Source organism: Haloarcula argentinensis DSM 12282 (genome assembly GCA_000336895.1).
Taxonomy (GTDB): domain Archaea; phylum Halobacteriota; class Halobacteria; order Halobacteriales; family Haloarculaceae; genus Haloarcula; species Haloarcula argentinensis.
Genome location: AOLX01000005.1, coordinates 1 through 57,671 on the forward strand (window position 1 = coordinate 1; position 57,671 = coordinate 57,671).

Consider the following 57,671-nt stretch of genomic DNA (forward strand, 5'->3'; position numbering starts at 1 on the left):
CGTGGCGCATATCCATCGGCGTCGGCCCGGCGTGGTTCGCCTGACCCTCGAAGGTGACGTTCAGCCAGGAAAAGCCGAACACGCCTTCGACAGCGGCGACTGGGATGTCCTGCTGTTCGAGAAACGGCCCCTGCTCGACGTGCATCTCGAAGTAGCAGTGGATGTCGTCGGCTTCGCAGGGAACATCTCCTCTGTAGCCGATGCGTTCGAGTTCGTCGCCGAACCGCCTGCCCTCCTTGTCCTCGCGCTCGTACGCGTAGTCGAGGCCGAAAATATCACAGTAGACACCGCTGCCGAGCATATCCGGCTGAAAACGGACGCCCTCCTCGTTGCTCCAGGCGACGACCTCCAGCGGCCGTTCGGTCGTCACGCCGGCGTCGTTGAACGCCTCGATCACTTCCAATCCACCAAGGACGCCGATAACGCCGTCGTACCGACCGCCGTTGTACTGGCTGTCGATGTGTGACCCGAACAGCACCGGCGCGGCGTCGCCCTCTGTCCCGTCTCGGCGACCGAAGATATTGCCCATCGTGTCGATACGGACCTCCAGCCCGGCCTCGCGGAACCACTCGACCAGTGTGTCGCGGGCTGCCTTGTTCTCGTCGGACAGGCTCGGCCTGTTGACGCCGCCCCGTTCCGTCGCGCCGATCTTGTTGAACGTATCGAAACGCCGTCTGAACCGCTCGCTATCGAGACTGATGGATGGCATTGGATAGCTGTTCCGCGGTGTCGTCTTGAAGATTGCGTCGGGGTAGCGCCACACAGGCTGACAGACATGTGTGGCACGCGCTCGCCCGCTGTCACACACGGTTGAGACCACCGAAAGAGCCAAACGACCGTTCCGCGAGTCGGCAGACATGACCGAGCCGAGTGTCGCGTCTATCGCGTTCCGAGACGCGCGGGTGCTGGACGGAAGCGGTCGTCCGCCGTTCGCTGCGAGCGTGCGTGTCGCCGACGGTCGAATCGATGCCATCAGCGAGGCCCCGCTCGACGCCGACCGCGTTATCGATCTCGACGGGTCGTATCTCGCGCCGGGATTCATCGATATGCATGCGCATTCGGAGCTGCGGCTTTTCGAGAATCCCAGTGCCAAGGAGAAACTGACGCAGGGAATCACGACGGAAGTCCTCGGCCAGGACGGGGTTAGCGTCGCCCCGGTGCCGCCGAACCTCACCGACGAGTGGGCAGAGCGGGTCAAATCACTTGACGGCACGCTCGGCGAAACGTGGCCCTGGCACACCGTCTCCGGCTATCTCGAAGCGCTTGAATCCGCCGACCCAGCTGTCAACTGTGCGTACTACGCCCCACACGGCAACATCAGGTCGATGCTGGCCGGGTTCGAGGACCGCCCACTCAGCGACGAACATGTCGTCGCCGCCGGACCAGTCACCGATCAACGGCTGGACAGACCGAAGTCAGACCACGACACAGCGCCCGGTGAACTCGACGCGATCCGACAGGAACTCGAAGTAGCGCTAGAAGAAGGCGCGTTCGGTATGTCGAAAGGAATGATATATCCGCCGAGTTCGTACGCTCGCGACGACGAACTGGTGGCGCTTGCGGACACCCTCGCCAAGCGCGACTCGTTCATGATCTCTCACGTCTGGAACGAGACAGATCGCGTGGTCGAATCTATCGACCGGTATCTCGACATCTGCCGACGCGGCGGCTGTCACGCCCACGTCTCACATCTCAAGGTTGGCGGCCAGCAGAACTGGGGGAATTCCGAGGCCGTGCTCGACCTGTTCGACGACGCCATCGACCGTGGCCAGCGGGTCACCTTCGACCAGTATCCGTACACCGCCGGGTCGACGATGCTCACCGCACTGCTGCCGCCGTGGGCACGGCAGGGCGACTCAGAGGCCATCCGTCACCGTCTCAACTCCGCGGCGGTTCGCGACCGCATCGCCACTGACATCTCTCAGCCGGGTGACTGGGAGAACCTCGCGTACGCCGCCGGGTCGTGGGACAATATCCTTATTACGCGGACGGGGAGTGGCCGCTATCAGGGCGACACCATCGCGGCCATCGCTGCCGAGATGGGCCGCGAGCCGGTCGACGCGATGTGTGAATTGCTCGTCGCGGAGGAACTGGACGTGACGATGGCTGACTTCGTGATGGCCGAGGAAGACATCGAGCGGTTTCTCGCCGACGACCGCGGCACGTTCTGTACGGACGGCATCTTCGGCGGGAAGCCCCATCCTCGGGCCATCGGCGCGTTCAGTCGCATCCTCGAACGGTATGTCCGGGAGCGGGACGTGCTCTCACCGGAACTGATGGCGTACAAGGCCGCAGGCAACCCTGCCGATATCCTCGGCCTCAGGGACCGCGGCTACGTCCGTGAGGGATACATCGCGGACCTCGTGGTTTTTGACCTCGACTCGGTGGCGGCGAACGCGACCTACGAGAACCCGTTTCAGTTCTCCGACGGGATGGAATACGTTCTCGTCGGCGGCGAGATTGCAGTCCGAGATGGCGAACTGACCGGCGAGCGAAACGGCGACGTGCTTCGCTCTTATGAGGAGTGGGGCGGTGCGACCCGCCCCGAACTTGACCGCGCCGTTGACGACTGATTGGCTTATCTGTCCGCTCTGACAGATTGTCCGGTGAGTTGCCTATACGAATGCTCGCTACCGGCGGGACAGTATCGAAGCGGAAACGAACGGCGAACCTAGGCCGCTCTACTCCGATACTTCGGCGTCGACGGCGTCGACGAAACTGTTCATCTCTTGGAACAGGAACTCGTCGCTCTTGTCCTCGAACATCGAACCGGCCCAGACATCGAGGTCGCCGTTGACGATTTTCTCTTCCGTCTCGGCCACGGTGTCCTTGACCTCCTGCGGGACTTCCGGCCCCCACTCGTCGAGCGTTGGGAGGTTCGTCTCCATGCCGCCCCAGAAGGCATCGGATTCCCAGGTCTCGTCCCGAACCGCCGAAATGGTCGGGTCGTACACCTCTTCCCAGTTCCACACCGGGGAGATGAGGTAGTTGTCGCCGCCGAACTCGCCCATCGGCGCGTTGTAGCCGGAGGCCCACACGTCTGCCTCGTTTGCAGCCTTGACCGGTGCAGGGGAGTCCTGCTCCTGTGAGATAACATCACAGCCATCATCGATGAGTGAGTTGGCTGCCTGCTTCGAGGTCTGTGGGTCGAACCACGCGTTGACCCACCGGATTTTGAACGTCGCGTCCGGGTTCACCGACCGTGCACCGAGCGCCATGGCGTTGATTGAGCGGATAACTTCGGGGATTGGGAAGGCGGCGACGTAGCCAATTGTGTTGTTCTCGGTCACCATCCCAGCTGCTTGGCCGGCGAGATACCGGGGCTGGTAGATCCGACCCATGTACCGGCCCATGTTCTCCCGGGTCCGATAGCCGGTCGCGTGCTCGAAGTACGTGTCTGGGTACTGTTCCGCAATGTTGAACATCGGGTCCTGGTAGTTGAACGTCGTCCCGAAGACGATGTCGGCGTCACCCTGTGCGTACTGCTCGAACACGCGTTCCGAGTCCTCCGGCGCGACAGCTTCCGTGTACTCGGTTTCCAGCCAGTCGTACTTTTTGTCGACCGCCTTTCGCCCCTCGTCGTGGGCGTGGGACCACCCGAGGTCGCCCACCTCTGAGATGTACACCCAGGCAGCGGTGACGGAGTCGGACCCGGAGCCACTCTCGCCGGTCGTCGTGCCGTCAGCCGTGTTTGTGTCGTCGCTCCCGCCACTACAGCCGGCTAGTGCCGTTACTCCTGTCGCCCCAAGCGCACCCAGCATCTCCCGCCGCGATATCGTTCGGTTGGTATTCACCATTACTGAACTGGGTAGAGGTAGCGGAAACTCCTACTTAAGCGATACCATTCTTGACCTTGCAGCGAAGGAATACATTGGAACATAATTGGCCGGGATTCCTATTTATAGCTCAATAATACTACGAACGTTGTTATATTCTCCCGGGAGCCACAGCAACACACAGTCGATTAATGTCGTCGAAGACCGATGGCGGGGTCAGCTCGGGACCTCGCCCTCGACGGCGTCGACGTAGCTACTCATCTCCTGAAAGAGGAACTCGTCGCCCTCGCCTTCGAATGCCGAACCGGCCCAGACGTTCAGTTCTCCGTCGAGTATCGCCGACCGCGCCTCCGAAACGGTGTCTTTTGCCGCTTGGGGGACTTCAGGCCCCCAGTCGTCCAGACTACAGATGCCCGACTCGATGCCCTCCCAGTACGCGTCGGATTCCCAGGTGCCGTCCCTGACAGATTCGATAGTCGGCCCATAGAACTCCTCCCAGTGCCAGATCGGCGACGTGAGATAGTTCTCGCCGGCAATGTCGCCCATCGGCGCGTCGTAGCCGGTCGCCCAGATACCCGCATCGGCGGCTGCACGGAGTGCGGCGGGGGAGTCCTGATGCTGGGCCATCACGTCGACATCCTCGTCCAGCAGGGCGTTCGCCGCCTCGCTCTCGGTCGGCGGGTCGAACCAGGAGTTCGTCCATCTGACTTTCAGCGTCGCACTGTCGTTGACAGACGCGGCCCCGAGCGCGTAGGCGTTGATGCCACGGATGACTTCCGGAATCGGGAAGGCCGCTACGTATCCTAGCGTGTCTGTCTCCGTTACGGTCCCGGCTGCTTGCCCGGCGAGGTACCGGGGCTGATAGATCCGCCCCATGTACCGCCCCATGTTCTCCATCGTCAGGTAGCCGGTGTTGTGTTCGAAGTACGTATCGGGGTACTGCTCCGCTACCGACGCCATCGGGTCCTGATACTCGAACGTACAGCCGAAGATGATATCGGCGTCTCCCTGCGCGTACTGTTCGAACACCCGCTCGGAATCAGCGGGAGCGACAGCCTCTGTGTACTCCGTCTCCAGCCAGTCGTACTCCGCTGCGACCGCCTTCCGCCCTTCGTTGTGGGCCCAGGACCAACCGAGGTCGCCGACCTCCGAATTGTACACCCAGGCAGCGGTGACCGAATCCGTTCCGGACCCGCCATCACTGCCGGTCGCAGTACCGTCGGCAGCCCCGCCATCGGCGGTGTCGGTGGCCGCCTCGCCACCACCCCCGTCACCACCACTACAACCCGCGAGCCCGGTAATTCCTGCTGCCCCAAGTGCTGTCAGTAGCTCCCGTCTCGATTTGGTATGTTTCTTGTCAACCATTAACTAACCGGGTAGTCATTGCAGAAACAATAACTTAAATCGTTCCGTTCACGCAGCTTTCTCTATAACATTGTCCAAATATATGCTATAGATATGGGCTAATATCATAACTTGTGGCAACTACTTGAATCATATGTTCATACTATTGTTGGTACAGACAGACGGAACCCAGATCGCCAACGGACGCTAGCACACGACAACTGATACTTGGCAAATGTCCGCCATTTCCCGTTCTGGACGGCGAATATAGCTACCTTTGAAAACAATTATGCCACTACATTGTTGATACCCGCTCAAGATCAGAGAGCATGTCCGAAGACACCACGCTCAGGATGGAGGGGATTCTGAAGGAGTTCCCCGGGGTCGTCGCCAACGACCACGTCGACCTCTCCGTCGAGCGCGGGGAAATACACGGCCTCCTCGGTGAAAACGGTGCGGGAAAAAGTACGCTGATGAAGATTCTGTACGGGCTCTACTCGCAGGACGACGGCGATATCTATCTCGACGGCGAGCGACTCGACCTCGGGTCGCCACAGGACGCCATCGACGCCGGTATCGGGATGGTTCACCAGCACTTCATGCTGATACCGCGGCTGACCGTCGCCGAGAACGTTGTGCTTGGCGAACGTGAACCGGCCACAGCGTTTCGTAGCGATGCGGCGGATAGCTGGCTTCCGGCGGCCATCCGGAACAACAGCCTCGTCCAGTCGCTTGCCGGCCAGTTCTCGCTTGGTCTTGACGTGCCTGAACAGCGGATTCAGGATCTAGCGGACCAGTACGGATTTGATATCGATGTGAGCGCGAAAATCTGGGAGCTTGATGTGGGCCAGCAACAGCGCGTCGAGATACTCAAGGCGCTGTACCGGGACGTTGACCTCCTGATTCTCGATGAACCGACGGCGGTTCTCACTCCGACCGAGGCTGAGCGGCTCTTCGACTCGCTCGAACGGCTGACAGACGAGGGGCTTTCGATAATTTTCATTACGCACAAGCTCACTGAGGTCGACGCTATCGTCGACCGGGTAACGGTGCTTCGGGAGGGGCAAAACGTCGGTACTGCCGAAGTATCGTCAGTCTCTCGGGCAGACCTCGCGGAGATGATGGTCGGCCGGGAAGTGCTATTCGAAATAGACAGGGAAGCGGTCGACCTCGGCGAGCCAGTCTTGCGCGCACGCGGAGTCGAGGCCACAGACAACCGAAATATCGAAGCTCTTTCCGGCATCGACCTGACGGTTCGGCAAGGCGAAATCGTCGGTATCGCGGGCGTAAGCGGCAACGGCCAGAAGGAACTCGCCGAGGTCATGGCCGGCATCCGAGACGTGACTGCCGGCGAGCTCGTCGTCAACGGCGAGGACATCACCGGCGCGAAACCGAAGACGTTCGTCGATAGCGGCGTCTCGTTCGTCCCTGAGGACCGGCTTCAGTACGGCTGTGCTGAGGACCTCTCGGTGATGCACAACGCCACGATGAAGGATTTCAGGGACAGCCGGTTCGGCGACCGACCGTTCCTTGACTACGGGGAACTCCGCGAATACGCAGAGACGCTGGTCGAAGAGTTCGATGTCCGCGGTGTCAGCGACGTGACCGAGACCAAGGCCGGCGACCTCTCCGGAGGGAACCTCCAGAAGCTCATTCTGGCGCGGGAAATCTACCGCGATCCGGACCTGCTCATCGCGAACCAACCGACCCGCGGTGTCGATGTCGGAGCGATCGAGTTTATCAGGGAGACGCTGCTCGAACAGCGGAAAGCGGGAACCGGCATAATCCTCCTCTCCGAAGACCTCGACGAGATATTCGACCTGAGCGACAGGATTCTCGTCGTGTACGAGGGTGAGTTCGTTTACGAGACGACACCGGCCGAAGCCGACCGGGAACGGATCGGGCTGGAGATGACTGGTGGTGGCGACGACGAAGGCCAGATGGAGACGTCGCCGCCCCCGTCAGGAGTCACACAGGGGAGTGAGAGCTAATGAACGTCGCAGTAACCGTCGACGCACGCGAGGACAGTCCGGCCTGGCTGGCCTACGGGACGCCCGTGTTCACGGTTCTCGCCGCGCTGGCAGTGAGCGCCATCGCACTGGTCGTCCTCGACGTGAACCCTGTCGCGGCGTACAGGACGATGTTCGTCGAGACGCTCGTGACCGAGTTCGGTATCAGCGAGACGCTGACGAAGGCGATTCCGTTGATTCTTACGGGCCTGGCAGTGTATCTCCCACTGAAAGCGGGCCTGTTCAACATCGGTGCCGAGGGGCAACTCGTTGCCGGCGCGCTCGCGGGGACGTGGATCGGGCTGAACGTCTCGCTGCCGGGGCTCGCACTGGTCCCGCTGATGTTCGTCGCCGCAGCCGTGGCCGGCGGTATCTGGGCTGGTATCCCAGCGTACCTGCGTGCGAAGTGGGACGTCAACGAGATCATCACGTCGCTCCTGCTGACGTTCGTCGCGCTCGAAATCCAGAGCTACTTGCTCCGCGGACCGATGCAGGGCGGGGCCGGAAACTTCCCACAGTCGGACCGGTTCTCCGAGGCTGCGACGATTCCGGAACTGTTCGGCGGCGTCCACGCCGGTCTCCTCGCCGCCGTTTGCATGGTGATAGCGACGTACGTCCTGATGACGAAAACCCGGCTCGGGTTCGAAATCACGTTCGTTGGCTCGAACGACGAGGCCGCCCAGCAGGCGGGCATGAGCAAGTTCTACGTGTACCTCCTCGTGTTCGTGGTCGGAGGCGCGTTCGCGGCCATGGGCGGCATCAGCGAGATCGCTGGCGCGCAAGGTCGATACCGCGCGGGGTTCGAACCCGGATACGGCTTCACGGCCATTCCGATCGCGCTGCTCGGTCGCAACAGCGCGTTCAAAGTGATGCTCGCCGGCCTGTTCTTCGCCGTCCTGTTCGTCGGCGGATCGAGTATGGAAGTGGCATTCGGTGTGCCTGCGGCGCTGGTCGAGATCATCCAGGCGCTGGTCATTCTCTTCCTGATCACGGCGGAGTTCTTCAAGAGCTACCGTGTCGGTATCGACCTCAAACGCGGGCCAGCGGAGACACCAGCCCAGCCACAGCGAGGTGACGACTGATGGTGAGCTTCATCGCCGGCCTGCTCGATGCGACTGTTCAGGCGGCGACGGTGCTACTCCTCGCTGGGATGGGCGAACTCATCAGCGAGCGGGCGGGCGTCCTCAACCTCGGCGTCGAGGGGATGATGCTCGTCGGCGCACTCGGCGGATTCATTACGACCGTCGTCACGGGGAGCCACTGGCTTGGATTCGGCGTCGGCATCCTCCTCGGAATGGTGCTGGCACTGGTCCACGCGTTCCTCTGTATCACGCTGAAGTCGAATCAGGTCATCAGCGGCGTCATGCTGACGCTGCTTGGGACCGGGCTGACGACCTTTTTCGGCTCCGGCTGGGTCGAAGAGTCGATTAGCGGCTTCCCGCAGATGACGTTCCCGCTCGTCGGCCAGTACCTCGTCGGGATCCCGGTCATCGGTGAGGCCTTCTTCCGGAGTACGGCGACGGACTACCTCGCTCTCGGCCTGTTGGTCGTGGTCTGGTACTTCCTGTACCACTCGAACCTCGGGCTGGAGATGATCGCCGTCGGAGAGGACCCAGAGATGGCGGATACAATGGGGGTGTCCGTGTTCAGGCTTCGGTACCTCGCGGTGCTCATCGGCGGCGGGTTCGCCGGCGCGGCCGGCGCACACCTCTCGCTGGCCTTCTCGCAGCTCTGGGTCCCCGGCATGACCGCGGGTCGGGGCTGGATCGCCGTCGCGCTAGTCATCTTCGCACAGTGGCGGCCCCGCCGGATGCTGGTCGGAGCCTACCTGTTCGGGCTACTCGACGCGCTCCGCATTCGCTCCCAGTCGATCTCGCTGACGCTGGGCCCTGATGCACCTCTCGCGGGGGTTATTAATCCCATGGTCGAGTTCCTCATGACGCCACAGATCATGGGGACGTACCCGTATCTGGCGACGATTATCGTGCTGGCCTACGCCGTCATCCGGACCAAGAGCGACCAGCTTGCGGTTCCCTCGGCGCTGTTGCAGTCCTACAGTCGCGAGACGGACTGAGTGGTCCGCGACGCAGGCCAATACTGGCGGCCACACCTCCCACAGACCGTGTGTGTGGCCAAATCTATTTATCGGTATTCGGAGAATCCAGTATGTCTCATGAGCGCCAATCAGGTCTTCGAGAGAGGCGACCGCGTCGGTATCTACTTGCAGGACAAACACTCGCTAGAAGAGAACGTGGACCTTGTGCAGTACGCGGAAGAGCAGGGCATCGACGAAATCTGGCAGGCCGAATCGCGCCTGGCACGCGACGCCGTTTCCCCCCTCGGTGCGTACGCCGCAGTCACCGATGACATCAAACTCGGCACCGGCGTCATCAACAACTGGACGCGGAACGCGGCGCTGATCGCGCAGTCGATGAGCACGCTGGAGGAACTCGCCGGCCCGGACCGCATCATGTGCGGCATCGGCGCGTGGTGGGACCCGCTGGCAGAAAAAGTCGGTATCGACCGCAGCGGCGCACTGCGGGCGATGCGTGAGTGTGTCGAAGTAACTCAGGATCTGCTGGACATGGAGAACGTCACCTACGACGGTGAGTTCGTCCAGATGCGGGACGTAGAACTGGACGTGGTCCACGGCGACGACGGGCCGCGAACCGTTCCCGTCTACGTCGGTGGGACCGGGTTCAAGATGCTGGAACTCACCGGCCACTTCGCCGACGGCGCACTGCTGAACTACCTTGTCAGCCCGGAGTACAACGAGAAGGCCCTCGACGCACTGGAGACCGGGGCGGAGCGCGGCGACCGCTCGCTTGACGACATCGACCGGCCACAACTGGTCGTCTGCTCGATGGACCACGACGAAGAGAAAGCCCTGGACAACGCCCGCGAACTCATCACGCAGTACCTCGGGCAACAGCCCCACATTATGAAAGCCAGCGGCGTCAGTCAGGACCTCATCGACGAGGTGGGCGAGACTATCGGCGGGTGGCCGGCCGACAAGGACGATATCAAAGAGGGGATGCACCTCATTCCGGACGACGTGGTGCACAAACTCACCGCCAGCGGCACGCCCGAACAGTGTCGGGAGAAAGTCCGGGAGTACGCAGAGACGGGCTGTCAGTGCCCGATTCTCTATCCGCTTGGCGATGACCGGCGGCTGATGATCGACGAGTTCGCGGACGGCTACCTGTAGTCCGTTGGATCGATTCTCAATCGTCGTCGACCGGCGGCGCACCTGCTCCGGATTCGGCCGGACTCGGTTCTAGCCCAGCAGTGTATTCGGTCGGCCCCGTCCCGACACTCCCGCCGGGGAACACAATATTGAGAATGAGAGCGGCCATCCCCCCAGTGACGAGTGCGGACCCGAACAGCGTCTGTACTTCAGACGGGAAGTTCTGGAGAATTTCGGGGCGGAACGCGACGCCGAGGCCGAGCGCCATCGACATCGCGAGGATGGTTGAATTGCGGTGGTCTAGCTCGACGTTCTGCGTGATGAGGCGTGCGCCGGAGGAGAATATCATCGCGAACAGGATGAGCGCGCCGCCTCCAAGCACAGCGTCGGGCATCGCCGAGACGATTGCGCCGACCTTCGGGACGAACCCGAGTGCAAGCAGCACAACGCCCCCGATGCCAGCAACGTACCGGCTGGCGACGCCGGTGAAGTTCACGAGCCCGACGTTCTGCGAGAACGACGTATTCGGGAGCGCATTGAATACTGCGCCGAAGACGCTCATCACGCCGTCGGCGACGAGGCCACCGCGGATTTCCTCGCGGGTGGCGTCCCGGCCGGTCGCGGACACCGTCCCCGAGATATCCCCGATAGTCTCCATGCCGGTGATGATGTAGAGGAAGGCCACGGTGACGACGGCGCTTGGCTCGAAGGTGAGGCCGTATTTGAGCGGAACGGGAACCGTCACCCATCCGGCAGCAGCGACCGCTGAGAGGTCAACCACGCCCAGTGCAAGCGCGATGAGGTAACCTACGATGATACCTACGAACACGCTGATGACGCGGAGAAAGCCCTCGAAGAACTGGTTCAGCCCGACCGTGACGATCAGAACAAGCCCCGCGAGGCCGAGGTTCACGAAGGAGCCGTATCCCTCCGCTGACGGGCCGGCCGAGGCCCCTGCGGCGTAGTTCATTCCCGTGGGGATGAGGGTAAGTCCGATGAGCATCACGACGATGCCGGTGACAAGCGGGGGGAAGAACCGCCGGAACCGGTCGAACGAGACGCCCATGATGACCTCGACCGGCGCAGCGAGCAGTGACGCGCCGAAGACGGCGGCGATACCGAACTGATTGCCGATGCCGATAAGCGGCCCGAGAAACGCGAAACTGGTCCCCATGACGACCGGGAGCCGCGCGCCGACGGGACCGACCGGATACGCCTGGACGATGGTCGCGATACCGGCGACGATGAGCGCCATCTGGACGAGAAACGTCGTCTCCCCTGTGACAGAGCCGACGGCCCCCGCGAGGATGAGCGGGGGCGCGACGTTGCCCAGAAACATCGCGAGCACGTGCTGGATGCCGAGTGGAATTGCCTTCCCTAACGGCGGTTTGTCTTCGATATCGTACAGTACGACTGACTGCTGGTCTGTCTCTGGACCGCTCATGGGATGCCATCCAATCCCCTATCTTTTCAATCCACCTACTAGAATCCTTATACCAATATATGTGTTTAACTCTGTCCGATATCACTATCCGTATGTCTCATTAAAACCTGATACTCGTTGGATGTGCGACCTGATATACTTTGGAACTGCAGCTCCCCCGACTCGACAGTGTGTCGAAACTGATCGCAAAAAGACAGCGTGCTGGTCCGTGTCGCGCAAATGTCCGATAGCGTCAGTCGTCGGCTGCGGCTTCCTCGGCCGTGCCGTACAGACCCTCAACCTCCGTGATTTCTGGATCGATTCGATCCACCCCGCCGGTCGCCCTCTCGGCGCTTTTCGTGTCCTTCAGGCCAAAGCCGGTGGACACCACGACGACGGTTTCGTCTTGCTCGATTATCCCCCGGTCGAGCGCCGTCTGGACGCCGGCAACGGGCGTTGCGCCTGCCGGCTCGGAGTAGATTCCCTCGGTGCTGCCAAGCAGTTTCTCGGCGTCCAGAATCTCGTCGTCGGAGACCAGCACGCTCGTCCCCCCGCTCTGTTCCAGCGCGCGGCATGCTTTGATCGTGTTCCGTGGCCGTCCGACAGCGATTGAATCGGCCAGCGTTTCGGCGATATCGTCGATGTCCTCGTGGTCGTGGAAAGTATCGTGGATGGCCGACGCCCCCTCGGCCTGGACGCCGAGCATCTTCGGGTGGTCGTCGACGTAGCCGAGGTCGTAGAACTCTTTGAACCCCTTCCATGCCCCGGCAATCGTACAGCCGTCACCCATCGAGAAGACGACCCAGTCGGGGACGTGTCCGCGAGCGATAGACTGGTCGGCGAGTTCGTGACCGACGGTTCGCTTGCCCTCGACTTGGAACGGATTGATGGCCGCGTTGCGGTTGTACCAGCCGTACTTCTCGGTGACTTCGACGCTGAGGTCGTAGGCTTCGTCGTAGCTGCCGTTGACAGCCAGAACGTCCGCACCGTAGACGAGCGGCTGTGCGAGTTTCCCCGTCGGGGCGTCTCCGGGGACGAAAATACGGCAGTCCATCCCCCCGCGGGCGGCATAGCCCGACAGCGATGCGGCTGCGTTCCCGGTCGAGGCGCAGGTAATGATGTCGCGACCGGCGTGTCTGGCTTTCGTGACAGCGACAGCGCTGGCGCGGTCCTTGAAACAGCCAGTCGGGTTCCGCCCGTCGTCCTTGACGAGCGTCTCGACGCACAGTGCGTCGCTGAGGTTCGGGGCGTCGAAGAGGTCCGTCCCGCCCTCGTTGAGCGTCACGATATCAGCGTCCGTTGCGACTGGCAAGAACGCCTCGTATTTCCACTGGCTCGCAATCGATCCACCGAGGTCGCCGTCGAACGCGTCGTCGATAGCGTCGTAGTCGTACGTTACTTCGAGAATTCCCTTCACGCCCTCGTGTTCGGGACAGGTGTAGATTATCTGGTTCGGGTCGTACTCTGCCCCACAGAGTGTGCACTCGAGGGTCGTCACTTGCGTCATGCCCATACTACATTCTGAGTACAACCGGGTATAAAACCGTACTGCGGCTTTAGATCGATTGTGAGGTGACCCTCCTCTGTCGTGGCTGCCACACCTTCACACACAGACAGCACACGCCACACATCTATTTGTGGTTTAACTATCAGATCAATGGCTGCGAAAACCGCTACAGCGGGCGGTCCAAGAACTCACCACGGCCCGCCGTTGACCGGACCTCGTGATCCTTTGCGACAATCTCACCACCAGCGACGACCGTGTCCACACGCGCACTCCAGCGCTGTCCCTCGTACGGCGTCCAGCCACCGACGAACGTGTGGTCGTCGGCGGTGACCTCGTACTCCTCGGTCCGGACAAGCATCACGTCCGCATCCGTTCCGACCTGCAGCGACCCTTTCCGTGGATAGATTCCGGCGTTCCGTGCCGGAGCTGTACACACGAGCTCGCGGAGCCGCGGCCAGGATATCCGATCCTCGTGGACGCCCTCGCTGACGAGGAACTCGACCATCGTTTCGACGCCCGGGAGGCCGGCGTAGGGCTCCCAGATATCTTCCCAGCCGGCTTCCCGCGTCTCGCGGTACGTCGGAAAGTGATCCGTACCGATGAGGTCGATCGTCCCGTCCTGCACCGCATCCCAGAGCCGCTCCCGTTCAGCGTCCGATTTGAGGCTGGGGTTGACCTTCAGGAACGGCCCCTTGTCGGCAACGTCACCCTTTGAGAAGGCCAGATACTGTGGACAGGTTTCGAGCGTGACTGGTACATTGGCTCGTGATTTGAAGCGCCCGGCCTCGCGTGCGCCGCTTCCGCTGGAGATGTGGACCACGTGCAGCGGACAGTCGGCGTACTCCGCGAAGTAGCCCGCGCGGGATATCGCGTCAAGTTCGGCTTCCAGCGGTCGTGAGTCCATGTATACGTCGGGCTCGTCGCCGTCGATAGTCGACCGCGCGTCGTCGAGCAGTCCCTGCGTCTCGCAGTGAACGCGAACCGTCCCCCCGGCATTGCCGACACGCCGCATGAGCGCCGCGATAGATGCGTCACTCGCGAGGTACGGGTCTGCGGTAAATGTCTTGAAATCCGCCGTTCCGGCGTCCATGATGCCGGCCACGTCGATATCGGGATCTTGAATATTACCTGCGACGAGGCCGAAATCGACGTGTGCGAGCGCCGAGCACGTCTCTGCTTTCTCCTGCAGTGCGTCGGGAGTTGTGACGGATGTCTGCGTCGGTAGCTCGACGACCGTCGTCACCCCGCCGGCGACCGCACTCGCGGTCTGGGACGCGAAGTCAATCCCCTCGGGAAACAGTTCGTCGTCGTGCATATGCGTGTGCACGTCGATAGCGCCCGGGAGCGCGACCATGCCGTCTGCGTCGATGACGGTGTCTGGGTCACTGGGGGCTGGGATCGAGGCTGCCGGACCAACGGCGTCTATCGTTCCGTCAGAAATCGCAATCTCACCGCGGTGGACACCCGATGCCGTCACCACCTGTGCACCTTTGATGTGAATGTCTGTCATACCAGTATGGCCAGGGCGAACGACGAAAACAGTTGGTGTGTGAGACGCCACATCCGTCGCACACCGTGGTTGTGATAGAGTGGCTGGTAAGGCCGTTCTGGGGCGGAGTAGCTTTTAGTCGGTTGACGGTTTCCCCCAACCTGTGATACTGAACGCAGGGACGCTCATCACGATGGACGATGAGCGCACGGTCCGGTCGGAAGTACACGTCGTGGTCGAGGGCGGTGAAATCGTCGCTATCGAGGACGGCTACGCGTCCGGTCCTGACGCGATCGACGCCACTGACGAAGTCGTCATCCCGGGACTGGTAAACTGCCACACCCACATGTACGCGCTCCCGATTCGCGGCGCGCCGCTCGCTGCGTCACCCGAGAGTTTCTACGAATCGCTCGTCGACATCTGGTGGAACGTCGACGAGGCGTTTACTGAGCGCGACGCTCGCCTGTCCGCGCTGGGGTCCTGCGCCGAAATGCTTCAGAGTGGCGTCACCACCTTCTGTGACAACTACTCCGGACCGAACACGCTGCCGGGCGGACTTGACGCCGTTGCCGAGGGGGTGGCACAGACGCCGATCCGTGGGATGATTACTTTCGAGACGACAGCCAGAAACTCCGAATCTCAGGCCAGAGACGGAATCGCTGAGAATCAGCGATTCATCGACGAAGCGGAAGACCGGTACGACACCGTATCCGGCCACTACTGCCTCCATACACTGTTTACTAACACCGAAGACATCGTTGAAGAGTGTGTCGACCAGGCTATCGACGACGACCGCCCGATCCAGATACACCTCGAAGAGGGACTGGTCGACGTGCACGAATCCATCGCCGACTACGGGAAACGACCGGTTCCAGCGCTCCAAGACATGGGCTTTTTCGACGCCGAGGTCATCGCCGCCCACTGCGTCCATTCCACCGAGTCCGAAATCGAAATTCTCGCAGATAACGATGTCAGCGTCGCTCACAACCCCTATTCAAACATCAACAACGCCGTCGGTATCGCCGATGTCGAAACAATGCAAGCCCACGAAATGACGATCGGACTCGGTGACGACGGATGGGACCCGGACATGTTCGAGACCATGCGCTCAGCCGTCGGTATCCACAAACTCAAGCAACGCAACCCCAGCGGCTTCGACATGGCGACTGCCCTCGAATGGGCGACAATCGGCAGTGCGGCGGTGCTGGGGATGGACGACGCTGTCGGCAGTATCGAGGTCGGCAAACGCGGTGATTTCGTCACGCTGGATCTGGGGCCGAATCCAGTGTTGGACGGGAGCGCGCCCTACTACGTCGTCAGCGCCGCAAGCCGTGCGGATGTAACCCGGACAATTATCGATGGAGAGCCTGTGTATGATCAGACATCAGGCATCACCGGCGTCGATGATTCGGATATGACTGCTGTCGGCGATGCGAGTGCCGAACTCTGGGAGCGGTTGTAGGTCAGTTCCCCACAGGTGTCCTCCTCATCCGTGGCAATGGGGCTGTACAGATAACACCCTAAGTGCGTAAATTTTTTGCCGGCAACCCCCCCCACTGCACCCTCTTCAGACAGGATCTAAAATTACGCCCTTAGGGTGTATAATATTAGTTGAAATTCTGATATCGGTGGTAATGTACACACTCTGTACACACACTAATACGACTGCAGCGTAGCAGAGGGGCCAAATTTGTCTATTCCGTATCTTGTAGCAAATATTTCTGGTTCCCATATGTAATAGTGGGACTGTGTTCGTGGGTGTGATATGGTAGTTAGTGACGCCTTTGAGACGTTCACGCAGGTACTCGAATGCCTGGATTCGTCCGACACTGAGGTCAAATCGGTCTCAGTCAGGGGCCAGACGACCGCGGATAACGACGAAATCAGTGCCGACCTGACGCTCGCAACGCCGGTATTCGGTGGCGTATCGATACACGATGACGTCTCTGTTGGTGCTGAGGAGTTCGATGTGACTGATAAGCGGATTGAGATTGATGTGACGGTTACCGTCCCTGTCGGAACTGACATACCGGTACCATCAGACGATCAGGGAGACGCGTCCAATGAACTGGCAGAGAGCCTCTCGCAATCGGATTCCGTGCCAGCATACAAGGACCCCGAGGCACTTCAGGCGGCCTACGAGGCCTGCGATACGTTCCCGGAGATGACCGAAGCGCTTGACGCCGACGTAACCTCCGAAACTGTGCGTCGGTATATGGTGGAGTACGATATCCACGACCCGACTGACACGACGCCACAGGCAGGCGGACTCAGCCTTGCCGACGTGCAGACAGATTCCGAGACCGACACCGACGCACGCTCCTCGGCCGAATCGGATTCTTCTGACGACAGGGCGGGTGACAACAGCCAACCCGACGAAGCGGACGGACTGGGGGCCAGATCTGTCGCTGACCTGCTCGCTGAGGCGGACTCGCAGGACAGCGACGACAATCTCGTCGCGGATGGACTCGGTATCTCTCAGGACGTGACTGTGGCCGACCTCGCACAGACTGTTACTCAGTCCACTTCTCTGGACGAGGTGACCCAGCGTCTCGATTTGAGCCAGACACACGCCCGGAGGCTACTGTCCGAGTTAGATCTCCTCGACCTCGTCACCCATCGGCTGGCAGCCACCCAGATACGTGTCTCGAACGCGGAAATAAAGCGCCGTATTACTGCTGCCAGTCATTAACTGCTCTCTACGTGGTGGTCGTGTGCGAAGACAATCCTTCATTATAAAAGGAAAATGTTTTTGTAGCCCGGTTTGAATGTGTGACAAATGGCAACTATACGCGTACGTGATTGGACGAAAGAACAGATAGAGAAGATACGTGATACGGAGTCTCACTCCTCGCACGATTCGGTTATCAAGTCGCTGTTGAAAGACCGGAAGCTGGCCAAATACGCGGACGATGCCCCAGAGGCCGTACCGGAGCCCGAATCCGACTCTCTGACGAACGATCCCGACACCCCGTTTGATGACCTGACTGTACTCGGCGAGCTGTCCGGTGCGGATAACGGGGTGTTGTTTCTCTGGTGTCCCAGTTGCGGGAACGAACTAGCCCACCTGACCGCTGATAATCCACTCGGCCTGTCCGTGTTCGAGATCGAATGCCAGCGCTGTCTCACCCATCTCGACCGACACGCCATCGTTGCCATCGAAATCGGCTATCCGATCGAGCAGAAACTGGTCGAGGACTGTCTGCAAGATAACCTCAAAGAATGCGTCGTCGACTACTGGGACCGCACACTCGACGACGCTGCTGTGGGAGCACTTGACGACGATCTCGACCCAGCGCATCTCGTCTGGCAGTTCGACCAGTATCTCCGGCAGTTCTCGTGGGAGTGGCCTGCGGATGTCCCTGTTGTCGGCTTTGCCACGGGCGAAACCTATCGTAACACCACCACTGACGAGTACCTCGACGTTATCGAACCGGTCTCGGAGAACCGGAACGCGATGGATTCGTTCAAGATACGGCGGTACGTCGGCGACCCAGAAACTCACGACGGTGAGACGGAAATTCTCGACAGTACGACTGTCGTCGATCACATTGTTAACCGGCGACTGCTGATCGAAGCACGCACTGACTCGGCTTCACTGCCAGAGTCGACCGAACCAACGACGTGAGCAGTACAGCCAGTCCGCATAGCTCTCTACTCTCTCCAATCCGTAGCTCTTACCGGGTTTATAAATACATAATTGACTAATATAGGGGCAGTTATATTTGAATAGATGAGAAAATATGGCGGATAACTCTTCGTGAAGTAATATAATAGTGAATGGCCGGGATATGAATATATAATTCCAGTATCTTACTACACAAAAATAGACACTACGTATTAGCTCGTCTCGGCTGTCGGACGGGAGCACCGAAGGCACACAACGCTCTCTGCGACCCAGTTCACATCTGTCGAACCACAGTGTGGGCAGCGGTGGTGGTCGGTGTCGTACTCCGTCGTTCCGCGCGGGGTCGCAAGGAAGCCGTCGTCGATCACCTGCTCGATGAGACTTGGGAACCGCTGGCGTTTGACGACGGCCCGCTGTGCGAGGAAGCTCCCGGGGTCGCCCGGGTCCGCGCCGTGGAGGTCTTCCCAGGGAATAGCGATTTCGCCGTTCGCGGGGCCACGGGCGACCTGCTGGAGAAGCGTCGCAGCAGCCTCGAACAGCGGCGTTGTCCCCCACGCCTGCGGGCTGTCGACGGCACTACCGGCGTCGTTGTATGCCGCCTCCGCCTCACGGTACGCCGACTCGATTCCGTCGAGTCCCCCGGCAGCTCGGAAGTCTGCAACGAATTCCTTGAGACAGGCGTGTTGAACTGGGTGTTCGAGCCCGTTCGTCAGGTCTTTCGCAACGGCGACGCCCTCGACCCCGCGACGGGTAGCGCGCGTATCCTTTCCAGCGACGCGGTAACAGACCGCACTCGTCGCGAGGTACTGGAGCCCGTCACCGACCCAGCCCTTCTTGTCGGCCGCGAACGGCTCGATACCCTCTCGTGGGTCCGCAAGAACACGCCACCCTGCCCGCGTGTATTCGTCGCCGGCTCGCCGATACTCACGGTCAGCAATGGCGGCGATCGCCGCCGCTCGGTGTCCCGCATCCTGTGTGCGCATGCGTTTTTTATGAAGTACGGCCTTACAGCCTTTCTCACCCAACAGATCGGTATCATTGTTGACTCGAACCGTCAGACAGAATACGGGTCCGCCCTCTCTGTGTTGCATGGAGTTGGTTCCCCTCGTTACGGCGCTTACGGTGTCACTCCGGTTCGTTATCGGCGTGGCCGCCGGTGTCGTCGCGACGGCTGTGATGGACCTGGTGATGGCCAGACTACCGGAAGGCGAAACACCGCCGTTCATTGCCTCCGGTGTATTGACCGATAGCGCCCCGCAGGACGCCCCCGGACGGCTCGCGAGTGTGGTCCACTACGTCGCTGGCTGGCTAACTGGCCCGCTGTTCGTCTGGGTGCTTTTCACCAGTGAAGGGCTGTTGGGCGGGTCATCGATACTCACGGCGGTCCTCGCTGCCGTTGTTCTGTACACGCTGATGGTCGTCTTTTTCGTCTTCGTCGTGCTCCCGCGTTCCCGACTGCCGTCGGCCCGGATCGCAGGCATCCGACGCGACTGGGCGATCTCGGCAGCTGCGTATCTGCTCGTTCTCGTGCCACTCGTCGCACTCGGGTTTCGGTTCGTCTGACTCGGTTTGGCCGCGATACCGCTCGATACCGCTACAAACGGACCTGTTTACAGGCAGCGCTCACTCGGCGAGCGACAGTTTGCCGTCCGATCCTACTTCACCGACTTCGCCGGTGTGATACCAGTCGTCCCGAAGCGTTTGTGAGCCAGTCTGGCTGTCGTCGAGGAATCCACCGAGGACGGTTGGCCCACGGATCAGTAGTTCTCTGTTTTCGGAGACAGCGATCTCAACACCTGGCATCGGGTCGCCGATGGACTCCTCGACGTAGGAATCCGCCGGGTTCAGTGCGCCGACACCGGTTGTTCCGACCGAGCCGTACAGCTCGCATATCGGAACGCCCAGCCCACGGAAAAAGTACAGCAGATGATCGTCTAGCCGGCCTGTCCCAGACAGCGCATAAGTGAGGTTTGACAACCCCATTTCCTGCCGCAGCGGCTTGTACACGAGCCGATTGGCGGCTCTGTATTTCAGCGGCGTTCCCCGTCCCCCGACGATCCCCTCCCCGTAGGACGCCACTCGACCGCCGACCTTCCGTTTCATCCAGCCCATGTCGCCGAGACGGTCCTGTATCGTCCCGTAGAGCTGCTGGTACATCTTCGGGACACCGACGAGCACGTCGGGGTTGACGGCCGCGAGCTGGTCGACGAAGTCCTCGGCCCCAAGGTAGGCGACGGCGCTCCCGGTCGCCCAGAGATAGTACGTCGAAACACGCTGGTAGATGTGCGCCAGCGGAAGCGAACAGGTCCCAGTCGCTTCGGGGCCGGTAGGAAGCGCCTCGCGGAGGCTCTCTGCGGCAGCCAAGAGGTTTCGGTGTGTCAGCGCACAGCCGGCCTTCTCTGCGGGGGAAGCCACGTCGAACGCGACTGTTGCAACCCCGTCGCCGTCAGTCTGCAGGCCGGGCAGCACTCTCGCCTCCTCGGTCGGTAAGTCCTCGAAATCGAGCACGGTCCCGACAGCCATCGCGAGGTCTTCGGCCACGTCTCCTGCTGCCACAAGTCCGGTTGCCCCGGTCCGTTCGATAATCTGGGCTGCTCGGTCGTCGCTCGCAGACGGGTAGAGTGCGACCGGGACCAGCCCGGCGAAGTGACAGGCTAGGTCGAGCACGGACCATTTGAACTGAGACTGTGCTCTGATTGCCAGTCGGTCCCCGGGGCGCAGTTCCGTTGCGAGAAGTCCGCCTGCGACTGCCTTCGCCCGCTCGGCCAGCTCCTCGAAACTCCGTTCGACGAACTCGTCGTCATCTCGGACGAGCGCTGCGGTCCGGTCCCCGTGGTTCGCAACGATGTCTTCGAACCAGGCCGCTACTGACCCGTCCGGGACCGAAAGCGAGCCCCCGTCATAGATGTCGCTGTCGAGGCGCACGCCGGCGGCTTCGCTCTGGCGGTCAACTGGGACGGGGTCGTCCGAAGCCGTGCGGTCCTGATAGAGTTGCCCGGGTTCGTACTCGTAGTCGTCGCTGACCTCGGTCTGGAAGTAGTCCGCGTAGTTCTGGTCTTCGTCGCCGGCGGCGATGTGTGCATCGAGCCAGTCCCGGGCAACTGTCAGGACCTCCATCGTGACGTACTCCCCGTTCTCGTGTTTCTCGCGGAGTTCTCGCACCTTGTCGGCGAACTCCTCGTGCATTTCACGATGGTTGTAGAAACAGTCGCTACAGTCCATGGCGTAGCCACAGTTCTGCATGAACTCCTCTTCATCACCGAAATGGTACTCCGTGTAGCGTTCCAGTTCTCGGAGAATGTCACCGACCTCTTCCTCGGAATGCCCCTCGTCCATCGCCGTATGGAGGTCGTTCAGTAGCCCGAACAGGCGCTTGTGCTGTTCGTCGAACCGCTCGATATTTGTGCTGTACCGTTCGTCATCCCATTCGGCGAACTCCCCCGTCGAATCTGTGCCCATACCAGTTCTGTTACCCATTATTTGAAAAGTAACTCTCACGTTCTCACCGAGTGAAAATGCGGTCTGCTTCCCAAGTAGTTACCAGGCAACGTTGCATTCGGGATGCGAGAATTAAGTGATGAAGCGGTCGTCGATGTCCTTACTGACAACGGAATCGGTGTGCTAGCGCTGTCCGGCCCGACAGGCGCGGCTCCATACCCGTTCCCGGTCGCGTTCGGGTACGACCCGGCGACGGACAGCCTGGCGTTTCACCTGTCAGAGAGCGACGAGAGTCAAAAACACCGCTATTTGACGGCGGACAGCACCGTCGGGTTCACGGTGTACGAGGAGACCGAACCGAAAACCGTCTGGCGAAGCGTGGTAGTCTCGGGTGAGCTAGTAGAGGCGACCTACGACGAGGTAGAGCCAGCCCTTGCCTCGCTGGCCAGCAACACACAGTTCGCCCCCAACCCAGTCAGCTGGGACGACACATCGACCACGACGCCGTACGAACTTCGAATCGACGACTGGGACGGACGTGAATTCCGAGTCGGATGAAACCCGTACCACAAGCCACTAGCGGTGGCGTCCATCGAACCCCTTGTAGCGCTGTGTTCGCTTCTCTTCGTCGCGGTTTGCGTTCTCAATCTGCGGGAACCAGCGACCGTAATTATGCCGTGAGGGCCGTATCTACAAACAGAGGTGTCCCAGATGCTTTCGCCAACAACTGCGCTACTCCAGCACGGACCGATGGGGCCCCACGGTGGGGCAACGGGAATGGTCATGGCCCCCGGCGGCTGGTGGCTACTGCTCGTAGCGTTCGTCATCGCTGCTGTGGCGGTCGGTGCTTTGCTGTACGTGCAGCTACAGGGCGAGGCGACCGCCGAGCCGGATTCGCTGGAGACGCTCAAACAACAGTACGCATCGGGCGAAATTGACGCGACGGAGCTCGAAACGCGGGCTGACCGATTGCTCCAGTACGAGTCATAGCCCGACACTGGCAGTTCCATCCGCTGGCAGTCCGGGAAGGAGTCTCCTGTAGCACTGTCCACTGTGACCCCCTGCGTGCGCTCACCGACTGTCCGGCACGCACTTCGTGGTGCATTTATTCCGCAACGGTGTACGGTGGGTATGGACCCGGACGACGTTCGCGACGATTGGGCCTCCCGCTCCGGGAAGTTCTCGCCGGCGTACTACGCTGAGATCGGACCGAACGAGGTGAGCGAGACGCTGGTCAACGTGCTCGACCATTACGTCCACGACGATGCCCGGATAATCGAACTGGGCTGTGGCTCGGGCCGCCATCTGGCACACCTGCAGACCAACGGATACGGGAATCTCACTGGTATCGACATCAATGAGGAATCCTTCGACGTGATGGCCGAGCACTACCCTCGGCTCGCGGATTCGGGGACGTTCCACACCGGTGCCCTCGAAGACATCGTCACCGAGTTCGAAGACGACGCCTTCGATGTCGTCTACTCGGTCGAGACGCTCCAGCATATCCACCCCGATGATACGTGGGTGTTCGAAGAGATTGCCCGTATCGCCGGCGACCTCCTCGTCATTGCCGAAAACGAGGGCAACAGCCCCGAACGCGGACGCGAAGACACTGACGTGAGTTACGTCAACGACGAGTTCCCGCTGTATCACCGCAACTGGAAGCAGGTGTTCTCGGAACACGGGTTCGCGCAGCTAATCCGCGAACCCACGTCCCGGGACACCATTCGCGTGTTCCGCGCGCCGTAGCCTTCACTGTATCTGTCATTTCTTGGCGGTGCCGTCATCGAACAGCTAGCCGTCGGGACATTCACAATCGATAACCGGGCAGCAACTATTTGTGTCACGGTATCATGGGTCAAGTTGGATCGCTATGCAACTGTGCCAAAACTGTCAGGCGGCTATCGACGAGTACCTCTTGGACAAACAACTCGAACCCCTGCGAGACCTCACAGTCGACGACTTCAATCTCTGTGCGGACTGCGTGACCGTCGTCGCGGACGCCTGTGTGGAGTGTGACGGCGCGGTGTACGTTCCCCGGTCCGAAACTGCTGTCCCTGACTGCTGTCCGGCGTGCCGGTCCGAGCACATTGACGAAACCGGGACCGACCCGGGCTGGCATTTCGACACGATGTCGACCTGACCCGGGACAGACACTCGCATGCTGGCCCGGAGTATTGGTCTGGGTCTGCCGACGTGGGCATCACCCTCGTTTTTGACGCTATTGGCAGTGAGCTGATGGATCGCTCGGTGACCGAATGAGAACTCCGTGGTATGTAGTCGAGGAGAACAATACGTCTCGGTACAACTGGCTTCGATAGCACCGCGGACACACACTCTTTTCAGGAATTTTTGAACGGCAGACGTGGCCGTAGAGGCCGTGCGTGTGCGTCACAGTGGCGATAGAAGCTTCATACTCCTCCAGCACATATAGTTGATCTCTACTGGAATGACACGCTCGACACGACATATTGGCTTGCTGTTTGCTGCGCTTGCACTCATCTGGGGACTTTCCTTTGTGGCGATCAAGACTGGTCTCGAAAGCGTCCCGCCGGTGCTGCTGGCAGCTGTCCGACACGATATTGCTGCAGTCGTCCTGCTTGGCTATGCCCTCTGGCGCGGCCGGTCACTGCGCCCACAGACCCGCGATGACTGGTCGCTGATTCTCATCGGCGGCACTGTCCTCATCGGCGCACACTTCGCGCTCCTGTTTCTCGGCCAGCAGTACGTCCCGAGTTCCTTCGGCGCAATCCTGCTCAGTCTCACGCCGGTTGTGACGCCGGCGTTCGCATCGACACTGATTCCGAGCTACAGGGCTCGACCGCACGAACTCATCGGCACCGTCTGTGGGTTCATCGGCGTGGTTATTATTGCGAACCCCACACCGGGAGCGGTCGGTGGTCGACTGCTCGGCGTCGCCCTCCTCATCAGTTCCGCTGTCGCCTTCGCTGTCGGTGCAGTCCTGACCGAACGCTACACCAGTTCGCTCCCGCTCGTGAGCCTGCAGGCCTGGATGACGCTGCTCGGTGCTGCCATCCTGCACGCCGTCAGCGTAGGGCTGCCCTCGGAGCAACTCGGAACCGTCACCGTTGGGCTTGAGCAGCTAGCTGCGATCGCGTATCTCGGTATCGTCGCCAGCGCAATCGGGTTCCTCCTCTACTTCCGCCTGATAAGCACAGTTGGTGCCGCTGAAACCAGTCTGGTTTCGTACGTGGTGCCAGCAGTGACGGCTATCAGCGGCTGGCTCCTGCTCGGGGAGACACTCGGCCCGGTGACCGTCGCCGGCTTCGCTGTCATCGTGGTCGGCTTCGCGTGGGTGAAAGCCGACGTGCTCCGGTCGCTACGCCGCCGCCGGACAAACTCGCCGTCGTACCGACCGTACGGGCCACAGGACGACTGCGTCGTCATCAGTGGGAACGCGTACACGACACGCGAGTGATGCCCTGATAGCATGGGCGTCAGGCCTTAGCCGCTGTCACCCATTGTGACGGTATGGCTTCACATCCCGGGTTCCACTCGCTCCACGACGAGACGGCGGCATCCATCTCCGTGACCGGTGACCTCCCGGACTGGCTCCATGGCAGTCTCATCCGGAACGGACCCGGCGCGTTCTCCCTTCCGAACGGTAGCAGTGTCGACCACTGGTTCGACGGCTTCGCGATGCTGTACCGGTTCACTTTCGACCCCAACAGTGACGCCGTACACTATCGGAACCGCTTCCTCAGGACGGACGCGTACGAGGCGGCGACGAGTGGCGAGTTCGAGGGTGGCTTCGCGACCGGCGAGACGACACTTCGCTCGCGGCTGGCGACGTTCCTGACTGACCCCTACGACAACACGAACATCATCGCCGAGCGGTTCGGCGGCGAGTACCTCGCCCTGACCGAATCGCCCCGGAAGGTGCGCTTCGACCCGAACACGCTCGAAACGACGGGCCACCTCGAACACGACGACGATGTGCCGACAGGGCAACTCTCCTGTGCCCATCTCAAACGTGACCCGACGAGCGGCGTCCTCGTCAACGTCGACACGGCGTTCGGACGGACCAGCCAGTACCACGTCACTGCCATGTCGCTCGACGGGACTCGGCGACACGTCGGGAGCGTCGACACCGACCAGCCGGCGTATATGCACAGTTTCGCGCTGACGCCCCGGTACGTCGTCTTGACTGAATTCCCGCTCCGACTCGACCCGCGACGGTTTCTCAAACCCGGGCGACAGGCACCCTTCATCGAGCAGTTCGAGTGGGAACCAGACCGCGGGACCCGAATCATCGTCATGGACCGCACTACTGGAACCATCGTCGCTGAACCGGTCATCGACGCTGTGTTCGGGTTCCACCACGTCAATGCGTTCGAACGAGCCGGCGGCAGGGAACTGGTGTTCGACCTCGAAACAGTACCAGACGCGACGACTATCGACTCGCTGTATCTGGATAACCTCCGTGCAGGTGAGATGGGTGCTATCGTCGGCCGCATCGAGCGGTTCACCGTGGACCTCGGTACCGGAAGTGATGTAACGCGATACGGCGATGCCGACGCGTCGGTGTCACGCGAAATGCTGTACCTGGACGGTAGCGCGCTACCGACTGTCTCACCGTCTCGATGGTGTCGCCCACACCGCTACGTGTACGCGATGGGGATGGATACCCCCGTCACCGAATGGGCCCGACGCGTCCTGAAAATCGACACGGACACGGGCGCTGTCGAGACGTTCGACGACGGTGGAGACTACTTCGGCGAGCCGGTGTTTGTCCCCGCACCCGACGGCGACACCGAGGCTGACGGCGTGGTGCTGGTCGTTGCGCTGGACGCAGACGCCGACCGGTCCCGGCTACTCGTCCTCGACGGTCAGACGTTCGAAGAGCGCGCCAGCGCATCGCTCCCCCACGCAGCCCCGTTCGACTTTCACGGCCGATACTTCCCCGAGATCCGAGTGGCGGCCGGCGACTGAGTCGTCGGGGGGACCCCTTCTTAATACGACTTCATCACTTCTCAGATTTGTCCACCCAGACAGTGTCGCTCTGACCGGAACAGCAGATTTTTTACATGATGTTCGGTCTGCCTAAACTTCGAAAACGCTTTATCCATTTAGGCTGGCCTAAATAGTATGTTGAACGACTCGATGGACACCTCTGAACCGGTACACCGCCTGTCAGTGTCACAGACACCGGACGGAGCGTCGTGACTATGGCGACAGTAGGGAACCGAACGGAGACGACGTTCGACCATGATGTCATCATTGTCGGAGGCGGTCCGGCCGGCTGTGCGGCGGGTGTGTTCACGGCCAGAGCGGACCTCGATACGGCCATCTACGACCGCGGCCGCTCGTCGCTTAAGCGCTGTGCCTACCTCGAAAACTACCTCGGTTTCCCGGCCGGAATCGACATCGAGACGCTGTACGACCGCATTCAGGACCACGCCGAAACCGCCGGCTGTACCATCGTCTCCAAGCTGGTCGACTCGCTCGACAGAACCGATGATGGGGAGGGGTTTGTCGTCGAGACGCAGGATGGGGAGACGGCCACAACTCGCCGCGTTATCGCCGCGACCCGCTACGACGGCGAGTATATGCGGGGTCTGGACGACGATGCGGCGATGTTCGAGACGGACGAACACGACGGCGAGGAACGCGAAACCTTCGACCGCGAGTATGCCGACGCGGACGGCACGACACCGGTTCCGGGTCTCTACGTTGCGTCACCGTCCGAAGCGGCGGATATGCAAGCGATTATTGCGGCCGGCCGAGGCGCGCGAGTCGCACGCCGGGTGATTGCGGACGCGAGAATTGACGACGGGTGGTGGGAGGCTGTCGCTGACGGCGTGGACTGGGTCCGTCGCGAGGCCGAGCTAGACGACGAATGGACTGAACGAGCAACCTGGGTCGAATATTTCGACAACCGGTACGCCGAGGATGCCCCCGTCGAGCCGGATTCGGATCGGTTCCAGCGGGTCCGTGAGGCGGTCATCGACGAACGGCGCTCGTCGTATATCACGCCCGAGGAAAAAGCCGACCGGACCGAAATAGGGCAGGAAGCACTCGCTGGCTACCTGGACCCTGTGGCGGTTGTTTCGGGGCTCGATCAGACCGCCGTTCTCGATGCGATGGACGACGCAACGATCCGGGACTACCTCGGCGCGAGCGACGGACATGCGGAGGTGAGCGAGTAATGGCCAGCGAGACACGGGGCGCCACCGATGCGTGGTCGCGGGCTAGATCCTGGCTCGGGACTCTCGACGGGTCTCTGTTCGGGCTCTGTGTCGCGAGCGTTGCCGTCGCCTTCGGGGCTGGTCTGCTTCAGGTGAGCTTCGGAGCGTACTCGATGACGATCCTCGAGGCGTGGCAGGCCGTGTTCGACCCGAAAGTGTGGTTCAGCGTTCAGGCATGGCAGTCGTTTTTCTTCGGGGCAGAGCTTCCCGAACTGCCGAAACGGACGCTTATCGTCTGGAACATCCGGATGCCACGGGTAATCGTCGCCGTACTTGCGGGGATATGTCTCGCCGTCTCCGGGGCGATATTCCAGGCCGTGACACGTAACGAATTGGCAAGTCCGTTCGTGCTGGGCGTGAGCTCAGGGGCGGGACTCACCGTACTGCTGACTCTCGTTCTGTTCAGCAGTCTCGCCCCGTTCCTCCCGCTGTTTGCCGCGGTCGGTGGCTCTATCGCCTTCTTACTCGTGTACATGATCGCGTGGAAGGGCGGAACGAGTCCGGTTAGACTGGTCCTGGCCGGTGTCATCGTCAACATGGTGTTTACGTCCCTCCAGCGGGGACTGTTCTTCTTCGCCGACGATCTGGGCGTTGTCCAGTCAGCACTGGCCTGGATTACCGGGTCGCTCACGGGCGTCGGCTGGGAGGAGTTCCGCATCGCTATCATCCCGACGCTTGCGGCGACGCTACTCGCGCTGGCCGGCGCACGGCAACTGAACCTCCTCCTGCTCGGCGAAGAGACCGCGAGCTCGCTCGGGATGAGCGTCGAGCGGGTCCGGTTCATGCTGTCTGGAGTTGCCATCCTGGCGGCCAGCACAGCAATCTCCGTTGCGGGGATCATCGGGTTCTTCGGCCTCGTAGTTCCACACATCGTCCGGCTTATTGTCGGGAGCGACTACCGCCGCCTCCTCATCGGCTGTGTGTTCGTCGGTCCGGCACTGATGGTCGTCGCGGATGTCGGCGCACGGCTGGCTTTGAATCCCGCGCAGGTTCCGGTCGGCGTCGTCACCGGCGTCGTCGGTGGCCCGTACTTCCTCTACCTGATGCGGCGACAGGAACAGATGGGTGAGATCTAATGTCACAGAACAACACTAACTCGGATGGTATCGCTACGGCCAACGACATCGCTGCTGGGTCACAGTCCGGTCGCCGGGACCGGCCGCTGGTCGGCGACGATGTGGTGCTTTCGTACTCGGGGACGGATGACCCGGTCATCGACGGTGAATCGATCGCCGCCGAACCCGGGGCCGTGACTGCACTCGTCGGCCCGAACGGGTCGGGCAAGAGCACGCTGCTGAAAGGCCTCGCCAATCAGCTCGAACCGGACGCGGGATCGGTACTGCTGGACGGGCAAGACATCCAGACGTTAGAGACTAAAGCGATCGCTCGAAAGCTCGGCCTGCTCTCTCAGGAGAGTACGTCACCAAACAGTATCTCGGTCGAGGATCTGGTGTATCACGGTCGGTACCCACACCGGGGGTTCTTCGACAGCGTCACCGAGGAAGACGAGGCAGCCGTCGAACGGGCGATTGACCTGGCCGGCTGTGGACATCTCCGTGAACGTGAAGTCGGTAGCCTCAGTGGCGGCCAGAAACAGCTCGCCTGGATCGCTATGGTTCTCGCACAGGACACCGACGTGCTGTTGCTCGATGAACCGACGACGTTCCTTGACCTGCACCACCAGCTTGAGGTGATGGAGATAATCGAAACGCTCCGCGATGAGAGCGAGATTACCATCGTGGTCGTCCTGCACGACATCGAGCAGGCGGCCCGCCTCGCCGACCGGATGGTCGCACTCAACGACGGCGAGATACAGGCTCGGGGACCACCCGAAGCTGTCGTGACGGAGCAACTCCTTGCGGACGTTTTCGAAATCGAGGCGGAGGTCTCGGCCACGCCACACGGACCACGTGTGAACCCAATCCGTGCCCGCCACGACGGCGATGAACACACTACTGGTGACGATACTGCCGAACCGGACCGCGCCGAGGAAGTCGTGGCCGAATAGGGGCCGTAAGACCACCGCGAAATCGCGCTCTGCCCCACGAACTCTTGATACAGACGCCCGATTCAGCGCTTGATACTGGCTTGTTCCGGGTCGGTGAACCGGAACATCTATGCAATTTTTAGGCTAGCCTAAAATAATGGCTGACGACACCACTGACAGCGAGTCACCGACGCGGAGAGAGTACGTCAAGTACGGGGGAACGGTTCTCAGCGCTGGGCTACTTGCGGGATGCACCAGTGACGCTGAGGGGGAAGCCGGGGCCAGACGGACGGAGTCCGGGTCGGGGACAGACACACCCACTGGGAACGGTTCGTACTCCGTGTCGATGTCGCCGATGGGAGCGGTGACCTTCGACTCGCCACCGGAGACTGTCTTCACGCGACTCACACACCACGCAGACATGGCGTTCGCCCTGGGTCGCGGGGACACTGTCACGGCAATGCACGCACCGGACTATTACAGTGGGCTGTGGAATCAGTTCGTCGAACGGCTGCCGGGGGTGTCGCTGGACTGGACCGGGCTCTATTCCTCGTGGGAACCAAGCAAGGAGAAACTGTACGAACTGGATAGCGATATCCATCTCGCTGACCCGGCCTGGATCGCCAAACAGGACAACTGGGGTCGGGAGGACTTCGAGGAGATCGCTACCAACGTCTCGCCCTGGTTCGGCAACTCATTGAGTGACCGACACGCCGAACCGCCGTCCGGATGGACGGACTACGAGTACTACACCCTCTGGGAACAGTTCGAACTCGTCGCCGAAGCGTTTCAGGAACAGGCTCGCTACGAGGCGCTCGCGGCTATCCACGACGAAATGCGCTCGACCATCGATGCGAACCTGCCGCCCGAGTCGGAACGCCCGTCGGCAGTGATGCTCGCCGCGGCTGACATAGACGAGATCTATGCGTACACACTCGACAACCCCGGGTTCCTGACCGCGCATACTCGCCCATTCGGCGCACGGGACGCCTTCGAGGGGTCGGTCGAGACGAACTCTGTGGTCGACTTCGAGACGCTACTTGCGGCTGATCCGGACGTAATCCTGCACCTCGGTGGGTTCGAACCGAGTACAAGCCTTCCGGAGCGACGGGAGGCGTTCAAATCCGACCCAGTTGGATCAGAAATCACAGCCGTACAGAACGACCGGATCTACCCACAGGGAGCGAGGTACCAGGGACCGATCCTCCATCTCTTCCAACTGGAGATGACCGCAAAGCAACTGTATCCCGACCAGTTCGGCGAGTGGCCGACCTACACTGAGGGGCCGTATCCTGAGATTCCGTCCAAGGAACAACTGTTCGACCGCCAGGGCGTCGCAGACATCGTCAACGGAGAAATCTAACCACTGTCTGCCCACTCTCACAATAGGTTACGTAGCAGTATTGAGATATCAAGCTCTATATCTGGATGAACGATCTAATACTATAGCAGTCATTGCTCGTATATATGGTATATAAGGGTATAGTGTTCTGTTTGTCCAGAAAGAATTTATACCACCGTGACATCGACTCACATATGTTAGTACACGAAGGGAACACGCACTCTTACACCACTGGCTCCGACCGATATTGCCGTCACTGCAACGACGTTGCGCTAGCGTACGACCCGTCGGCTGACCGTCCTCGTTGTCGGTCGTGCGGAAAGCTAGTATAGCAGCACCTGTGGATTATAACTGGCTCTCCACAGGACGGCGCACTGAACGCTCCAGCGCTTGGTCCGTACAGATTGCTTCAGCACCGGTCGCATAACGTATAGCGAGTTCTTTCGCGGTTTGCGTGGGTGACAGCCAGCGCAGACCGACTACAGTTTGACGAGAACTTTGATCGCTTCGCGCTCGTCCATCGCCCGATAGCCCTCGGGTACGCCGTCGAGGTCGACGGTTTTCGTGAATATCGGTGACGGGTCGAGTGTCCCCTGCAACACGTCGTTCAGCAGGTCGTCGGCGTAGGCGCGAACCGGTGCGACGCCGCCGTTGAGCGCGATGTTGTCGCCGAACAGCGAGAACACGTCCAGTCCGGAGTCGTCGACGCCATGCGGGACACCGACGTAGCCGACAGTCCCGCCCGGCCGGCAGACGTCGATAGCGGTCTCCATCGCCGAGGCCGCACCGACACATTCCAGAACGTGGTTTGCACCGCCGTTCGTCAGGTCGTCTGCGGCGTCCACGGCCTCTTGGCCGCGAGCGGCGATGGTCTCTGTCGCACCAAACGACTCCGCGAGTTCGAGACGGTCCTCGTGATGTCCCATTGCGATAATGCGTTCCGCCCCAAGACGGCGGGCCGCGAGCACGCCACACAGTCCGACGGCACCATCGCCGACAACAATACAGGTGTCGCCTTCACTGACACCGGCACTCACCGCTGCGTGGTGGCCGGTTCCCATCACGTCTGTCAGCGGGAGAATCGCTTCGAGCGTATCCTCGTCGTTGGCGTGACGGTCAGGAACGCGGACGAGTGTGCCGTCGGCTTCCGTTGCTCGGACGTACTCGCCTTGGCCGCCGCCGTTGTCGCCGCCCCAGGAATCGCCGTTGACACAGGACGTGTGCAGTCCTTTCCGGCAGAACTCACACCGGCCACAGCTGATGACGAACGGGGCGAACACCCGGTCGCCGGGCTCGACTGAGCGCACATCGTCGCCGACTTCCTCGACGATACCCATCGGTTCGTGGCCGACGCGGGACCCCTCCTCTCGGTCGCTCTGGCCGCGATAGAACCACAGATCAGAGCCACAGACGGCGGTGTGGGTCACGCGAACGACCGCGTCGGTGGGCGATTCGATTTCCGGCCGCGGGACCTCTTCGACGGTAATCTCACCGGGGCCGCGATAGATGGCTGCGCGCATATGATCGCTTCGGGGCGGCTGTGCAAAACCGTTCTCATGCCTTTGCCACATCCGACTGAACGTTTTATTGGATGGAAACAATTACCAGCGATGGAACATAATTGCAGAAACATGACGGACGTTCTCATCGTCGGGGGCGGCCCCGCCGGCCTGAGCGCGGCACTGTTTGCACAGAAAAACGGGCTGGAAACGACAGTCTTCGACACTGATGGGACCTGGATGCACAAAGCTCACCTGTTCAACTATCTCGGGGTCGGCTCTCAGGATGGGTCCGCGTTCATGGAGACAGCCCGGTCGCAGGTGGATAGCTTCGGCGTCGACCGAAAACAGGGCACAGAAGTGACCGACGTGGAGCAAACCGACGGCGGGTTCGAGGTTGTAACCGAGGATGACACGTACAAAGCCTCCTATCTCATCCTCGCGACTGGGGCTAACCGTGACCTCGCTGAGACGCTGGGCTGTGACATGACTGATGAAGATGTCGTTGACGTGAATGTGACGATGGAGACGAGTGTCGACGACGCCTACGCGACGGGTGGGATGGTCCGAGCCGAGGAGTGGCAGGCCGTCATCTCCGCCGGCGACGGCGCGGCGGCGGCCCTGAACATTCTCACGAAGGAGAAAGGGGAGCACTTCCACGACTTCGATACGCCCGCCGACGCGGATGCGCTGTTCGGTCCCGAGGAGTAGATTCCGAACCGGCTCTGGAAGCGCCTATCCCATTGTTAACCACTAAACACGGTTTTACTGGCCACTGAGTGGCGAGTACAGGCTGGGTCCGCTGTTGGAGTGTTCTGGCCGGTCGATGCTAAGCAGGTACGTAATTCGAAGCGTCAGTGCCCTTTTCGCGTCACTGTGACCGTTTCGGCGTTCGAAAGCCGGCTGACTGTATTATCGTCTGATTCACTATGGCACCACAGCCGAATCTGTTCTCTGTGAAGGAGTTCGCGTTCACCCTCCGGTTCACTGCGGGGACCGACCCGGTAATGGACCTGTTTCACGAGTACCCGACGCTACGACTCCGGAACGGCATGTGTACCGTGACCGAAAACGCTATGTGGCGTATCGACCACGTAGACGGTCCCGCTGACGCCATCTCTGCGTTCGATGAGGTGTTTCTCGACGAAGAACGCTGTAACGAGTGTCTCGACGAGCACCGCTGTTCCGGGACGCGGGAATATCAGGTCCTCGACCGGCGACCGGCCGCCAGAACTGTATATACGTATCACGCACACATCGACCGGTGTTGTGCAGTACCTGCTATCGTCACCGACTACATCGGGGACGGTGTCGTCTTCGAATCGGAACGCACCAGCGGTACGTATCGGTGGCGGGTGTTGTCGCCGGTCGAAACGTCGCTCGATCCGTTGGTCGATCGTCTCGAATCAACACTCCGAACTGGGGTACAGCTCGATGTTGACCATCTGGGAAACGGTGAACGACGGCGGCACAAGACACAGCCCGTGTTCCCACAGTGACTGCGTAGGGTCAACGGCAGTGCGTATGCGTTGTAATAGAATGTAAACCCAACTCGATTAAGTACGATGCCGCTAAACCACCACGCCGAAATCAGTGGACCGACCGCTCGTCGCTTTCGTCAATAGCCTCAATCGGGTCGGCGTTGCCAAACGATGGCTCCGGACCGTCCCCGGCCGCGGCCCACTCGCAGGCATTGGCGAGGACCTGCTGGACCGCGTAGTTATGATAAATCGGGTACGTCTCGTGGCCCGGGCGGAAATAGAAGATTCGGCCCGCCCCGCGGCGGTAGCAACACCCTGAACGGAACACCTCGCCGCCCTCGAACCAGGAGTTGAACACGAGCGTGTCCGGCGCGGGGATGTCGAAGCGCTCGCCGTACATCTCGGTCTCCGGGAGTTCGATGTACTCGTCGATACCATCGGCGATGGGGTGGCCTGGTTCGACGACCCACAACCGCTCGGTTTCGGCGGCTTCGCGCCATTTCAGACTGCAGGTCGTCCCCATCAATTCACGAAAAATCTTCGAGTAATGGCCCGAATGGAGGACAATAAGCCCCATCCCGTCGAGGACCCGGCCTTTCACCCGGGCGACCACCTCATCAGCGACCTGATCGTGGGCGGCGTGGCCCCACCAAGTCAGAACGTCAGTTTCTGCCAGTACCTCTTCAGTGAGGCCGTGTTCGGGCTCCTGAAGCGTCGCGGTTTCCGTGTCGAAGCCGCGCTCTTCCAGTGCCGAGGCGATCGCGCCGTGAATCCCGTTGGGATACAGGTCTGCCACCGCTTCGTGTTCCTGCTCGTGGACGTATTCGTTCCAGACTGTGACGCGTGTCATACTCGTGGTTTCAACTTCCGCCGTAACGGCGTTCGCCAAGCGGCAATCCGTACGACGAGAGAGTGCGACACGTTTTCCTATCCGGGGATGTTTGCCGGGTATTCATTCACATACCCTCATCTGTCTCAGATACCGTTTTGTGTGATGCAGCGCTGGATGGTCCGGCTTGGTCCACCGCGCGCCAGCGTCGCTACACAGTGGCTATGACAGCCGCAACGCTGAACGCCGATACGCCCCGATATCCAGCCGTATCCACAGGGCCGTGAATACTGCCCTGACACTGTGGAATACAGACGACTGTAACCCTCTTCAGTGGGAGTACAGTCGAGTGAAATCGCCGCGTAAAGAACTGCTATACCGGTTACACACGACTGTATCCCGTTCCGTTAGTTCGTACAAAATAACCCCTGATTTTTGTTGTATCAACGCTTCTCGCTCCCGTTCCGGCAAAATTCTGTATAGACTATAATGTAAACGGTAGATAGGTATAAATACTCCCTGCCAGACGACGTGACTGATGCACCCTATCAGAAACCGCCGTATCGGATGGTTTCGAGCGATAGAGCCACGTACCGAGGTGGTTCCGAAATGAGAGCACGACACCGTTTCCCGGAGCGGATCATCGGTGAAAGTGCGACCTGTCCGGACAGGTGCTCAGAGGTGAGGCCCGATGTCTGAGCACACACTGGTGCTCATGGCACTGCTCCCGCTGGCGACGATTGCGGTCTTGATGGTCGGGCTGTACCAGCCGGCAACACGGACGATGCCCATTGCGTGGGCGGTGGCGGCTATCGCCGCCTTCGTTGGCTGGCAGATGTCCCCCCAGTTGATCGCCGCCGCGTCGATACGCGGGGCGCTGACAGCGACCAGAATCCTTGTTATTGTCTTCGGGGCGATACTCCTGCTGTACACGCTGAAACAGTCAGGCGCGTTCGAGGTCATCAACGCAGGGTTCTCGTCGATCAGCGACGACCGGCGTGTGCAGGTCATTCTGCTCGTGTTCCTCATGGGATCGTTCATCGAGGGCGCGGCCGGCTTCGGGACGCCTGCGGCCATCGTCGGCCCGTTGCTGGTCGGCTTGGGCTTCCCGCCGCTTGCCGCTGTTGTCGTCGCCCTCACGGGGAACATCCTCGCTATCACCTTCGGGGCAGTCGGAACACCGCTGATCATCGGGCTGCGTGACGTGGTGTTCGCAGAGGGTACGGGTGCCTCACAGCAGGTGCTGCAACAGGGTGGCTTCGAGAGCGTCGGTGCGTACGTCGCCCAGATTGGCGTGTGGGCGGCGCTCATCCACGCTATCGTCGGCATCGCCATCCCGTTCATCGGCGTGGCGATGATGACGCGTTTCTTCGGTGAAGAGCGGTCCATCAAGCCGGCGCTCGAAGTCCTGCCGCTGTGCCTCTTCGCGTGGGCTTCCTTCGCAATCCCATACGTCGCGACTGCGTACTTCCTCGGTCCGACGTTCCCGGCACTGCTGGGTGCGATGGTCGGGCTACTCGTGGTCACGACCACGCTACGGGCCGGTTACTTCGTCCCCGACGAGGAATGGGACTTCGGCCCGCAGGCCCAGTGGCCGGACCACTGGATCGGCAGTATCGAGCCCGGAGAGGGTGTCGGCACCACATCGGGAAGCAGCCGGGAAGGAACGGTCGCAGCTGACGGTGGCACGGCAACGTTTGAAGACTCACACTCGCAGGATATGTCGCTGGGTATGGCCTGGCTGCCGTACCTCCTCGTCGCCGCGTTGCTCGTCGTGACCCGCGTTGTCAGTCCGATTCAGGAGTTCCTCTCGACGAACGGCGTTCTGCTGTGGAATAACATCCTCGGCACGCCGTTCTCGGAGGGCGTCGAGTTGTTCTACCTCCCCGGGAGTCTCTTCGTCCTCGTGGCCGTGATTACCTACGCGCTCCACGGGATGTCAACCGACGAAATCAAGTCCTCGTGGAGCGAGGCGCTCCGAAACATTGCGCCGGCTGTCGTGGCGCTGTGGTTCGCTGTCGCGACGGTCATGATTATGCAACGGACCGGCAGTACCGTTGTGCTGGAGGCCGCGCCGATCAACTCCGGAATGCTCGGACTGCTGTCAGATATCACGGCGAGTGGGACCGGCCAGATGTTCCCGTTCTTCTCGGGCTTCATCGGCGCGTTCGGTGCCTTCATCGCCGGTTCGAACACGGTCAGCGACATCCTGTTCGGGCTGTTCCAGTTCCAGGCCGCCCAGCAGATCGGTGCCCCCACCCAGATTGTCGTTGCCGCACAGGCGGTCGGCGGCGCAATCGGCAACCTCATCGCCATTCACAACGTGGTCGCCGCCCTCACGGTGGTCGGCCTCATCGGCGAGGAGGGACGCGTCATCCGCCTCGAACTGATTCCGGTGCTGTACTACGGTGTGTTCACGGGTATACTGACGCTTATCCTGGCCTTCGTCGTGGCCCCGGGCGCCTTCTAACCCGACTCACCTTCCCACCTACCTCTACCCACTTCCCATTCATGGCATACGATTCCCGACTCTCCGAGCAACGTGACCCGGCGACAGACCCGAACGCGAACTACGACTATCAGGGCGATAGCATCCACAGGCCGGATCTCGTGGCGGCTCTGGAGCGTCGTGTAGACGGTGATGTACGCTTCGACACGTACACTCGGGAGTTGTTCGCAACTGACGCAAGCGCGTACGAGCAGCTCCCGATCGGCGTCGTCTCCCCGGTCTCGACTGATGACGTGGTCGCGGTGATGGAATATTGCGCCGAGGAGGACATTCCAGTCCTCCCACGGGGCGGCGGGACTAGCCTCGCCGGACAAGCCGTCAACGAGGCGGTCGTCCTCGATTTCAAACGGCACATGGACGAGGCGTTGTCGGTCGACCCGGAAGCCGAGCAGGCTCGCGCGCAGGTCGGCATCACCATCGCTCGCCTCAACGACCGGCTCGAACCTCACGGGCTGAAGTTCGCGCCAGACCCGGCCTGGGGCGACAAGAGCGTTCTCGGCGGTGCAATCGGGAACAATACGACCGGTGCACACTCGCTGAAATACGGGAAAACAGACGCCTATATCGAGGAGTGTGAGGTCGTCCTCGCGGACGGAACCCGGACGACATTCGGCTGGGTAGACGTTGATGATCTCGAAGCACGAGCGGCCGAGGCCGGCCCCGACGCCGACCTCGAAACTCGGATCTACGCCGAAGTCTCGAAAATCCTCTCAGAAGACGCCGTGGAGATTGACGACAAATATCCGGAGCTCAAACGCAACGTCTCCGGGTACAATCTGGACGAACTGGTCGATAACGCCAGGGAGCGCGGCGAAGTCAACCTCGCACGCCTGCTCGCCGGGAGCGAGGGAACGTTGGCCGTCGTGACGGAGGCGACGGTTTCGCTCGAACCTGTTCCCGAGGCCACGGCTGTCGCCATGCTGACCTACGACGACATCATCTCGGCGATGCGGGACGTGGCCCCGATTCTCGACCACGACCCCTCGGCCGTCGAGGTTATGGACGACGTGCTCCTTGATCTCGCTACGGAGACACCGGAGTTTGCCGACGTCGTCGGCATGCTCCCCGAGGAGACGGACTCGACGCTCCTCGTCGAGTTCTACGCCGAATCGGCCGAGGAGGGCGCTCAGAAGGTCGCCGATCTGCTCGCCGACCGACTCCCAGGATACGACGCCAGAGAGTCCCCAAGCGAGGGGGCGGCGTCGCTCACTGATGCCCCCGTCCACGCCGTCGATGCGCTGGAAGCCTACGACGCGGACCGACAGGCAAAATTCTGGAAGATGCGCAAGGCCGGGCTGCCAATTCTCCTGTCGCGGACGGGCGACGACAAGCACTGGCCGTTCGTCGAAGACACGGCTATCCCGGCTGAGAACCTCCCGGAGTACGTCGCCGACATCCGGGAGTTGTTCGACGAGCACGACACCTTCGCCTCCTACTACGCCCACGCCGGCCCCGGCGTCCTGCATATCAGACCGCTGTTGAACCTGAAATCCGGGGACGGCATCGAGACGATGGAAACCATCTCCGACGCTATCACGGATCTCGTCGTCCAGTACGACGGGTCCGTGTCGGGCGAACACGGCGACGGGCGTGCCCGAACCCAGTGGAACCGCAAGCTCTACGGCGACGACCTCTGGGAGACGTTCCGCGACCTGAAGTCGGCGTTCGACCCCGACTGGCGGCTGAACCCGGGGAACATCTGTGGCGAGCACGACCCGGCCGAGAGCCTCCGGTACGACCCGGAATACGAATTCAACGCTGGCTTCGAACCGACACTCGACTGGGACAACGAGAACGGGTTCCAGGGGATGGTCGAACTCTGTCACGGCTGTGCGGGCTGTACCGGCCACCAGGAAACGACTGGCGGCGTCATGTGTCCGACCTACCGCGCGGCCGAAGAGGAAATCACGAGCACTCGCGGCCGGGCCAACATGCTCCGGTCGGCGATGGACGGTGATCTCCCGGATGATCCCTTTGAGGAGGAGTTCGTCACGGAAGTCCTTGACCTCTGCATCGGTTGTAAAGGCTGTAAAAAGGACTGCCCGAGCGGCGTCGACATGGCGAAGCTCAAGGCCGAGGTGGTCCACGAACACCACCAGCGCGAGGGCATCTCGTTGCGGGACCGACTGTTCGCTAACGTCGAGACCGTGCTCTCCCTCGGGAGCACGTTCGCTCCGGTATCGAACTGGCTGATGGACCTGCCGGGGTCGGGACTGCTCATGGAGAAAACGGTCGGTATCACGGAAGAGCGGACGCTACCCGGCTTCCACCGGACCACGTTCCGGGACTGGTGGGCTGACCGCGGCGGCGCAATGGTCGCGGCGAGCAAAGCTGACCGGAAGGCGCTCTTGCTCGCTGACCCGTACACGAATTACAGCCACCCCGATGTCGGGAAAGCGGCTGTAGAAGTGCTGGAGGCGGCGGGCGTCCACGTCGTCGTGCCCGACGATGTGACAGACAGCGGCCGTCCCGCGTTCTCGAAGAGTATGCTAAACCACGCTCGTGAGACAGCTCAGGCGAACGTGGACGCGCTCGCACCGCGAATCCGCGACGGCTGGGACGTGGTCACCATCGAACCCTCGGACGCGGTGATGTACCAGGTCGACTACCGGGACCTGCTCTCCGGCGACTATGTCGACACCGTCGCGGAAAACACGTACGGCGTCTGCGAGTACCTCGACACGTACCGGCTGGGAGAGACGATCGCCTTCGACGAGCCAGGCGACTCGCTGGCGTACCACGGCCACTGTCACCAGAAGGCGACGAAGAAGGATCACCACGCCGTCGGCGTCCTCCGTCGGGCCGGCTACGAAGTCGACCCGCTCGATTCGGGCTGTTGTGGCATGGCCGGGAGTTTCGGCTACGAGGCCGAACACTACTCGATGAGCGAGGGCATCGCGGACCTCCTGCTGGGACAGATAGATGACTCGCCCGCCGGGCAAGTCGTCGCGCCCGGCGCGTCCTGCCGGTCCCAGATTGACGACTTCGGCGACAGTGACGTGGAGCCGCCACATCCCATCGAGATGGTCGCGGCGGCGATACGGTAACCGGGTCCGGCGACACCTCCCGGCAGTGGTCAGAACCCGAATCCGTCTCTTTGTCTGACCGTGACGTCGTGCCCGTCAACTGTTGATCGAAGCGCCTGTGTGAACGGTTCGGGGTCGAACTGGCCGTGGACACGAACCGTCGTCGCGGAGTCTGCCCGGGGCTGTGCGGTGATTTTCGGCCGACCGACTCGACCACCAGTGTGGATATCGACGCTGTCGAGCGTGTCGTATGATTGTGTCTCGACCTGTTCGGCCGTCTCGATTGCCGCGGGGACGCCCTCCTCGACCACCTGTGAGGCGAATGCGGCGGCCCGCTGATCCGGCGACCCGAACAGCAGGTCGACGGGTGTCAGATAGTCGTATTCGACGAAGTACGCCCGCTCCGTACAGAACAACACGTCGACCAGCCGGAGCGGGTACGACCCACGCATCGTGTAGTGCAAGTGGACGCGGAGTTCGTCGGTCACGAGAACCACCCTTTTGCAGTGGCAGCGTCAGCGACCGTTCCGTCTGCCGCAATCTTCGCACGTCCTACCCGAGACATCGTATACACCTGGACGAGCAGGAAGACCGCCCAGAGGGCGTACCCGCCCGGTGCACTGCCGAGTATGGTCGTTTGGACGGCGAACGCTCGTAATCCCAGCCGTGTCGTCAGCCCCGTTCCGATCAAGAGGACGCTGAAGTAGCCGAAAAACGCGGCGGCGATCCACATTGCGGCGATCCGACCCCAGCCAGGCATCGTGTGCTCTGGCAGCCGGACCGTGTTGACGAGCTGGACGATGATGATGTACGGCCACATCAACAGCCCGGACATCGCCGCTCCGACGACTAGGAGCCCGAAGGGATCGGATATTGATATCGGAAGGGTGAGGATGAGCACGCCCCAGCCACAGAAGACGGTCAGCAATCCCCAGAACAGTCGCGGCAGGCTCCAGCCCGCCTCCCGCCCGTATAGCTCGTAGATGATGTCTGAACTGTTCCGGACGAACGATTCGATGATTGCGTATTCAGTCGTGAACAGGGCGAGAAACAGCGTGACGTAGATGACGCCCGTCGTGAACCCGCCGACCGACGGTGCAATCTCGATGAGCCACATATCGACCGCGTCGCTCGTCGCACCCGGCGCCTGTGACACCGCGATGACGACCAGCATCGTTGTAACGAGGAGAAGACCCAGCAGGAAGGTCAACAGGTGTTCGAGCTGTGTCACGCGCCACCAGCCCCGCCACCGCTTGAGGTTCTGCGTGTCCGGAATGAACGTGAACCCGTCCTCGTGGACTGTCTCGGGGTCGTCGCCGGCGAAGGGGTTCTTGATCCGACCCTGATACCGGCCCATTCCGTAGCCCTTCTCGCGTATCCAGAGGCTCTGTGAGAGGTTGAGGTAGCCGCCCGCGCCGGCGTAGGCCAGCGCCCCGACCAGCACGGCGATGGTTCCGACCGGCGAATAGTCACCAACCTCCGTCAGACTTCCCGGGACGCCGACCAGCACATCCACCGACCCAATGAGAACGAACAGCAGCAGTGAGAACGCAATAGACAGCGCCACCAGAACGAGCTGGAGGCTCTCGACGACGTTGTACATCAGCGGTGTCACCTGATAGGTCACCCAGATGAACACCATGAGCCCGATGCCGAACAGTCGCCAGCCGACGATGTCGACACCGCCGAAGTCATACGTTCCGAGTCCAAGACCCTGTGCACCGATCTGCGCGGCGCTCGCAGCCCACCCCGGCCAGCCGAGACTGATGAACCCGCCGACCAGCATGGCCAGCGGGAGGACCGGATGGACCCGTTCGAACGCTCGAAACACGCTCTCACCGGTCGCCAGTGTCCACCGCTGTATCTCCGTGTTGATGACAAAGTGGAGACAGACAGCCGTGAGGAACAGCCAGTACAGTCCCCACCCGTAGCTGGCGACCAGATGCGGCCAGAACAGCGTCTCACCGCTGCCGAGCGACGCCCCCAGCATGATCGCGCTGGGACCGACGACGTGGCGGAGTTTCGGCACTTTCGGCAACGAGAGTTCTCTGAACCGCCCGCCCGACCCCGTGTCCGGATGGGCATCGCTCTCCGGTGCTACCTCGAGGTTGTCGTACGCGACCGGGGTGTACGATGAGATCGGATACCGCTGCTCTTTGCGAGAGGCGTACACCTCTGCTGTCTCTGACTCCGTCTCTTCCGCTACCTCCGACTGTTCCGTCGGCTTTTCCTCTGGCATCGATGAACTCACCCACCGACGTAGTGCCAGACGTGCTCGTGGTCGGCAGCCAGATCGACCTGCGGGAGGTCCTCGAGGGCGGGCCCGATAGCGTCCCACCACTCGTCAGCGGTCTTGTAGCCCGCCGGGTGCTCCTGAAACACCTCGGTGATGAGTTTCCCGGCATCGGTATCAGGGTTTTCGCGAAGATATTCGTATGCGGCCCGCAGCGCCGCGCGCCGGTCGTCGAGTACGTCCCCCGTCCCCGGCAGATCCGCATCGGCGATACTGTGCTCGACCGGCGGCTCGCGGTCTTGTTGTGGTTCCGTGCCCGGCCCGACGAGCTGGGAGAACGGGATCCACCAGACTCGACTCCGTGCCCCGACCTTCCGCGTTTCCAGATCTCCTCGTTCCACGAGTACGTCGAGCTTGTTGTGTGCTGTCTTCCGGGAACAGCCGAGTGCGTCCATCACGTCGGTTGCCGTCAACGGCTTCGCCTGATCCACCCGGTCTTGAAACACCGAGAGCACTCGCTCCGGTGTGAACTCTGCCGTGGACGGTGGTGACCCGTCAGCCCGACCATCGTCCGCGGTATTGCTCATACGTAGCCATTACAGTCGTATGTAATAGACTTTTCTGCACTAACCTCTGTTTCGGGAGCAACCGCTCTCTCCGTCTGACGCTCGATATGTCTCAATCACACAGGAAGGCAGTAATGTGACTTCCCAGTAGACGTACCGGCAACGATTGTATTCAACTTCCCTACTGCGGCCCATCGCCGACAGTGATCACGCGCCCGTCGGACCGGTCCACCCATTACTCGGCCGGCTCCGGCGCCGGTACCGACTGCTCGGTCTCTACGACCGCACGCTCTGGCAGTTCGATGTCGGGTTTCCGGCCGACAGTCAGCAGGCGCTCGGTGAGTGTCAACTCCTCCGGACTGGGGCTCGGTTTCTGGACTTCCTCGTAGTCGACGACTACTTGCCCGTCTTCGGCCGTAATGCGCACTGCACAGAGCTGGTAGGAGGGGTAAAACACCGGCGGGAGCAGGCCGATGACACCGTCCCGCCGGTGGAGCCGTTTGAGCCAGGTCCCGGTGTTGACGACTAGCCCACCGTCGACTGACTGCACACTCGGTCGGTGCGTGTGACCGTAGCAGAAGACGACCACGTCGTCTTCCTGTTCGAATACTTCCTGCGCGGCTTCCGTGTACGTCGTCTGGGTATCGACCGTAAGATCGGTCTCGAAGACCCCGAAACGGTTGATCGTCTTCTTGATGTCCCGCCGCAGGAGGTACAACGGTACACCCACGAGCAGGAGGAGCCCGGCCAGAGATGCATTCACGACAAGCAACACCCAGATGGCGGTCCCGACCGTACCGAACTGGCCCAGAAACGACGTTGTCGTTTCGACCGGAGCGGACCAGACGCCGAGGAGGTTCAGCGCCGCCAGAACCGCCAGGATCGCGCTGATGTTGAACAGCAAGAGGAACGGGACCAGTGCGTACCGCAGCAAGGGGTTCATTTCTCGATAAAAGTACTTCGAGAGCATCCACACCGGGACCCGTTCCGTCGGCGTCACCGCCTGCACGTCCTTGAGCCAGTTGTACCGGCCCCGGTCCGAGAGCTGGCCGGCTCGACTCGTCACGAGCGTGTTGTAGTAATAACCGAGCGGCGTCACGTTGGTGTCGCCCCAGTCCTCGATGCGGTTGTTGGGGTCCTGCTGATTGCCGTGTTCGAAGTGGATGGCCGCGTCTCCAACCGGGCGGGTAATCGATTTCGACTGGACGAGAGTGACGTTGTACGCCGCGAACCGCTCCACGTACTCGTCGTAGGCCGCGAGTTCGTGGTCGTGGTTCCCCGGGATCAGGGTTATTTCGATGTTCTCGCCGGTCTTTCGCAGCTGCTCGAACAGCGTCGGGTAGGTTTCTTCGAGGGCGTCGAACTTCTCCAGTCCCGACATCCCGGTAAACTCCCACAGCCCGAACGCGTCACCGTTAATGAGCAACTCGGCGTCCTCGTCGGTGGTCTCTAACCGGGCCAGAAAATCGAGCAGTTCGTCGAGGAACTCCACCTCCTCTAGCTGCTCGTCGCCGCCGATGTGAAGGTCGCTGATGACGTAGTAGACGCGGTCCTCGGCGGGGCCGTCCATTGAATACGGGTTCTTGACCCACAGACAAAGGCGTTGCTCTCCGTGGTATCAAAGCGGGAGAGTGTAGTTTCGACTGTGACTGTCGCTTACAGACAGGCTTTTGTCGGTATCGTGGCCGGCCCGACTACAGTTCGAGCACGGCTCGGAACCGCGCTTCGTTCTCGATCATCTGGCCGTAGGCTTCGTCAACGTCTTCGAGCGGGTACGTCTCTATCTCCGGCGCGATATCGCGGAGCGAACTGAACTCCAGCGTGTCCTGTGAGTCGCGTGCGTGTCCGGAGGCCCAGCCCTCGACAGCGCCACGGTTCTGGACGAGCTGCTGTGCGCTCACTTCAACTGGCTCGCCGGGGACGCCGACGACGACGACAGAGCCATCGACACCGATGCCGCTGACGATGGAACTGATGGCGTCACTCGACGGTGCTGTCGCCAACACGACGTCGGCCCCACCGAGTTCCTGCAGTCGCTGACCGGCATCTGTCTCCGCCGCGTTGATGAAGTGATCGGCTCCCAGCTCTTTCGCCAGCGATTCCTTCTCCGGCGTTCGGGAAATGGCGGCTGTCTCGAAGCCGGCCGCGTGAGCGTACTGGATGCCGAGGTGACCGAGGCCGCCGACGCCCTGCACGGCGACCAAATCACCGACGTTCGCATCGCTGTTCCGTAGCGCGTTGAACGTCGTCACGCCCGCACAGAGCAACGGCGCTGCGGCCGCCGCATCAAGTGACTCCGGAATCTTCGCGAGCGCTTCCGACGGAGCGGTCATGTACTCGGCGTACCCGCCGTCGTAGCTCAGTCCGGTGATTTCGCCGTTCTCACACTGGAGGAAGTTCCCCTGTCGACACTGGTCACACGTCGAACAGTGGCCGCCATGCCAGCCGACGCCGACTCTGTCACCCACCTCCCAGGTGTCGACAGCGTCGCCGACGGCGTCCACATGGCCTGCCACCTCGTGGCCGGGGACCCGCGGATAGGAGACGACCGGGTTGGTCCCTTCTTTCGCGTACACGTCGCTGTGACAGATGCCACAGGCGTCGACCGAGATCCGTACCTCGCCGGGGGCCGGCTCGGGGACCTCTCGTTCGACGACTTCGAAGTCTGCCCCTGCCTCAGGCACGACCGCCGCTTGCATTGTGTCTGACATAGTGATACTTCTGGCTCGACGCGGATAAGCGGCCAGTTAGCAGAGAGCTGTACGGGGTGTCTGTTGGGACATATCCGTACAGAGCGGTGGAGACGGCTTTCGATTCAGGACCGGAGCCGCTGGATGCGCTTCTCCGTCGGCGGATGGGTCGAGAACAGCTTCTCGAACAGCCCTTTATCGGCGTTGAAAATACAGAGAGCGTTCATGCTGTCATCGACTGCTGATTCCCGCCCTTCGGCGCCGCGAGAGATCTTTTCGAGTGCTCGGGCCAGCGGCTCACCGGTACCGATAGCGCGGCGAGCGTCAGCGTCGGCGACGTACTCACGATACCGCGAGATAGCCAGCACGAACACCATGACCAGCGCGTTCGCGAGCGAGGAAGCAACCATTGCCATGAGCCACGAGCCGATATTCCGCTCGCCGCCGAACAGCACCGCGAAGTAGGCGACGTAGCCGACGAGCATCCCGATGGACTGCCCGACGACCATCGTGATGACGTCCCGGTTCTTGATGTGGGCCAGTTCGTGCGCGATGACACCCTCCAGTTCGTCATCATCCAGAAGCTGCATCAGTTCGCTTGACACGACGACGATACCTGCACCCTTCCGGCCGACCGCGAAGGCATTGGGCACGCCCATGTCCATCACCATCAGCCGCGGCTCCTCGATATTCATATCTCTGCAGAGCCGCCGAACCATCTGGTGGACGTAGCCGAACCGCTGGTCGTCCGGCATATCCTCCGCGCCACGGAGCGCCAGCCACTTCCCGAGTTTGTACTGGATCGCTGGAACGACGAGGATTCCGACGAGAAGCACCGGAACGAGCGGCAGGCCTAACAGCACCGACAGGGCCGTGCCGGCGAACACGTAGAACGCGAACAGAATCGCGCCGACGACAAGCATCCGCACCTGTAATCCGAAGTCTGCCATACAGAGTCAACTCCGTCCGGCCGTATAAACCGTCTGGCCGACGATGCCGCTCGCGTCACTGGATTTCGTGCCGGATACGGGCTCAGGGCTTGCGGAGCGCGTAACTCCATCGCCCATGGGTTTCGAGCGTGAGATACGCCAGCCGCCAGTCGCTCTCCGAACAGAACTGGTGGACGGCAGGGATGACGCCGTTCACGATTTTGTAGTCGTCGCCCGTGATGTACCCGTCATCTGCGACTGCCAGCTGGCTCTCTCTGAGTTCGGCCAGCGTGGCCTCGTACTCGTGGGAACTGTTGATATACACCCAGTCGAGCGAGCCAGTGTCGGTCTCACGGAGCACGGTAATCGGCTCAGCGTCCCGCAGACGAACAGTGTCTCCCTGCCCGCTGAAGCGTCGCTTGACAGCCTGTCGATCTTCGTCGCTTTCCCACCGGTCGACCAGCGAGAGCGTTTCCGGCCGTGTGATCCTGCTGATTGACTCGGCGAACGACCCGTCTCCAGTACCGAACTCGGCGACAGTCCCGCTGGTCGGCAGCTGTTCGAGGAGATGCGTCCGATGGGGGAGGATTTCAACGTCTTCAAGCTCTGCTGCCGGGAGCGACTCCGGGACAGCTTGCTTCCGGTCTAGAATGGTCGCCGCTGCGGCTCCCTCTGTCGTGTTGGGCGGAAACGCGGTCTGATAGAGTCCGGTAATCAGCGGGTAGAGGCGGTCCGGACAGGACTCGGTGATAGCGCGTTTCGCCCGCGATAATGACATCCTATTGCCACGATACAACAACGGAGAGTAAAAGCATGCCGACTCCGGTTCTCACTGGGGAGGCGAAAACCTATGCGCTTGGGTCCGAAACGACACCAGCATGTCTTTATCCCGTTTTGTTGGACGGTTCCGTCCCTACTCTGTCCCGATCTGTCTGTTTACTGTGGTAGGCGCTGCCGTGTTGTTGGTGCCGCTGCTGGTTCTCGGGGACGCGACCGGGCGCACATACGCTCTGACCGCGGCGGTTCTCATCGTCGCGATTTCGTCGGTCCTTCCGTATGCCGCCGCTGTCGGCGTTCTAACTGTTCCGTTCTTTTACACCGGACTCGGCAGCTATGCAGCCCCATCGGTCCTGTCAGCAGATGGGGAGCCGCTCGCACTGGCTGGAGTACTCCGGCACGTCGTCGCCGGGATCTCGTATGTCGTTGCAGCCACCGCCGTCGGCGCTGTCGGCATCGGTCTCGATTTCGCGGCTTCGAGTGGTTCGGAGCCGTTTCCAGCGGTGGGCCTCCCGTCGTTTCCAGCACTCGGGTTTCCACCGTTCTTGTTGCTCGGCGGGGTAGTCATCGCCGGTGTCTACGTTATCGTTCAACTGTGGCGGTACGAGAAACCGATTCGGGAGCTGGGTTGGAAGACAGTTTCTGGGACGGTTGTCCTAGGCGCGTTCCTCGCTGTGTCGCCTTTGGTTGCGCTCTGGATTTTCGGGTCGTACGGCTTCTGACTGTCTCTGTCCTGCTACTGATAGCTGGCGTCTCTGCAGACTATCCGATAGTCGGCGCTACCCGCCGCCTCCCAAACGGCTTAAAGGCGCAAGCGACAGTAGCCGATAATGACCCAACAGCAGTCCGCAACAGATGGCGGTCCACGAGCAAGCGGCATGCCGATGCTCGGTCTCGGAACGTGGCAGAACGAGGACGCAGAACAGTGTGCCGAGAGCGTTCGGACGGCACTGGAAGCCGGCTACCGACATATCGACACCGCACAGGCCTACGACAACGAAAGCGCAGTCGGTGACGGTATCGCCGCGGCTGACGTCGACCGCGACGATATCTTCCTGGCGACGAAGGTGTGGATCTCGAATCTCTCACACGACGACGTGATCGAGACGACTGAGGAGAGCCTCGACAAACTCGGCGTCGATTCGGTGGACCTGCTGTACGTCCACTGGGCGGCAGGCGAGTACGAGCCCGAGGAGACGCTCCCGTCGTTCGACGAACTCGTCGACCGCGGCCTGATCGACAACGTCGGCGTCTCGAACTTCGAACCGCACCACGTCGAAACGGCGATGGACGTGCTCGATGCTCCGGTGTTCGCAAATCAGGTCGAGACGCACCCGTTCCTCCAGCAGTCGGAACTCCGAAAGCACGCGGCCGAACAGGACTACGAACTGGTCGCGTACTCGCCGCTGGCACGCGGTGAAGTGTTCGGTCACGATGTCATCGAAGCCATCGCCGACGACCACGACGCGAGCGAAGCGCAGGTCAGCCTCGCATGGCTCCGCGAGAAGGGCGTGACGGCGATCCCGAAAGCCACGAGTGAAGCCCACATCACCGATAACCTGGCGAGCCTCGACCTGTCCCTGACGGACGCCGAAATCGACCGTATCGACGGGATCGATACCGTCGACCGACGCGTCGATCCGGACTGGTCGCCCGCCGCCTGGGACTGAGTCGCTTTCGAGCTTTCCCGGTGGGATTTGCCGATGCGACTGTCGGTCCGTGACACCACGTCTCCCACAGCCCTCTTCACATTTCGACCCGTTGAACAGGTAATGAGATCTTTTCGCTCTAACTGGTGGTCAAACTGACTTGGCCTATGTTGCCCTCCACGTTCACTGACCGTCCCTCACTCCCGGCTCGGTACCGAGACAGCGCGCTGTTTGTCCTGCTCGCGGTATTGTTCGGCGGCTCGTTCGTCGCGATCAAAACCGGGCTCCGTGAGCTTCCGCCGGTGCTGTTTGCCGGCCTCCGGTTCGACCTGGCGGCGGTGACGCTGCTTGGCTACATCGTCGTTACTCGGCCCCGGTCGACGTGGTTACCGCGGACTCGCGGGGACTTCGTTGGAATCGGGATGGCGGCGCTGTTCCTCATCGCGCTCAACAACGGCTTGTTGTTCCTCGGCCAGGGTACGACAACGCCCGCAGCGGCGTCCGTGATGTACGGTCTGAACCCGATACTCGCCCCTGTGTTCGCCTGGTGGCTGCTGGGAGATAGACTCTCGTGGCTCGGTGCGCTCGGTATCGGTATTGCGCTGAGCGGCGTTATCCTCATCGTACAGCCGTCGCCGTCGACGTTCACCGACGCGAGCGCTATCGGGCAACTGCTGGTCCTCGGCGCGGCCGCGGCCGTCGCACTCGGCAGTGTACTCCTCCAGCGTGTCGGCCCGCAGATGGACAGTACACCACTGACTGCGTGGGCGATGGCCGTCGGCGCGGTGCTCCTCCACGTAGCGAGCCTGCTGGTCGGGGAGCCGCCCACAGCCGTAATCGGCATCGGGCCTGAAACGATTGCGAGCATCATCGCTGTGGGTATCCCGTCGACGGCGGTCGCGTACGCCATCTACTTCGGCCTCATCAATCGCATCGGCCCGGTTCGTGCGAATCTGGTCGCGTACGTCGTGCCGATATTCGCCGCACTCATGGGCTGGGTCCTGCTCGGCTCGTCGGTGTCACTGTGGACGCTCGTCGGCTTCCTCGTCGTCGTTGCAGGCTTCGCTCTCATCGAGCGTGTGACAATCCGCATGGAACTGCGCCGGCTTTATCGCCGGTTCAACCAGCCATCGACGTCCCAGCAGACGCCACCGTGTGACGACTGAGCAAGTCGACAGGTGACACAGGCCCGGCCAATCATGTGCGGGCAGCCCCTAGCTGTGACATGGACCCTTCTGACGTGCAGACAGTGTTTGTCGCCGGAGCCAGCGGCGGAACCGGGCGAGCGACGCTCCGACTGCTCAGTTCGCGCGTGCCGACGGTCCGGGCACTGACCAGCACACCGTCGAAGACAGAGGATCTGCAGGCGGCCGGTGCTGACGAGGTTGTCGTCGACGACCTGTTGAATCCGACTGCGTTGACAGAGGCGTTGTCAGATGTCGATGTCGTCCTGAGCGCCGTCGGCTCGACTGTCACGGACGTCTGGTCTCGGGACGAGTACGTCGACGGCACGGGGACGATCAACCTCCTCGATTCGGCCGTCGACGCCGGCGTCGAGGCGTTCGTCATGGAATCCGCTATCGGCGTCGGTGACGAGCCAGCCAGTCCGCTCGCAGCGGCCTTTGACGTCGTCATTCAGCCGATTCAACGCGCAAAGGCGGCGGCCGAAGCCGCGATCCGCGACGCCCCGGTCCGGCACACCATTCTCCGACCGGGCGTGCTCACGAACGGGCCTCGAACTGACACCGTCTCCGTTGCCGAGCCCGGTGCGAAACTCTGGGGGAGTGTTTCGCGGGCTGACGTGGCCCGACTGATGATTGCCTCACCTGTCACGCCGGCGGCCGAGGATCGGACCCTGGAAGTCGTTGCGAAGCCATCGTTCCCGAACCGCGCGCTGGATATCGAGTGGCGGCTTCCCCGGAGTGGGGCGTCGGAGACTGTGCCAGTCGATACTCCAGACGACAGTCCGTAGTGGGAAATCCACCCGTGCACAAATACGGCTCCAGCGTGAAAGGACCCTGATGACTGCTGTGGACCACGCGAACGCCGGCTATCGGCGACTGTACGGGGAGGATGGCCTCTCGTTCGGTCTCGGATTTCCGCTCACGGGCGAACAGGAGTCCACGCCGGATATCGACGCGGAACTCCGGCTCGCAAGCCACGCTGAAGCCGTCGGATTCGACGCGCTCTGGGCGCGAGACGTCCCGACGTACTGGCCACGGTTCGGGGACGCCGGCGGGGCCTTCGACCCGTGGTCGCTGCTGTCCCACGTCGCCGCCCACACCGAGTCAGTCACACTCGGTACTGCAAGCATCGTCCTCCCGCTGCGCCATCCCATCCACGTGGCGAAGTCGGCCGCAACCGTCGACCGGCTCTCCGACGGCAGGCTCGTGCTGGGTGTCGCCTCCGGTGACCGCGACCCGGAGTATCCGGCGTTCGATGTCGACCCCGGGAACCGGGGGCAACTCGTCCGCGAAAGCGTCGACGCGCTCCGCGCACTCTGGCGAGAGGAATACCCGACGCTTGACGGCTCCTGGGGACAGATCGACGGCGAATTGGATGTTCTCCCGAAGCCAACGACGGACACGCTCCCGCTCTTTCCGACAGGTAACGCCAGACAGTCGACGGAGTGGATCGCCGAGAACGGCGACGGCTGGATATTCTATCACCTCCCCGAGTCGACGCTTGAGTCGTACCTCGACACGTGGCGGAGTCACGCTCCCGAGAAACCGTTCACGATTGCCCTTCAGGTCGAGTTTGCTGCTGATCCCACAGCCGAACCCGAACCGCTCCATCAGGGGTATCGGGCCGGTGTCGAGTGGTTCCGGGAGTACTTCCGACGGCTCGAAGACTACGGCCTTGACCACGTCATCGTCGGCCTACGCGCCGCGGAGCCAGAAGCGACGATAACGACCTTCGCCAACGAAATCATCGACGAGCTGTGACGGTCGGTGGGAAGATGTTCGTACGGACAGCTTTCGGTGCGGCTGACCTATCGAATACTGATGACCGACCGGCAGGCGGCCCTCCGCACTTTAGCTGGGGAGCTTACCGATTACGAGCCGATCACCGACGCGTTTCTCGCAAAGAGCTTCACGGACCGGTTACTCATCGTCGACGTCCGGGACGGCGCATCCCTCCCCGCTGCCGTCACTGACAAGCTAGCTGACCGCGACCTGCGCCCGGCCGAGAGCGTGTACAGTGACGACGAGACACCCCACTCCGCTGTCGGTAACGTGGGCGATGCGACACGCCATCATTTCGTCGACGTGCGAACCCGCGGCTCACACCGCTCGTACGTCGTCGAGTGACTTCGGTCATGTTGTCTGGGGTGAGAGACGAACCCGGCCGGGCGTTAGGGGTCGAACTTGCCCTTTTTGAGCCCTTTCCGGACCGGTTCGTGTTCCGCATCGGTCGGCGGCGGTGCGGTCACCAGTAACGCCTCTAGCCGACTGTCCGCGTCCGCTTTGACACCGCGGTCGGTGTCGGCCTCGACGACCACCACGTCGCCCGGCTCGACCATCCGCTCCGTGCCCCCATCACGGACGACACCGGTTCCGGACTGGACGTGTATCGCGACGTCGCTCGCGGGTGCGTGTACTGGAATAAACTGTCCGGGTTCGAAATAGCCACAGACGACTTTCATCCGGTCGTTGCGGAACACTTCGACAGCCGAGAACTGGTCGTCGTCGTATTCCCGGACGGCGTCGAAATCGGTCGCTGTCATCGCTCAGTCCCTCCAAGTTGCGGTATCAACGACTGTGGGTGCATCGTCACACTAAGTCGATACAATTCGCGCCAACTGAGCGGTCCTACTTCTCCTCGCTGTTGATTCATACGAGTGAGTTTGGCCACACCACGGAAAGTGCCGGTCCCGAACGGCTTCGTCCGCAGTGAGACCGTGCCCTGTGGTCGATGGGGGTAGCTCGCTTCCCAACTCACTCTGCGATGTTGGGATATGACTGGTGGCTACCCTGCGACTTTCTGGCGACCAGTTGAGCGGTGGCAGCGGTCGTTCTGTCCGTCGTCATGGTCCGCTCGTCGTAATGCAATACTGTCAGCCCGAGCCCGGCCCTGAGCAGTTCGTTCGAGGCAAACCGGTACCGGTCCCCGGAGGGGCCGCCGTCCACGTCGTCGGTCGTCCTGAGGTGGTGCTGGATGAACAGACAGCCGCCGTCGGCCAGCGCCTCGATGATATCAGGGAGGCGGTCGACGGGGCGATAGAAGCTGATCGTAATGAGGTCGTACGTCGACGTCGAGTACGCGAACGAGTCGAGGTCCGCCTGTATCCACTCGATGTCGTCTTCGAGGCCCGCTTCCCGGGCGTTTTCGCGAGCGATGCGAAGCCCCGCGCGTGATTGGTCGACCGCGTCGACGCGGTACCCGGCCGCTGCGACCGGCAGCGCGTTGCGCCCGGTGCCGGTTGCGATGTCAAGCGCCTGACCCGGCGGGAAGGTCGGCAGGTATCGTTCTAACACCGGATGTGGGTCCGGGCGCTGTGGGTACGTGCCCGCTCGGTATCGTTCATCCCAGGTCGTCATGCCTGCGTTAACCGCCCGCTGAGATATGAAGGCTATGGGCTGTGACACCGCTCTTGCGTTGCTTCCCATTTCCGAGCGTGACAATCTCAACTGACTTATCCCTTCGCCTGTGACCCACATACAAGCTACCAGTTATGGCCAGTCAAACCGGTGTGACCAGGCGGCGGCTGCTCATCGGTCTTGGAAGCGGCCTCGGTCTGCTTGGGGGCGGTGGTGCCTACGTGTACTGGTCGTTACAGGGCGATTCTGGCGGGTACACCTCGCCGCTCTCACACCCTGTCGTTACCACGCGTGGACTCCTCAACACAGCCGAGGGGCCGGCCTTCGAGACTAGTGGTACGTGGGCGTTCGACGATGCGTCGGCGGTGTTCCTGTTCGTCCACGGATTCAGTACCGACGCTGAGAGGGCGCGCGACAACGCCTATACGGCTCAGGTAGCGCTTGACGGAACACGGCCCACACCGGTCGTCGCGTACAGTTGGGAGTCCGACGTCGAATGGGAGCAGGCGAAGACCAACGCCGCGGCGAACAGTACTCCCCTTGCCCAGTGGTTAGTCGAGTGGGCCGAAACCGACGGGCGACCCGTCCACTTGCTCGCGCATTCACTCGGCGCACGGGTGACCGGTGAAACACTTCGCGTGCTTGCAGAGCAAGGGATGACAGACGCGCTCGCCTCGGTATCACTGCTCGGTGGCGCTATTCCCTACGATAGTGTGATTCAGGGTGGCAGATACGGCGACGCTATCGGGGCTGTTGACGTCCCGGTGTCGAACTTCTACAGCCACAACGACAAGGTCCTCTCGTGGGTGTACCGAGCGTCGGACCGGACCCACGCCGTCGGCCACGCTGGGACTCGTGATGCGGGGCCGCTTCCCGGCGGTTATCAAGACGTGAACGTCTCTGATCTCGTTGCCGATCACTACTCGTACTTCGAACCGGGTGAGGGCTGTCTGGCGCGTGTCGTTGCCGAAATCGAGTGATGTGGCTCTGTTTTCTGCTGCTAGTAGAATTATATACGGCGGAAGTGTTGTGCTCCCTATGGGAACCGCTGGCAGGCCAAAGGCTGCGACACACTGGAGCGAGATATGACCCTCTTTACTGCCGTTGTCGTCTTCGTGGTGGGATTGCTCTCGGGTGTCGTCGTCCGGTGGGTCGCCGGTCTCGCTGCCGCGTTCGCGCTCGTTCTGGTACTGTTGGGGGCGACCACACCGGATATCGGTCTGATAAACTTCGTGCTCGAACAGTACTACCAGGGTAACGAGCTGCTGTTTCTTGCCGGACTGTTGTTCGGGCTGGACGCTGAACATACGAGAGATGCCGTTGAGGGTTGACGCCTCGCTCTCGGAGTCGCATTGAACTGCAATCTACAGGCTGAATACCTACCGCAGACGATTGCCTTCCGTCGATTGGGTGTGACATTGTCGTTGTCCCAGACAGGACGCGGCTACGCTTCTGGATAACACAGATATACGAATGGTGGATATCGCTGTCGCACATGAGTGAGTCGGTGGGCGTTCTGAGTAGTGTCTCGACCATCGAAGCCATAGACGGCGGAAAGCCCGAAGAAATTCGACCCTCACATAGCGACCGGTGGTACCTCCCGGGCAGTGTCGTGTACGACCCCGGTTGTCCGGATGTCTGGCGGGGAACGGCGCTATCTCAAAACCAAAGCCGGCGTCACCAATTGTATAGCTATTCGGAACAGCTATTCGGCTATACCAATATCTCGCTTCTTCCCTATCAACAGCTGTATGGCCAAAGCAATGTGTGGGCCCGTCGCACAAAATGTGTTTTAATCCTTCACGAAGTCTATCACGGTGGCCTATCGAGTGTCCCGATGTAACTATGGACTTACAGGAATTTGTCCGCTCCAACGCCCCCGAAGATGGTGGCGATGGCTTCCAGAAAGAGAACAACAGGCTGCTCGACATCCCGCTCGACGGAACGGTGATGGTCAAAGCCGGGTCGATGGTCGCGTACACCGGCGAGGTCACGTTCACTGGCAAGTCCTCGGCGGAAGGCGGCATCACGGGCTTTGTCAAGGAGGCCGTGAGCGGCGAAGGGACGCCAGTCATGGAGGCTGAAGGAAACGGCCATCTCTACGTGGCCGAGAACGGCAAGAAGGTACAGGTGCTGACTCTCGCTGACGGGGAATCGATATCGGTCAACGGGACTGACGTGCTCGCGTTCGACTCAACTATCGACTACGAAATCAATACAGTCGGTAGTCTCTCCGGCATGGCCGCCGGTGGGCTGACGAACGTCTACCTCACCGGCCCCGGCGAAGTCGCACTGACGACACACGGCGACCCACTGGTGATGACGCCGCCGGTGTTCACCGACCCGGATGCGACCGTTGCGTGGAGTTCGAACCTCTCACCGTCTATCGAGATGAACAAGACGTTCGAAATCGGCCAGACTTCCGGGGAATCAATCCAGATGGAGTTCACCGGCGACGACGGCTTCGTCGTCATCCAGCCGAACGAGGAAGGGTCTGTCACACAGAGCCAGAGCTAACGGCCGCTGTGCTGTCACGTCGAAGACACCGAGCGCTTGCGGAGCCGTCCCCGAACGAACGGACGGATCGGTGTGACGCCGAGGTTGAGTCGTTCGATTTCGACGACGTCGAACGACCGGTCCGCGACGAGTCGCGTCCCCGTCTGCCGGGTGAGATGACAACCGCCGGCAAGGCGTTTCCAGAGCGGTGTGAGCGCTGACTGTAGCCCAGCGCGCCATCCGTCGTCGATGACGTGCTCGAAGAAACGCAGTTCGCCGCCGGGTTTGAGTACACGGGTGATTTCATTCATCGCGGATTCGATGTCCGGAATCGTACAGAACACCATCGAGGCGACGACGATGTCGAAGGATTCGTCGTCGTACGGGAGAGCTTCCGCCGGTGACGACTCGATATGGATCGGCGTGGCCTGCGCGGTCGCCTTCTCTGTTGCCTGCCGCCGCATGTGTGGGTCCGGCTCGACAGCGTGAAACTCCGTCGAGGCGGTCGCCACGCTATCGAAATACGGAAACATCGCGCCGGTTCCAGCGCCGAGGTCCAGCACCGTTCCATCCAGATCCGCTACCAGATACTCACGATGTGGCCGTAGGAGGGTCCGTTCGATGAGCGTCGTTGCCGGATCGTAGATCGCTGCAAACAGCGGCGACGAGGGATTCTGACTGGCGTTCGGCTCTGTGGACATAGCAGTAGTACCGGTGGCTCCCCTGAAAGCATTGGTTCACTCGAAGAGTATCACACGCGCTCGCCACCCACTGCTGTCAGTCTCCATCCGCCGACATCTCGACGCCCGCTTCGTCAATATCGACTTTGGCTTCGGTGAGGTTGCTGTCTCGCCACGTTCCGCGTCGATACCAGCCGTAGGCAATGAGCGCCCCTGCGACGTTCGAGACGGCGAACGATATCCAGATGCCGGTTTCGCCGAGCGGCACAGCGGCGAACCACGCAATCGGGAAGCGGATGATCCCGAGCATCAACACCGAGATTGCTGCGGCGGTGAGCGTCTTCCCGGCACCACGGAAGCTCCCGGTGTAGGCCCGCATGATGCCGATGAAGCCGAAGGAAAGCGCGACGTAACGGAGGAACTGCGT

The 57,671-nt window shown here is 61.4% G+C and carries 53 protein-coding genes (1 of these 53 running past the window's edge); 32 read left to right on the top strand and 21 right to left on the bottom strand.

The features are described from left to right. On the bottom strand, positions 1-709 hold a 709-nt coding region (locus tag C443_RS00730; RefSeq protein ID WP_152422992.1), incomplete at its 3' end, for a Zn-dependent hydrolase. A gap of 148 nt (positions 710-857) precedes the next feature. Between C443_RS00730 and C443_RS00735 the strand changes: the two genes are divergently transcribed. Continuing rightward, on the top strand, positions 858-2,573 hold the full coding sequence (locus C443_RS00735; protein WP_049943834.1) for an N-acyl-D-amino-acid deacylase family protein: 1,716 nt from the start codon (positions 858-860) through the stop codon (positions 2,571-2,573). 108 nt (positions 2,574-2,681) lie between these two features. Here the strand turns inward: C443_RS00735 and C443_RS00740 are convergent, their stop codons facing one another. Together C443_RS00740 and C443_RS00745 are read right to left on the bottom strand one after the other, a co-directional pair. Then, entirely contained in the window at positions 2,682-3,797 is a 1,116-nt protein-coding gene (locus tag C443_RS00740) for a BMP family ABC transporter substrate-binding protein (protein ID WP_005532857.1), read from the bottom strand. A 195-nt stretch (positions 3,798-3,992) separates the two neighbouring features. Continuing rightward, positions 3,993-5,141 (bottom strand): BMP family ABC transporter substrate-binding protein, encoded by a 1,149-nt coding sequence (locus C443_RS00745; RefSeq protein ID WP_005532859.1) that lies wholly within the window; start codon positions 5,139-5,141, stop codon positions 3,993-3,995. 308 nt (positions 5,142-5,449) lie between these two features. Between C443_RS00745 and C443_RS00750 the strand changes: the two genes are divergently transcribed. The 4 genes from C443_RS00750 to C443_RS00765 all read left to right on the top strand — a co-directional run bounded on the left by C443_RS00750 (position 5,450) and on the right by C443_RS00765 (position 10,337). After that, a complete protein-coding gene (locus tag C443_RS00750; RefSeq protein ID WP_005532860.1) occupies positions 5,450-7,111 on the top strand; it encodes an ABC transporter ATP-binding protein in 1,662 nt (553 codons plus the stop codon). After that, on the top strand, positions 7,111-8,211 hold the full coding sequence (locus C443_RS00755; RefSeq protein ID WP_005532862.1) for an ABC transporter permease: 1,101 nt from the start codon (positions 7,111-7,113) through the stop codon (positions 8,209-8,211). The genes C443_RS00750 and C443_RS00755 overlap by 1 nt, the downstream gene beginning before the upstream one ends. Continuing rightward, positions 8,211-9,203: an ABC transporter permease gene (locus C443_RS00760; RefSeq protein ID WP_005532863.1), complete on the top strand. Its 993-nt coding sequence runs from the start codon at positions 8,211-8,213 to the stop codon at positions 9,201-9,203. The genes C443_RS00755 and C443_RS00760 overlap by 1 nt, the downstream gene beginning before the upstream one ends. Positions 9,204-9,302: 99 nt before the next feature. Then, positions 9,303-10,337 carry an LLM class flavin-dependent oxidoreductase gene (locus C443_RS00765; protein WP_005532865.1) on the top strand — a complete coding sequence of 345 codons (1,035 nt, stop codon included), beginning with the start codon at positions 9,303-9,305 and terminating at the stop codon, positions 10,335-10,337. A gap of 16 nt (positions 10,338-10,353) precedes the next feature. Here the strand turns inward: C443_RS00765 and C443_RS00770 are convergent, their stop codons facing one another. The 3 genes from C443_RS00770 to C443_RS00780 all read right to left on the bottom strand — a co-directional run bounded on the left by C443_RS00770 (position 10,354) and on the right by C443_RS00780 (position 14,756). Then, complete coding sequence (locus C443_RS00770) at positions 10,354-11,760, bottom strand: uracil-xanthine permease family protein (RefSeq protein WP_005532866.1); 1,407 nt, start codon at positions 11,758-11,760, stop codon at positions 10,354-10,356. A 232-nt stretch (positions 11,761-11,992) separates the two neighbouring features. Further along, the gene (thrC, locus tag C443_RS00775; RefSeq protein ID WP_005532868.1) at positions 11,993-13,252 is read right to left on the bottom strand and encodes a threonine synthase; all 1,260 of its coding nucleotides are present in this window, start codon (positions 13,250-13,252) and stop codon (positions 11,993-11,995) included. A 160-nt stretch (positions 13,253-13,412) separates the two neighbouring features. Beyond that, positions 13,413-14,756, bottom strand: a complete 1,344-nt coding sequence (locus C443_RS00780) for a dihydroorotase (protein ID WP_005532870.1) — start codon at positions 14,754-14,756, stop codon at positions 13,413-13,415. A gap of 142 nt (positions 14,757-14,898) precedes the next feature. Between C443_RS00780 and C443_RS00785 the strand changes: the two genes are divergently transcribed. The 3 genes from C443_RS00785 to C443_RS00795 all read left to right on the top strand — a co-directional run bounded on the left by C443_RS00785 (position 14,899) and on the right by C443_RS00795 (position 18,363). Then, entirely contained in the window at positions 14,899-16,197 is a 1,299-nt protein-coding gene (locus C443_RS00785) for an amidohydrolase family protein (protein ID WP_005532871.1), read from the top strand. Positions 16,198-16,500: 303 nt separating this feature from the next. After that, entirely contained in the window at positions 16,501-17,427 is a 927-nt protein-coding gene (locus tag C443_RS00790; protein ID WP_005532873.1) for a hypothetical protein, read from the top strand. An 87-nt stretch (positions 17,428-17,514) separates the two neighbouring features. Further along, complete coding sequence (locus tag C443_RS00795) at positions 17,515-18,363, top strand: hypothetical protein (protein WP_005532875.1); 849 nt, start codon at positions 17,515-17,517, stop codon at positions 18,361-18,363. A gap of 212 nt (positions 18,364-18,575) precedes the next feature. Here the strand turns inward: C443_RS00795 and C443_RS00800 are convergent, their stop codons facing one another. Then, positions 18,576-19,346 carry a hypothetical protein gene (locus tag C443_RS00800; protein WP_005532877.1) on the bottom strand — a complete coding sequence of 257 codons (771 nt, stop codon included), beginning with the start codon at positions 19,344-19,346 and terminating at the stop codon, positions 18,576-18,578. A gap of 106 nt (positions 19,347-19,452) precedes the next feature. On the opposite strand from C443_RS00800, the gene C443_RS00805 reads away from it, so the two are divergent. Then, complete coding sequence (locus tag C443_RS00805; protein ID WP_005532878.1) at positions 19,453-19,926, top strand: hypothetical protein; 474 nt, start codon at positions 19,453-19,455, stop codon at positions 19,924-19,926. Between the two features lie 60 nt (positions 19,927-19,986). On the opposite strand, the gene C443_RS00810 is transcribed toward C443_RS00805, so the two are convergent. Further along, positions 19,987-21,822, bottom strand: coding sequence for a bacteriohemerythrin (locus C443_RS00810; RefSeq protein ID WP_005532880.1), 1,836 nt, complete (start codon positions 21,820-21,822; stop codon positions 19,987-19,989). Positions 21,823-21,924: 102 nt separating this feature from the next. On the opposite strand from C443_RS00810, the gene C443_RS00815 reads away from it, so the two are divergent. The 10 genes from C443_RS00815 (at position 21,925) to C443_RS00860 (ending at position 31,360) form a co-directional block, all read left to right on the top strand. Further along, positions 21,925-22,359, top strand: a complete 435-nt coding sequence (locus C443_RS00815) for a pyridoxamine 5'-phosphate oxidase family protein (RefSeq protein ID WP_005532882.1) — start codon at positions 21,925-21,927, stop codon at positions 22,357-22,359. 153 nt (positions 22,360-22,512) lie between these two features. Further along, positions 22,513-22,791 carry an SHOCT domain-containing protein gene (locus C443_RS00820; RefSeq protein WP_311241336.1) on the top strand — a complete coding sequence of 93 codons (279 nt, stop codon included), beginning with the start codon at positions 22,513-22,515 and terminating at the stop codon, positions 22,789-22,791. A gap of 141 nt (positions 22,792-22,932) precedes the next feature. After that, a complete protein-coding gene (locus C443_RS00825) occupies positions 22,933-23,550 on the top strand; it encodes a class I SAM-dependent methyltransferase (protein WP_005532885.1) in 618 nt (205 codons plus the stop codon). A gap of 124 nt (positions 23,551-23,674) precedes the next feature. Continuing rightward, positions 23,675-23,944 (top strand): DUF7571 family protein, encoded by a 270-nt coding sequence (locus tag C443_RS00830; protein ID WP_005532887.1) that lies wholly within the window; start codon positions 23,675-23,677, stop codon positions 23,942-23,944. A gap of 306 nt (positions 23,945-24,250) precedes the next feature. After that, positions 24,251-25,240 carry a DMT family transporter gene (locus tag C443_RS00835; RefSeq protein WP_005532888.1) on the top strand — a complete coding sequence of 330 codons (990 nt, stop codon included), beginning with the start codon at positions 24,251-24,253 and terminating at the stop codon, positions 25,238-25,240. 53 nt (positions 25,241-25,293) lie between these two features. Beyond that, the gene (locus tag C443_RS00840; protein ID WP_005532889.1) at positions 25,294-26,754 is read left to right on the top strand and encodes a carotenoid oxygenase family protein; all 1,461 of its coding nucleotides are present in this window, start codon (positions 25,294-25,296) and stop codon (positions 26,752-26,754) included. Between the two features lie 236 nt (positions 26,755-26,990). Continuing rightward, on the top strand, positions 26,991-27,971 hold the full coding sequence (locus tag C443_RS00845; protein WP_005532890.1) for an FAD-dependent oxidoreductase: 981 nt from the start codon (positions 26,991-26,993) through the stop codon (positions 27,969-27,971). Next, positions 27,971-29,086 carry a FecCD family ABC transporter permease gene (locus C443_RS00850; protein WP_005532891.1) on the top strand — a complete coding sequence of 372 codons (1,116 nt, stop codon included), beginning with the start codon at positions 27,971-27,973 and terminating at the stop codon, positions 29,084-29,086. The genes C443_RS00845 and C443_RS00850 overlap by 1 nt, the downstream gene beginning before the upstream one ends. Then, positions 29,086-30,018 carry an ABC transporter ATP-binding protein gene (locus C443_RS00855; RefSeq protein WP_005532892.1) on the top strand — a complete coding sequence of 311 codons (933 nt, stop codon included), beginning with the start codon at positions 29,086-29,088 and terminating at the stop codon, positions 30,016-30,018. Before C443_RS00850 ends, C443_RS00855 begins: the two co-directional genes overlap by 1 nt. Before the next feature lie 136 nt (positions 30,019-30,154). Next, entirely contained in the window at positions 30,155-31,360 is a 1,206-nt protein-coding gene (locus C443_RS00860) for an ABC transporter substrate-binding protein (RefSeq protein WP_005532893.1), read from the top strand. Positions 31,361-31,818: 458 nt separating this feature from the next. Here the strand turns inward: C443_RS00860 and C443_RS00865 are convergent, their stop codons facing one another. Next, positions 31,819-32,859 (bottom strand): zinc-dependent alcohol dehydrogenase family protein, encoded by a 1,041-nt coding sequence (locus tag C443_RS00865; protein WP_005532894.1) that lies wholly within the window; start codon positions 32,857-32,859, stop codon positions 31,819-31,821. A gap of 111 nt (positions 32,860-32,970) precedes the next feature. On the opposite strand from C443_RS00865, the gene C443_RS00870 reads away from it, so the two are divergent. Together C443_RS00870 and C443_RS00875 are read left to right on the top strand one after the other, a co-directional pair. Next, positions 32,971-33,549, top strand: coding sequence for an NAD(P)/FAD-dependent oxidoreductase (locus tag C443_RS00870; RefSeq protein WP_005532895.1), 579 nt, complete (start codon positions 32,971-32,973; stop codon positions 33,547-33,549). A gap of 218 nt (positions 33,550-33,767) precedes the next feature. Beyond that, on the top strand, positions 33,768-34,337 hold the full coding sequence (locus C443_RS00875; protein WP_005532896.1) for a hypothetical protein: 570 nt from the start codon (positions 33,768-33,770) through the stop codon (positions 34,335-34,337). A 91-nt stretch (positions 34,338-34,428) separates the two neighbouring features. Here C443_RS00875 and C443_RS00880 read toward each other — a convergent pair whose 3' ends face one another. Next, the gene (locus C443_RS00880) at positions 34,429-35,169 is read right to left on the bottom strand and encodes a ThuA domain-containing protein (protein WP_049943804.1); all 741 of its coding nucleotides are present in this window, start codon (positions 35,167-35,169) and stop codon (positions 34,429-34,431) included. 670 nt (positions 35,170-35,839) lie between these two features. Here C443_RS00880 and C443_RS00885 point away from each other — a divergent pair. Together C443_RS00885 and C443_RS00890 are read left to right on the top strand one after the other, a co-directional pair. Continuing rightward, entirely contained in the window at positions 35,840-37,618 is a 1,779-nt protein-coding gene (locus tag C443_RS00885; RefSeq protein ID WP_005532899.1) for an L-lactate permease, read from the top strand. A 41-nt stretch (positions 37,619-37,659) separates the two neighbouring features. Beyond that, positions 37,660-40,704, top strand: coding sequence for an FAD-binding and (Fe-S)-binding domain-containing protein (locus C443_RS00890; protein ID WP_005532900.1), 3,045 nt, complete (start codon positions 37,660-37,662; stop codon positions 40,702-40,704). A gap of 29 nt (positions 40,705-40,733) precedes the next feature. Here C443_RS00890 and C443_RS00895 read toward each other — a convergent pair whose 3' ends face one another. The 7 genes from C443_RS00895 to C443_RS00925 form a co-directional block, all read right to left on the bottom strand. After that, complete coding sequence (locus C443_RS00895) at positions 40,734-41,180, bottom strand: hypothetical protein (RefSeq protein WP_005532902.1); 447 nt, start codon at positions 41,178-41,180, stop codon at positions 40,734-40,736. After that, entirely contained in the window at positions 41,168-42,922 is a 1,755-nt protein-coding gene (locus tag C443_RS00900; protein WP_005532903.1) for an Nramp family divalent metal transporter, read from the bottom strand. Before C443_RS00900 ends, C443_RS00895 begins: the two co-directional genes overlap by 13 nt. Before the next feature lie 8 nt (positions 42,923-42,930). Further along, positions 42,931-43,503: a helix-turn-helix transcriptional regulator gene (locus C443_RS00905; protein ID WP_005532906.1), complete on the bottom strand. Its 573-nt coding sequence runs from the start codon at positions 43,501-43,503 to the stop codon at positions 42,931-42,933. 214 nt (positions 43,504-43,717) lie between these two features. Further along, the gene (locus tag C443_RS00910) at positions 43,718-45,052 is read right to left on the bottom strand and encodes a metallophosphoesterase (RefSeq protein WP_005532908.1); all 1,335 of its coding nucleotides are present in this window, start codon (positions 45,050-45,052) and stop codon (positions 43,718-43,720) included. A gap of 124 nt (positions 45,053-45,176) precedes the next feature. Beyond that, positions 45,177-46,181 (bottom strand): alcohol dehydrogenase, encoded by a 1,005-nt coding sequence (locus tag C443_RS00915; protein WP_005532909.1) that lies wholly within the window; start codon positions 46,179-46,181, stop codon positions 45,177-45,179. A gap of 116 nt (positions 46,182-46,297) precedes the next feature. Beyond that, complete coding sequence (locus C443_RS00920) at positions 46,298-47,122, bottom strand: M48 family metallopeptidase (RefSeq protein ID WP_005532911.1); 825 nt, start codon at positions 47,120-47,122, stop codon at positions 46,298-46,300. A gap of 82 nt (positions 47,123-47,204) precedes the next feature. After that, entirely contained in the window at positions 47,205-47,879 is a 675-nt protein-coding gene (locus C443_RS00925; RefSeq protein ID WP_005532913.1) for a class I SAM-dependent methyltransferase, read from the bottom strand. 100 nt (positions 47,880-47,979) lie between these two features. On the opposite strand from C443_RS00925, the gene C443_RS00930 reads away from it, so the two are divergent. The 6 genes from C443_RS00930 (at position 47,980) to C443_RS00955 (ending at position 52,838) form a co-directional block, all read left to right on the top strand. Next, positions 47,980-48,600 carry a hypothetical protein gene (locus C443_RS00930; protein WP_317175910.1) on the top strand — a complete coding sequence of 207 codons (621 nt, stop codon included), beginning with the start codon at positions 47,980-47,982 and terminating at the stop codon, positions 48,598-48,600. Positions 48,601-48,756: 156 nt separating this feature from the next. Further along, positions 48,757-49,548 carry an aldo/keto reductase gene (locus C443_RS00935; protein WP_005532916.1) on the top strand — a complete coding sequence of 264 codons (792 nt, stop codon included), beginning with the start codon at positions 48,757-48,759 and terminating at the stop codon, positions 49,546-49,548. A 146-nt stretch (positions 49,549-49,694) separates the two neighbouring features. Beyond that, positions 49,695-50,693: a DMT family transporter gene (locus C443_RS00940; RefSeq protein WP_005532917.1), complete on the top strand. Its 999-nt coding sequence runs from the start codon at positions 49,695-49,697 to the stop codon at positions 50,691-50,693. A 59-nt stretch (positions 50,694-50,752) separates the two neighbouring features. Further along, positions 50,753-51,499, top strand: coding sequence for an NAD(P)-binding oxidoreductase (locus C443_RS00945; RefSeq protein ID WP_005532918.1), 747 nt, complete (start codon positions 50,753-50,755; stop codon positions 51,497-51,499). Positions 51,500-51,548: 49 nt separating this feature from the next. Further along, positions 51,549-52,472, top strand: a complete 924-nt coding sequence (locus C443_RS00950; RefSeq protein WP_005532919.1) for an LLM class oxidoreductase — start codon at positions 51,549-51,551, stop codon at positions 52,470-52,472. 60 nt (positions 52,473-52,532) lie between these two features. Beyond that, positions 52,533-52,838, top strand: coding sequence for a hypothetical protein (locus tag C443_RS00955; protein ID WP_005532920.1), 306 nt, complete (start codon positions 52,533-52,535; stop codon positions 52,836-52,838). Positions 52,839-52,882: 44 nt separating this feature from the next. Here C443_RS00955 and C443_RS00960 read toward each other — a convergent pair whose 3' ends face one another. Continuing rightward, entirely contained in the window at positions 52,883-53,254 is a 372-nt protein-coding gene (locus C443_RS00960; protein WP_005532921.1) for a cupin domain-containing protein, read from the bottom strand. A gap of 211 nt (positions 53,255-53,465) precedes the next feature. After that, positions 53,466-54,068 (bottom strand): class I SAM-dependent methyltransferase, encoded by a 603-nt coding sequence (locus C443_RS00965; RefSeq protein WP_005532922.1) that lies wholly within the window; start codon positions 54,066-54,068, stop codon positions 53,466-53,468. 134 nt (positions 54,069-54,202) lie between these two features. Between C443_RS00965 and C443_RS00970 the strand changes: the two genes are divergently transcribed. The 3 genes from C443_RS00970 (at position 54,203) to C443_RS00980 (ending at position 56,585) form a co-directional block, all read left to right on the top strand. Beyond that, positions 54,203-55,048: a DUF726 domain-containing protein gene (locus C443_RS00970; RefSeq protein ID WP_005532923.1), complete on the top strand. Its 846-nt coding sequence runs from the start codon at positions 54,203-54,205 to the stop codon at positions 55,046-55,048. A 105-nt stretch (positions 55,049-55,153) separates the two neighbouring features. Further along, positions 55,154-55,399, top strand: coding sequence for a hypothetical protein (locus C443_RS00975; protein ID WP_005532924.1), 246 nt, complete (start codon positions 55,154-55,156; stop codon positions 55,397-55,399). Between the two features lie 514 nt (positions 55,400-55,913). Continuing rightward, positions 55,914-56,585 carry an AIM24 family protein gene (locus C443_RS00980; RefSeq protein ID WP_005532925.1) on the top strand — a complete coding sequence of 224 codons (672 nt, stop codon included), beginning with the start codon at positions 55,914-55,916 and terminating at the stop codon, positions 56,583-56,585. A gap of 14 nt (positions 56,586-56,599) precedes the next feature. Here C443_RS00980 and C443_RS00985 read toward each other — a convergent pair whose 3' ends face one another. Together C443_RS00985 and C443_RS00990 are read right to left on the bottom strand one after the other, a co-directional pair. Beyond that, positions 56,600-57,265, bottom strand: a complete 666-nt coding sequence (locus C443_RS00985) for a class I SAM-dependent methyltransferase (protein ID WP_005532926.1) — start codon at positions 57,263-57,265, stop codon at positions 56,600-56,602. 76 nt (positions 57,266-57,341) lie between these two features. Next, positions 57,342-57,671: the 3' portion of an MATE family efflux transporter gene (locus tag C443_RS00990; RefSeq protein ID WP_005532928.1), read on the bottom strand. The gene runs 1,140 nt beyond the window's last position; the window shows 330 of its 1,470 coding nt (coding positions 1,141-1,470); its start codon lies off the right edge, out of view; the stop codon is at positions 57,342-57,344.

Coding starts and splice junctions, on each gene's coding strand:
- C443_RS00735 (WP_049943834.1), top strand. CDS start 858: ATGACCGAGCCGAGTGTCGCGTCTATCGCGTTCCGAGACGCGCGGGTG.
- C443_RS00740 (WP_005532857.1), bottom strand. CDS start 3,797: ATGGTGAATACCAACCGAACGATATCGCGGCGGGAGATGCTGGGTGCG.
- C443_RS00745 (WP_005532859.1), bottom strand. CDS start 5,141: ATGGTTGACAAGAAACATACCAAATCGAGACGGGAGCTACTGACAGCA.
- C443_RS00750 (WP_005532860.1), top strand. CDS start 5,450: ATGTCCGAAGACACCACGCTCAGGATGGAGGGGATTCTGAAGGAGTTC.
- C443_RS00755 (WP_005532862.1), top strand. CDS start 7,111: ATGAACGTCGCAGTAACCGTCGACGCACGCGAGGACAGTCCGGCCTGG.
- C443_RS00760 (WP_005532863.1), top strand. CDS start 8,211: ATGGTGAGCTTCATCGCCGGCCTGCTCGATGCGACTGTTCAGGCGGCG.
- C443_RS00765 (WP_005532865.1), top strand. CDS start 9,303: ATGAGCGCCAATCAGGTCTTCGAGAGAGGCGACCGCGTCGGTATCTAC.
- C443_RS00770 (WP_005532866.1), bottom strand. CDS start 11,760: ATGAGCGGTCCAGAGACAGACCAGCAGTCAGTCGTACTGTACGATATC.
- thrC (WP_005532868.1), bottom strand. CDS start 13,252: ATGGGCATGACGCAAGTGACGACCCTCGAGTGCACACTCTGTGGGGCA.
- C443_RS00780 (WP_005532870.1), bottom strand. CDS start 14,756: ATGACAGACATTCACATCAAAGGTGCACAGGTGGTGACGGCATCGGGT.
- C443_RS00790 (WP_005532873.1), top strand. CDS start 16,501: ATGGTAGTTAGTGACGCCTTTGAGACGTTCACGCAGGTACTCGAATGC.
- C443_RS00795 (WP_005532875.1), top strand. CDS start 17,515: ATGGCAACTATACGCGTACGTGATTGGACGAAAGAACAGATAGAGAAG.
- C443_RS00800 (WP_005532877.1), bottom strand. CDS start 19,346: ATGCGCACACAGGATGCGGGACACCGAGCGGCGGCGATCGCCGCCATT.
- C443_RS00805 (WP_005532878.1), top strand. CDS start 19,453: ATGGAGTTGGTTCCCCTCGTTACGGCGCTTACGGTGTCACTCCGGTTC.
- C443_RS00810 (WP_005532880.1), bottom strand. CDS start 21,822: ATGGGCACAGATTCGACGGGGGAGTTCGCCGAATGGGATGACGAACGG.
- C443_RS00815 (WP_005532882.1), top strand. CDS start 21,925: ATGCGAGAATTAAGTGATGAAGCGGTCGTCGATGTCCTTACTGACAAC.
- C443_RS00820 (WP_311241336.1), top strand. CDS start 22,513: ATGCTTTCGCCAACAACTGCGCTACTCCAGCACGGACCGATGGGGCCC.
- C443_RS00825 (WP_005532885.1), top strand. CDS start 22,933: ATGGACCCGGACGACGTTCGCGACGATTGGGCCTCCCGCTCCGGGAAG.
- C443_RS00830 (WP_005532887.1), top strand. CDS start 23,675: ATGCAACTGTGCCAAAACTGTCAGGCGGCTATCGACGAGTACCTCTTG.
- C443_RS00835 (WP_005532888.1), top strand. CDS start 24,251: ATGACACGCTCGACACGACATATTGGCTTGCTGTTTGCTGCGCTTGCA.
- C443_RS00840 (WP_005532889.1), top strand. CDS start 25,294: ATGGCTTCACATCCCGGGTTCCACTCGCTCCACGACGAGACGGCGGCA.
- C443_RS00845 (WP_005532890.1), top strand. CDS start 26,991: ATGGCGACAGTAGGGAACCGAACGGAGACGACGTTCGACCATGATGTC.
- C443_RS00850 (WP_005532891.1), top strand. CDS start 27,971: ATGGCCAGCGAGACACGGGGCGCCACCGATGCGTGGTCGCGGGCTAGA.
- C443_RS00855 (WP_005532892.1), top strand. CDS start 29,086: ATGTCACAGAACAACACTAACTCGGATGGTATCGCTACGGCCAACGAC.
- C443_RS00860 (WP_005532893.1), top strand. CDS start 30,155: ATGGCTGACGACACCACTGACAGCGAGTCACCGACGCGGAGAGAGTAC.
- C443_RS00865 (WP_005532894.1), bottom strand. CDS start 32,859: ATGCGCGCAGCCATCTATCGCGGCCCCGGTGAGATTACCGTCGAAGAG.
- C443_RS00870 (WP_005532895.1), top strand. CDS start 32,971: ATGACGGACGTTCTCATCGTCGGGGGCGGCCCCGCCGGCCTGAGCGCG.
- C443_RS00875 (WP_005532896.1), top strand. CDS start 33,768: ATGGCACCACAGCCGAATCTGTTCTCTGTGAAGGAGTTCGCGTTCACC.
- C443_RS00880 (WP_049943804.1), bottom strand. CDS start 35,169: ATGACACGCGTCACAGTCTGGAACGAATACGTCCACGAGCAGGAACAC.
- C443_RS00885 (WP_005532899.1), top strand. CDS start 35,840: ATGTCTGAGCACACACTGGTGCTCATGGCACTGCTCCCGCTGGCGACG.
- C443_RS00890 (WP_005532900.1), top strand. CDS start 37,660: ATGGCATACGATTCCCGACTCTCCGAGCAACGTGACCCGGCGACAGAC.
- C443_RS00900 (WP_005532903.1), bottom strand. CDS start 42,922: ATGCCAGAGGAAAAGCCGACGGAACAGTCGGAGGTAGCGGAAGAGACG.
- C443_RS00905 (WP_005532906.1), bottom strand. CDS start 43,503: ATGAGCAATACCGCGGACGATGGTCGGGCTGACGGGTCACCACCGTCC.
- C443_RS00910 (WP_005532908.1), bottom strand. CDS start 45,052: ATGGACGGCCCCGCCGAGGACCGCGTCTACTACGTCATCAGCGACCTT.
- C443_RS00915 (WP_005532909.1), bottom strand. CDS start 46,181: ATGCAAGCGGCGGTCGTGCCTGAGGCAGGGGCAGACTTCGAAGTCGTC.
- C443_RS00920 (WP_005532911.1), bottom strand. CDS start 47,122: ATGGCAGACTTCGGATTACAGGTGCGGATGCTTGTCGTCGGCGCGATT.
- C443_RS00925 (WP_005532913.1), bottom strand. CDS start 47,879: ATGTCATTATCGCGGGCGAAACGCGCTATCACCGAGTCCTGTCCGGAC.
- C443_RS00930 (WP_317175910.1), top strand. CDS start 47,980: ATGTCTTTATCCCGTTTTGTTGGACGGTTCCGTCCCTACTCTGTCCCG.
- C443_RS00935 (WP_005532916.1), top strand. CDS start 48,757: ATGCCGATGCTCGGTCTCGGAACGTGGCAGAACGAGGACGCAGAACAG.
- C443_RS00940 (WP_005532917.1), top strand. CDS start 49,695: ATGTTGCCCTCCACGTTCACTGACCGTCCCTCACTCCCGGCTCGGTAC.
- C443_RS00945 (WP_005532918.1), top strand. CDS start 50,753: ATGGACCCTTCTGACGTGCAGACAGTGTTTGTCGCCGGAGCCAGCGGC.
- C443_RS00950 (WP_005532919.1), top strand. CDS start 51,549: ATGACTGCTGTGGACCACGCGAACGCCGGCTATCGGCGACTGTACGGG.
- C443_RS00955 (WP_005532920.1), top strand. CDS start 52,533: ATGACCGACCGGCAGGCGGCCCTCCGCACTTTAGCTGGGGAGCTTACC.
- C443_RS00960 (WP_005532921.1), bottom strand. CDS start 53,254: ATGACAGCGACCGATTTCGACGCCGTCCGGGAATACGACGACGACCAG.
- C443_RS00965 (WP_005532922.1), bottom strand. CDS start 54,068: ATGACGACCTGGGATGAACGATACCGAGCGGGCACGTACCCACAGCGC.
- C443_RS00970 (WP_005532923.1), top strand. CDS start 54,203: ATGGCCAGTCAAACCGGTGTGACCAGGCGGCGGCTGCTCATCGGTCTT.
- C443_RS00975 (WP_005532924.1), top strand. CDS start 55,154: ATGACCCTCTTTACTGCCGTTGTCGTCTTCGTGGTGGGATTGCTCTCG.
- C443_RS00980 (WP_005532925.1), top strand. CDS start 55,914: ATGGACTTACAGGAATTTGTCCGCTCCAACGCCCCCGAAGATGGTGGC.
- C443_RS00985 (WP_005532926.1), bottom strand. CDS start 57,265: ATGTCCACAGAGCCGAACGCCAGTCAGAATCCCTCGTCGCCGCTGTTT.